The organism is Lipingzhangella rawalii (assembly GCF_031628175.1).
Classification (GTDB): Bacteria; Actinomycetota; Actinomycetes; order Streptosporangiales; family Streptosporangiaceae; genus Lipingzhangella_A; species Lipingzhangella_A rawalii.
The window spans coordinates 149,372-206,332 of the sequence record NZ_JAVLVT010000006.1 but is presented as its reverse complement, the minus strand read 5'-3'; the positions used below and the strand labels follow the sequence as shown (position 1 = coordinate 206,332).

The following is a 56,961-nucleotide window of genomic DNA, read 5'->3' as shown; positions in this document are numbered from 1 at the left end:
CCGGGCGGGTCACGTTCGTCCCCACGAGGCCACCGACCCCGAACGTGTGCGCAGACTCACCGAACACACCCGGCACACCGGCATGGAACAAACCCCGGTTCTCCTCGGCCATGCCCCCCGCCCCGCCCTCCGCGAGGTGCTGGCAGCGGCACGCTCGGCCACCCCGGTGGTGGATCTGGCCACCGAGACGGGAGAACACCACCGGGCCTGGTTCCTGGACGACCCGGAACTCTGTCGAACCGTGCACACCGAACTCGCCGGCCTCAGCACGCTCTACATCGCCGATGGGCATCATCGGCTGGCCGCAGCGGACCGGTTCGTGACCGGGCAACCGGAACTCACCGGCGACCACCCGGGCCTGTACCGGCTGGGAGCACTGTTCCCCCAGGACGAGATGCGCAGCTTCGCCTACCCCCGCAGCGTGCCCCAGTCCATGACTCCCGGCGGCGCGGGGCTCCTCGCGGCGCTACGGAACGCTCCCGGAACCGCGGACCTCACCGAGTGCGGTCCAGCGGAGGCCCCCACCCAGCCCGGTGTGGCCGGCGTGTTCGCGGAAGGCCGCTGGTATCGGCTGACACTGCGCCCTGTCACAGGCGGTGCCGCCCGCGGCACCCTGGACACGGTGCGGCTGGACGAACAGGTCATCCACCCGGCGCTGGGGCCGGGATCGGCCAGCCCCGTCTCCGGAGTGGTCGGGGCCGTTGCCCTCGGCGAATGGTGCACCCAGCACTCAGCGGTGGGATTCCTTCCCCATCCACCTTCCGTTTCCGAGGTCACGGCGGTGGCGGATGCAGGCGAGGTGCTCCCGGCCAAGTCCACATGGTTCGATCCGAAGGCCCCGCGCGGGGTGTTCCTCCGAGAGCTCGTCCAACCGGACCTCTACCCTGAGTGATATTACGCACACCCACCCAGGGAGGGGACACTCATGCGTGCCGTACAGTACGCGACGGTGGGGGAGCCGCCACGCGTGGTCGACGTGGCGACTCCCGAACCGGGACCCGGCCAACTGTTGGTACAGGTGACCGCCGCGGGCGTGTGTCACTCAGACCTGGAGGTGATGAGCTGGCCTTCGGACGCCTTTCCCTACCCGCTGCCCCTCACCCTGGGGCACGAGGGAGCCGGCACCGTGGCGGCCCTCGGGAGCGGCGTCGACCGGGTCAGTGCCGGCGAGTCGGTCCTGATCTACGGCCCCTGGGGATGCGGGGTCTGCCGGGCGTGCTCCCGCGGCGCCGAGAACTACTGTCCCCGGGCGGCGGAACTGGGCATCCGCCCGCCCGGCCTGGGCAACCCCGGCGCCCTGGCCGAGTTCGTACTGGTTGACTCCCAGCGACACGTGGTACCACTGGGCGACCTCGACCCGGTGGCAGCCGTGCCCCTGACCGATGCCGGCCTGACTCCCTATCACGCGATCAACCGGGCCCGTCCGAACCTGTTTCCCGGCAGTATCACTGTGGTGATCGGTGTGGGCGGGCTGGGACACGTGGCGGTCCAGCTGCTGCGCGCCATGTCGGCCACCACCGTCATCGCTCTCGACGTTCGGGAGCAGAGCCGGGAACTGGCCCTACGCAGCGGGGCACACCACGCCCTGCCCTCGGACGACAACGCCGTGTCCGCGATTCACGAGCTCACGGACGGAGCCGGCGCCAACGCCGTGTTCGACTTCGTCGGTGCCCAGGCCACGATGGACCTCGCCGCGCGGGTCGTGGGCATGGACGCCGCCATCACCCTGGTGGGAATCGGCGGTGGAGCATTGCCCGTGTCCTTCGCCTCACCCCCCTTCGGGGTACGCGTCGGCACCACCTACTGGGGCACCCGGTCCGAACTGGTCGAACTTGTGGAACTGGCTCGCCGGGGAGAGGTCGACGTGCAGGTGGAACGGTACGACCTCGACGAGGCCCCCAGCGTCTACGAACGCATGACATCCGGACAGATCCACGGTCGCGCGGTGATCGTGCCGTAGGCGGCGAGAAGCCCTGAACGTACACACAGGCACAGCTGCCGACGCCAACGCCCGCACTCCCAACGGTGACCGACCTCGCGCAGTTCGTCGATACTCGTTGCCGCGGCCCGGGTACTCGAGTGGCACACAGCGGGCACGCGGCCCCGTGAACACCCCACCCATGACGAAGGCCAGGCCCCGGGGGAACCCGGTGTGACCTGGCCTTCGTCTGCGTGGAGCGGATGACGGGAATCGAACCCGCGTTATCAGCTTGGGAGGGCGACCGGGCCGCACGGCGCTGATCTGGCGGTTCGCTGACCTGCGGTGGAGCGGGACTTCGGCCGGCGAGTTCCCGTGAGTCACCGTGAATCGCCGCCGCGACGGGCACACAGCAGAAACAGAAAAGGCCTGTTCAGATGCTCGGGGCGCTGGGGTGCGGTTGAACGTGGTTCTGGATGACCTCGCGGAGCTGACTTGTGCTCAGCCATGGTTTAGCGCGGTGGATCATACGGTGACAGTTGGCGCACAGGAGCACGAGATCGTGCAACCGGGTCTTGCTCTCTCCGATGTGGTGGAGGGGAACGATGTGGTGGACCTCGATGTAATCAGCTCCAAGCGGTCCGTAGGTCTGCCCGAAGTTGAAACCACAAGCCTCACAGGTAAGAGATCCTCCTTGTCTGCGGACCTGATCGATCTTGCGCTTGCGCAGCCTGGGACTTCGCTCCCGAGCGAAATACTTGCGCATCAGTAGGCGTCCTTCTGGGGCGCTGATGTCGTCTAGCTCGCCATCCTCGATGCTAGGAAGCCCGTCGAATCCCCCGGACAAGGCACCTTCACGGAGGCGGGCCGCGGCGGCGTGCATCCGTTGTGGAGCTTCCAGGAAGAAGCGCAGTACCTCGCGGTCCAGCCGACCACCGTTGGTCGGCTTGCCCTGATATTCCGGATGGACGGTGGCGATGTCGGTGGTCTTGCGCCCCACCCCGTTGGGATTGCGAAACGTGGGAGCGCGTTCCTCTGGCGGATGGATCGGCAGGCTCTGTAGCAGGTGCGAGAGATCGATGACCCGAGGGTCTTCGGCTCCCATCGCCTTCCAATTGTTCTGGGCGACCAGGGCACAAGCCAGCACCAGCTCGTCCCATACCCAGTCGGGGTTGCGCGAGGAGCGGACCACGAAGCCGAGGGCACGCAGACGCTTGCCCACAGTCTTGTCACCGCCGGAGAACTCGGAGGCTAGGAGCGGCTGCCCGTGGATGTGCTTGTGGGCGACTCCGGCGATTGCCTTGGAGTCGTATTCCCTGCCCTGGTGAATTAGCACATAAGAACACGCCGGCTTATAACCATAGCTCTCCAAGAACCTCTTCTGGCCAAGCTCGTCGCACTCAGCAATCGCCGTGAGGACGGCTGCTTCGGTGATGTCTGCCAACCCCATGTGGGGAGCATAGAGGGTAGGTGCGATGTCTACAGCTAGAGGCACCCCGCGGCAATAACGGATAAACGGCTGAACCCCGAACTCTCTGAAGAGCGCCGGCCAGGATCGCTTGTGGTCTGGTGTGGTTCAGCAATGGTTGTTACGCCTCTCCAATGGCCACCGGGCACGTATTCGGAATAAGACGTTAGCCCACAGCCCGAGCAGCGGAAGGTAAGCCGGGAGCAACGCCGCGGAGCGGGCATGCTACGGGGCCGTCGCTCCGTCCTCACGTGCCGGAGTGCAGGCTTACTACCGTCGGTCGTCACGGGCCTTGAGCCCTCCCCCTGTTCTTTTGTTCTGTCCTGTTGTCGCCGCAAGCTGGCCGGGAGCGGGGCGCGGGGTCAAGGATGGCCGGAGGCCATTGCAAAGCGGCGAGAAGCGTCTTTGCTGCCGTGGTCCACGTCGGCATCCTGCCAGATGCGACAAGGCAACCCGGTGACGCATGCTGCGGCCTGGTGGTAGCCAGGGTCCGTCCGGGAACCGGGCGGCATCCCACAGCCCCGGAGGGACAGCCGAGCCCCTACGGCGACGCGAGGCGCCGTCGCTTTGACGCCGCCCAACACCACCAAAACGCGGCAATGGGGGTGGCTGCCTGATGGTCTCGACGAACCCGCGTGGCACGGGTCGCCTGCTGACCGTGACTCAGGCGGCCGAACGGCTCAACACCAGTGAGCGCTACCCCCGGCGACTCATCGAAGAACGCCGTATCACCTTCGTACGCATAGGCCGACACGTACGCATCCCCGAATCAGCCATTGACGACTTCATCGCCTCCGGCCTCGTCGAGCCAATCCGGCTGCACGGGCGGAGGGCCGCGTAGTGGCGGGCAACAACAAGGGTTACCGGCGGCAGTTCGGGGCCGTTCGGCGAGTCTCCTCTGGCCGCTGGCAGGCGCGTTACCAAGGTCCGGACGGTAGCATCCGGAATGCTGATCGCACCTTTGACAACCGCAAGGACGCGGAACGGTGGCTGAGCCTCAAGGAATCCGAGATCGCTCGGCACGAGTGGGTGGACCCCGACGCGGGGGCCGTGCCGTTCGAGGACTACGCCGCGGAGGCGGGGGCCTCGCTCCGCGAGCTGATGAATCGGATGGGCCACTCCAGCACGCGGGCGGCGCTGGTCTACCTGCACGCGCGGGACGACCGGGCACGCGACATCGCTGACGCGTTGGGAGATCGGGCGGCCGACGAGCTGAAGCGCTCGAACGGTGTCACTGATGGTGACGACGACGAGGACAACGACCCACCCGCGGTGGGGGCTCCCGGCTGAGCATCTGGCAAGAATCTGGCACGCGGCCCTGTTCCTGCCCCATACACGACGAAGGCCAGATCCCCGGTTTTCCCGGTGTGACCTGGCCTTAGTCTGCGTGGAGCGGATGACGGGAATCGAACCCGCGTTATCAGCTTGGGAAGCTGAAGTTCTACCATTGAACTACATCCGCCTGCCGGCGCCGGTGAACCTTCCCGGCCCGCAGTCCTGTATGTTATCGGATCTGCCGGCGAAGGTGGTAATCGGTTCGGGCGGGATTGTCGTCGCTGGAACTGGCGGTAGGTTACGGGAGCGTGTTGCTCTCTGATCGTGATCTCAAGCGCGAGATCGAGGCGGACCGGGTCCGGATTGACCCGTTCGACCCGGACCTCGTCCAGCCATCCAGTATCGACGTTCGCCTGGACCGGTACTTCCGGGTGTTCGAGAACCACAAGTACGCCCACATCGACCCGGCGATCGAGCAACCGGAACTCACCCGGGTGGTGGAACCGGACGGGGACGAACCGTTCATCCTGCATCCCGGTGAGTTCGTTCTGGCGTCGACCTACGAGATCGTGACCCTGCCCCGGGACATCGCCAGCCGTCTCGAAGGCAAGAGCTCCCTGGGGCGTCTGGGGCTGCTCACCCACTCCACCGCGGGATTCATCGATCCCGGATTTTCCGGGCACGTCACGCTGGAGCTGTCCAATGTGGCGACCCTGCCGATGAAGCTGTGGCCGGGGATGCGGATCGGGCAGTTGTGCATGTTCCGGCTGGAGTCCGCCGCGGAGTACCCGTACGGCGCCACGAAGTACGGATCGCGGTACCAGAACCAGCGCGGCCCGACCCCGTCTCGTTCGCACCTCCGGTTCGGGCGCTCCTCGGTCTGAACCAATCCCCGCATCCTCCCCGGCGGACCCGGGCGGACGAACCGGCACCTGCCCAGCGCACCGGGGTGCCGCGTAGCTCGAGGGCCGCGGCTACGCGCCCGAGGCCCAGCCGGACTGGGGTCCGGCTCCGGTTGGGGTCGGCTCAGTACGGACGGGGGTAGGGGCTCTGGCGTATGGCGGTTCGTTCCCGACGCGGCAGGACGTACGCCGCGAGCAGCCCTCCCAGGAATCCGAAGAGGTGCCCCTGCCAGGAGATCGGTCCCTCCTGCGGCAGTACCCCAAAGATCAGGCCGCCGTAGAACAGCACGACACAGATCATGATCACGATGTCCATGACCTTGCGTTCGATGATGCCCCGCAGGACCAGATAGCCGAAGTAACCGAAGATCAGGCCACTGGCGCCCACAGTGGGCACCCCGGCGGGCGAGATCAGCCACACCCCCAGGCCACTGACCAGAACAATGATGATGGAGGCCGCAGCGAAGCGCCCCAGTCCGCTGAAGGCGACCAGCGCACCCAGCACGAGCAGTGGGACGGTGTTCGCCAGCAGGTGCGCCCAGTTCGCATGGATGAACGGGGACGTGAGGATCGTGGCGAAGGAGTCGGTCTCCCTGGGCCAGATCCCCAGGCTGGCGGCGTCCCACGGAACCAGCATCCTGCTGATCTGTAGCAGCCACATCACCGCGGTGAGCGCCACCACGACCAGAACCGCACGAATCCGAGACTGCGCCACGTATCCGACTCTACGTGACCCCCGCAAGAACGGTGTGGCACCCGCGCCGTCATTCCGGTTCCGGTCTCCACCAGGCACTCCTATTCCGCATCCGCGTATCCGGTAGAGGGTTGTTACCCCGACTCATGCGCACCGTGACACGCCACGCCTAGGCTCCCCCAGTGACAGGGATCACAACCGCGCGGAAGCACGTCGGCGAGTCCGGTGCACATTCGGGCTTCGGCACAGCCATACACGGGATGTGCGTTACGACGTCGTTATCACGGAACGGGTGTAGAACCCGACTGGTCGGTAATGTGGCTTACTGGTCATCGCCGCAGGTGACACACCTGAACCACAGGTGCACCGGCGGACCAGTCAGGGGCAGCCCCGTACGATCCGGGGCGGCACCGGGAACACTCGATGCCGCCTGACCAGCGGGCTCGGGTGGTGATGGCGGGAAGCAAACCTGTCCCTGCCGGCTACAGGAACGAAGAGGAGACCGTGCCAGCAGTACGTGTAACCGACCTCTACAAGGTGTTCGGCAGGAGGGAGAGCAAGGCTGTCGAGCTGCTCTCCGATGGCCGACACCGGGACGAGATCCAGGACCTGGGGGTCACTGCCGCCGTTATTGACGTCTCCTTCGACGTCAAGGCCGGAGAGATCTTCGTTGTGATGGGTCTGTCCGGATCCGGGAAATCCACACTGATCCGTATGCTGAACGGCCTGCTGGAGCCGAGCGCCGGCACGGTCGAAATCGACGGGACCAGCATCACCGATCTCGGGCATCGCGACCTGCGGGCCCTGCGCAGCAAGAAGATCAGCATGGTCTTCCAGCACTTCGCCCTGTTCCCGCACCGTTCGGTGTTGGAGAACGCTGCCTACGGGCTGGAGGTGCAGGGTATTCCGCGTCCCGAGCGCAGGGAACGCGCCAGCGAGGCCTTGGGGCTCGTCGGACTGGACGGCTGGGAGGACCACCTGCCCGAGCAGCTCTCCGGCGGCATGCGCCAGCGGGTGGGTCTCGCACGGGCACTCGCGGCCGACACCGACATCATCCTGATGGACGAGGCGTTCAGCGCGCTGGACCCTCTGATTCGCCGCGATATGCAGTCCCAGCTCCTCGAGCTCCAACACACCCTCGGCAAGACGATCGTCTTCATCACCCACGACCTGAACGAGGCCATGCGCCTCGGTGACCGGATCTGCGTCCTGCGGGACGGTCGGGTTGCCCAGATCGGTACCGCCGAGGAGATCCTCAACGATCCGGCCAACGACTACGTGGCCCAGTTCGTGGAAGACGTGGACCGCACCCGGGTTCTGACCGCGTCCTCGGTCATGGAACCACCGATCCCGGTGGTGGACCCGAGTAGCGGCCCCCGCACCGCCCTGCGCACCATGCGGGACAACCAGGTTGCCACGACCTTCGTCGTACGACGCGACCGGCGCCTGGTCGGCATCGTGCGGGAGGAAGCGATCGGCGAGGCCGTACGGACCGGTGTCACCAAGCTCGACAATCTGGTCAACGACGATGTGGAACAGGTCAGTCCCGAGACCCCGTTGGCTGAACTGTTCCACCAGGCAGCGGAGACACCCTACCCCTTGGCCGTGGTGGACGACGAGAAACGCCTGGTGGGCGTGATTCCCCGCGTCACGCTGCTGGCGGCGCTGGCCTCACAGAACGGCTCTGCCACCTCCGACGAGCAGACGGAACCGCCCGAGGAGGAACCGGGCGAAACCGGGGACGGCGCTACCGCGACCAGCGAGGAGGAACAGCAGTGAGTCCGCAGGCGGCAATCGAGCTGCCGCGTATCCCCGTCGGGACGGCGTTCGAAAACCTGATCAACTGGCTCCGGGACAATCTGGGGCCGCTGTTCGACGCCATCGGCCTGGTGATCGACACCATCGTCGGTGCTCTCGGCGACTTCCTCTACGAGCCCTCGGCCACCCAGCTCACCGTCCTCGCCAGTGCCGTCATCGCGCTTGGGCTGCTGCGCCAGCAGGTACGACTCCCGGTCCTGATCACCGTGGTTTCCTACATCGCCCTGCTGGTGGCCGAACTCGCCGGGGGCGTGGCCACAGCCGCCATCGTCCAACTGCCGGCGCCCCTGTTCCAATGGGCGATGGGCCTGTTCGACAGCGAATTCGTCTATCCGCCGCTGCTGGTCGCCCTGGCTCTGCTTCTGGCCGTGACGGCGCTGAGTTTCACCACGACCGCGGCCCGTTCCCAGTGGATCTTGGCGGGCGGCGCCGTGGTGGCTCTGCTGGTGATCCTGCTCGGTGAGCACACGTTCGGGGTGCCCTTCGACGTCTTCGGGGTACTCCTATTCGCCACTCTCGCCTTCGCGGTGGCGGGCTGGCGCCTGGCCGTGTTCGCCCTTCTCGGATTCATGCTCATCGTCAGTATGAACCGCTGGGAAGAAGCCATGAGCACCCTGGCCCTGGTGCTGGTTGCCACCGGAGCCGCCGTCACCATCGCCGTCCCCATCGGCATCATTGCGGCGTACAACAACCGGGTGAGCGCGCTGGTGAAGCCAGTGCTGGACTTCATGCAGACGATGCCCGCCTTCGTCTACCTGATTCCCGCCATCGCCTTCTTCGGTGTGGGACAGGTCCCGGGTGTTATCGCCACGATCGTGTTCGCGATGCCGCCCGGGGTGCGCCTCACGGAACTCGGGATCCGCCAGGTCGACAAGGAGCTGGTGGAGGCCGGTGAGGCCTTCGGGGCACCGAACACCCAGATTCTGCGGGGCATCCAGCTCCCACTCGCTCTGGCCACCATCATGGCCGGTGTCAACCAGGTGATCATGCTCAGCCTCTCCATGGTGGTGATCGCCGGAATGGTGGGTGCCGGGGGACTCGGAAGCACCGTGTACTCCGGCATCGCCCAGGCTGACAGCGCGCTCGGGTTTGAAGGGGGTATTGCCGTGGTCCTGTTGGCGATCTTCCTGGACCGGCTCACGAGCTCCGTGACCCGGTTCTCCCCCGCCGAACGGGCCCGACGGCGAGCCGCCGCTGCCTGACGGCGCCCGAGCACGCATAATCCGATAGGTGTGACGTCACGCCAGACCTCTCGGTCCAAACCGCACAGATATTCAGAGGTGATCAACGTGCGACTGACCAAACGCAACAGCCGACTGACCGCCCTCGGCGCCGCCGTGGCATCGGTGTCCCTCCTGGCCACCGCCTGCAACGGCGCAGACGAGGAGGTGGCGACCGGCCCGGAGGAGGATGTTGGTGAGGGTCAGGAGATCAGTATCGGGCTGATCCCCTGGGAAGAGGCGATCGCGGTCACGCACCTGTGGTCGGTCATTCTGGAAGAGAAGGGCTACGACGTCAGCATCGAAGAGCTGGACGTCGCCCCCACCTTCCAGGGCGTGGCCCAGGGCGACGTGGACCTGTTCCTGGACACCTGGCTGCCCGACACCCACGGCGAATACATGGACGAGTACGGCGAGGACATCGAAGAACTCGGCGCCTGGTACGACGACGCAACCCTGCACCTGACCGTGCCGGAATACGTCGACGAGGTGGACTCCATCGCCGACCTCGCCGACAACGCCGACCTATTCGACAACCAAATCGTCGGCATCGAATCCGGCTCCGGCCTCGCCCAGCTCACCAACGACGAAGTGATGCCCACCTACGGGCTGGACGACGACTTCACCCACGACGAATCCTCCACCGCCGGCATGCTCACCGAACTCGACTCGGCCATCGCCGCCGAAGAGCCCATCGTCGTGACCCTGTGGCGTCCCCACCCCGCCTACGCCGAGTACGACCTCAAGGACCTCGAGGACCCCGAAGGCACCCTCGGCGAAGGCGAAACCCTGGAGTCCATCGCCCGCGACGGCTTCAGCGACGACGCCCCCGAAGTCGCCGAATGGCTCGGCGACTTCAACCTGTCCCCAGACGAGATCGCCGAACTCACCAACCTCGTCGTCAACGAACACGAAGGCGACGAAGAAGAAGGCGCCCGCGTCTGGCTCCAAGACAACACCGACTTCCTCGACCGCACCCTCGGCGACCACGCCGACGACATCAACCTCAACTAAACACACGAGCATTCGACACGCATGTGGGCCGTCCCGGAACGGGACGGCCCACATGCGGCTGGCTGGCCGGAACCGGCCGCCCGCACGAATTCCCAGTTCAGGACATGACGGCCGTCGGGATATCCCTCCCGACGTGGCACACACCGCGCCCGCCAGCAACAATGGAAGTGTTCGGCAGAGGCCCCGCACCGGGAGGATCCCCCGTGACGTTCCCCCCACAGTCCCCCATGCACCAGCCGGAAGAGCCGGCTCTGCACCGGAAAGCACCCCAGGAACCCTGGCCTCCGCTGCAATCGCTCCTCCAGGGCGACCCTTCGACGATCGGCCCGTACGCGGTACAGGGCAGGCTCGGGGCCGGAACTCTGGGCGTGGTCTACGGTGCCACCGATGCCCTGGGGCGGTGGCTCGCCGTCAAACTCATCTCCACGGACCATCTTCCCGACGACGAAGCCGTGGACGCCTTCCTGACCGAGATCGCCCAGATGCAGCGGGTACGGGCACGGCACATCGCGCCCCTCCTGGACGGGGCCACGGAGGGAACCCACCCCTGGTATGCGACCGCCTACGTTCCCGGGTTGACCCTGGCCCGCTGGGTGGGCGGCCAGGGTGCCCTGTCCGCGGGGATGTCGCGGGCACTGGCCGCGGGGGTCGCCGAGGCCCTCACGGGAATCCACGCCACCGGCATCCTGCACCGTAACCTCACCCCAGCCAACGTGATCCTCGCGCCGGACGGCCCGACCGTGCTGGACTTCGGCATCACACAGGCTGTGGACGGGGACCCGATCTCCAACGTGGGCGCCCTCACCGGGTCTCCCGCCTGGCTCAGCCCGGAACGGATCAACGGCCAGGCCGGCCCCCGTTCCGACATCTTCACCTGGGGAGCACTCGTGGCCTACGCCGCGACCGGCCAGCACCCCTTCGGCACGGGAACTCCGGAGGACCTCATGCAGCGGGTCCTCACCGAGGAGCCCGAGCTGTCCGGCCTCCCCCCAGACCTGGCCCAACCGGTGGAACGAGCGCTGGCGAAGGATCCCACCGATCGTCCCAGTGCCGCCGAACTGGTGTACATGGTGGCCAAGGGCGGTGCCACGGCTGCCGCAGCCGCAGCTGCCGCGGAGGCCGACAGCACCAGCACCACCGACATCGCCGACGCGGTGATCCGATCCAACTGGAATCCCCCAATCACTCCGGGATCCGACGGGGCCGCCACGCCCCACATGTCGGCCTACCCCCCGACCCCGCCACCACCAGGGGACGCCGACACCGCACTCGATGACGAGGACAGCTCCGGGCCCGGCACGCGGATCGCAGTGCTCGCCACCGTCGCGGCGGCCGTGCTCGCCCTGGTCCTCGGGGTTGGCACCTGGCTCGTCCTCCCCGGGGCGGACGAGGAGGAACACGTCGACGACGACGTCATCCAGATCGCCCTGATTCCCTGGGACGAGGCCATCGCGGTGACGCACCTGTGGGCGACGATCCTGGACGGTGCCGGGCACGAGGTCGAAATCGTGGAACACGACGTGGAGCCCGCCTTCGAGGACGTGGCCTCCGGAAACGTCGACCTGTTCCTGGACGCCTGGTTCCCGGACACCCACGGCGCCTACGCCGACGAATACTCCGACCGGTGGGAGGATCTCGGGTCCTGGTACGACAATGCGGTCCTGACCCTCACCGTTCCGGACTATGTGGAGGAGGTGGACTCGATCGCCGACCTCCCGGGGAACGCTGAGCTGTTCGACAACCAGATCATCGGTATCGAACAGGACTCGGGACACATGTCCACCACCCGGGAACACGTCCTCCCCGACTACGGCCTGGACAGCATCGACCTCTTCGCGGGCTCCTCCGCAGCGATGACCGTGGAACTCGATTACGCAATCCGGGAAGAAGAACCCGTGGTCGTCACCCTGTGGCACCCGCACACCGCCTACGCGGAGCACGACCTCAAGGACCTGGCGGATCCGGAAGGATCCCTGGGAGACGGTGAACAGCTCCACGCCCTGGCACGGGACGGCTTCAGCGCGGATCACCCCCAGTTGCGGGAGTGGCTGGAGGAGTTCCACCTCGGCGAAGACGAACTCGTCACACTGTTCGAGGAAATCTTCTTCGAGGAGCACGAGGACGAGCGGGACGCGGTCCGCGCCTGGCTCGACGGGAATCCCCAGTTCCTGGAGCGCACCCTCGGAGACGACGCCTCCGAGGTGCACCTGAACTAGGTCCTGTTTCGTGAACCATGTCGGGCTCGCGTCTCCCAGGACGACGCTCGCTGCGCCGATGCGCGCACACAGCCAAACCAGGATGCCGTTCGCACATCGGCTTGCGGGGCCTCGCCCTGGAGAGCCGCTCCCTCATCCGAAAGCGTTCAAGAAACACTCCCTAGGTGTGGCTCTCCAGGCTCAGGCCCCCGACCGCAGTGAGCGTTCCCGCGGGGGAATCCCCGCCATCTCCATGAACTCGCCAACCGCACGGCGGGACACCGACCGGGTCAGGGGAAGATAGGGACGGCGGGCACGCCGCCCCTCGACCGAGGGGAAGACACGGGGCCGTCCAGCCGGGTCACACAGCCCCAGGGAGCGGGTCTGCCCATCAACCAGGAAGTAGGATCCCACTTCGGAGAACGGGATCCGCACGATGTAGCGCCCCCTGGTGTAGCGGAACTCGGCAGCATCCACCTCCAGCACGGGGGTGTGGTAGCGCATGCCCAGAACCAGCAGGACGATGCCGGCCGCGCCACAGAGCACGGCACCGATCTGGTTCGGCACCGAGGCGGGCGACAGGGCCAGCACAACCGCCCCCACCGCCAGCGCACCTCCGCCACTCCAGGTTGCGGCACGTTTGCGTCCCACAGGACAGACCAGCCGGACTTTGTCGGACACGAGGCGACGCCTCTCTCGTTCAACTACGGACAGCACCGGGGGATAGTGCATGCACCCTACCGGGTGCAGAGGGGTAGCGACGGGCGAAACTGTGAAGGCACGGGACCAGACGGTCACCACGATGCGAAACAGGGGTGCCACAGAGGATACCGGCTCCACCGCGGCGACGCCGCCCCGCACGCAGGCGGTGAACGACGACAGCGCGAACACACGGAGAACAACAGATACAGCAGCGGGAGTTCGCACCGCGGCCACAACGCGATCGGCCACTCACTCCGGCCTCGCGTCCGCGTGATCACCCCCGGGTTACCGGAACCGGCCACATGTTCCGGCCCACCGAACCGGCCAGCCACCAGTATCGTTGGGCTGCGTTCCCGCCGTCGTTCCGGAGTCCCGTGATGCCAGCCCAGCCGTTGCGCGCCCGCATGCGACCGTTGACCGTCGTCCCCCTGGCGCTCGCATCCGCGCTCGTCCTGCCCTCCTGCGGTATCGCCCAACAACTCGCCGGCCAGGAACCCGGAGGCGAGCCTCCAAGCACCACGTTCGAACCCACCAACCCACCGGAACAGACCGAGCCGACTCCGGAGGAGGATGTTGGTGAGGGTCAGGAGATCAGTATCGGGCTGATCCCCTGGGAAGAGGCGATCGCGGTCACGCACCTGTGGTCGGTCATTCTGGAAGAGAAGGGCTACGACGTCAGCATCGAAGAGCTGGACGTCGCCCCCACCTTCCAGGGCGTGGCCCAGGGCGACGTGGACCTGTTCCTGGACACCTGGCTGCCCGACACCCACGGCGAATACATGGACGAGTACGGCGAGGACATCGAAGAACTCGGCGCCTGGTACGACGACGCAACCCTGCACCTGACCGTGCCGGAATACGTCGACGAGGTGGACTCCATCGCCGACCTCGCCGACAACGCCGACCTATTCGACAACCAAATCGTCGGCATCGAATCCGGCTCCGGCCTCGCCCAGCTCACCAACGACGAAGTGATGCCCACCTACGGGCTGGACGACGACTTCACCCACGACGAATCCTCCACCGCCGGCATGCTCACCGAACTCGACTCGGCCATCGCCGCCGAAGAGCCCATCGTCGTGACCCTGTGGCGTCCCCACCCCGCCTACGCCGAGTACGACCTCAAGGACCTCGAGGACCCCGAAGGCACCCTCGGCGAAGGCGAAACCCTGGAGTCCATCGCCCGCGACGGCTTCAGCGACGACGCCCCCGAAGTCGCCGAATGGCTCGGCGACTTCAACCTGTCCCCAGACGAGATCGCCGAACTCACCAACCTCGTCGTCAACGAACACGAAGGCGACGAAGAAGAAGGCGCCCGCGTCTGGCTCCAAGACAACACCGACTTCCTCGACCGCACCCTCGGCGACCACGCCGACGACATCAACCTCAACTAAACACACGAGCCACCTGGGCGATTCGGCTCGGCGCGCTGGCCACACCCCCGATGACCGGGGCAGAATCGCTGGCGTTCCACGGGCGAGGAGGGCCCTCCTCGGTTCATCCGGAACCTCTGGGACACACGCACACGTCCAAGACCGTGCCGGAATACTCCGCGGTTCGGACACTGGTCCTGGCCGGCCTACTGCCGCTGCCGGCTGAAACGTGAGTATCGTCTGGTTCCGTTCGTCCCAACTCGTTGCCTAGGAGTCCGTGATGCCAGCCCAACCGTGGCGCACCCGCACGCGACCGTTGACCGTCGGCGCCGTGACACTCGCATCCGCGTTCGTCCTGTCCTCCTGCGGTATCGCCCAACAACTCGCGGGCCAGGAACCCGGAGGCGGAACCCCGGACCCCACGCCCGCCGATTCCCCAGATCGCACCGAGGAAACCCGGGACGATCCCGATCCGCAGGACGAGCCGGAGCCGGACGGTACCGACGAAGAGTTCGTCGACGTCATGGATATCGAGGAAGGGCAGTGCATCAACCACGAGAGCATGGCGGAGGGCGAAGTGTCCGTCATGCCGGTTGTGCCCTGTAGTGAACCCCACGACGGCGAGGTCTTCGCGATCGAAGAACTTGAGTCCGATCGTGACTACCCCGGGGAGGCGGACATCCAGCAGGAGGCCTCAGACCTGTGTACCGGGGACGCGTTCGAGGACTTCGTTGGCGTCCCCTGGGGCGCATCGATCTACTGGACAACGGAATGGTGGCCCACGGCTGAGGGCTGGGACATGGGCGATCACGAGGTCATCTGTGTCATCTACGACGACGACGGGCAGACGGTGGGATCACTCGAGGGAGTGGAAGAGTAGCTGCCCGCCGAGTAGCTACCCGCGCGGGGCGGTCAGCGCCGGAACCCACGGCACCGAGCGGAACCTGGCCGCCCCGATTCCTCCTCACAGGTACGGGCCCGAGGCCCCGCGCTGCTGGCCGTGCTGGCCGTCGCCACCGCCCTGCGACATGCCGGCGGGCAGGGCCTTACGCATATTCTCCAGCTGGCTGCGCGCGGCCATCTGCTGCGCGAACAGGGTGGTCTGGATGCCGTGGAACAGACCCTCCAGCCAGCCGACGAGCTGTGCCTGCGCGATCCGAAGCTCCGCGTCGCTGGGTCGCTCCTCCTCGGTGAACGGCAGGGACAACCGCTCCAGTTCCTGCACGAGCTCCGGGGCCAACCCATCCTCCAGTTCCGAGATGGAACTCCGGTGGATCTCCTTGAGCCGACTGCGGCTGGCCTCGTCCAGGGGCGCCGCGCGGACCTCCTCCAGCAGCTGCCGAATCATGCTCCCGATGCGCATGACCTTCGCCGGCTGCTCGACCATCTCGGCAACCGAGGTCTCGCCACCACCGGACTGCTCGTCGCCGTGCTCCGAAGAACCCGCGGCCGCACCTGTGCCACCCACGACGAGAACCGGCTGCTCCTGCTCATCCGAATGACTACTCATCATGCTCTCACCTCGCGGCTCACTGCACGGGACCACAGCCGTCGGGAGGGACCCGAGGCCCGGCCGTGCCTCACACCTGCAACAGAACCTTGCCTACATGTTCGCTGGACTCGACAACTCGGTGCGCGGAGGCTGCGTCCGCAAGCGGCATCCGGCGGTGCACGATCGGACGTACGTCTGCACTCTCCACAAGCGGCCACACGTGCGTCAGCACCTCGCTCACGATCTGGGCCTTCTCAGCGACCGGCCGGGACCGCAGCGTCGTTGCGTGGACGGAGAGGCGGCGCACCAACATGCGCCCCAGATCAGCCTCAGCGGTCCGCCCACCCATGAGACCGATGATGGCCAGTCGGCCTCCCACAGCCAGGGCGCGCAGGTTTGCGTCCAGGTAGGACCCGCCCATGATGTCCAGGATGACATCCACGCCGGCCCCGTCGGTTTCCTCCTTCACTCTGGCCGTGAAGTCTTCGTCCCGATAGTTGATGCCGACCGCCGCACCGAGTTCCCGGCACTGGTCGAGCTTCTCCGCACTGCCCGCCGTGGTGAACACGCGGGCTCCCCGCGCCGTGGCGAGTTGGATCGCGCAGGTGCCGATCCCGCTGCCTCCCCCGTGCACGAGGAGCGATTCACCCGCACGGAGGCCGCCAACCATGAACACGTTGGACCAGACGGTACACGCGACCTCCGGCAGGGCGGCGGCCTCCTGGAGGCCCACTCCCCGCGGGATCGGTAGGAGCTGGCCCACTGGCACCGTGACCCGTTCGGCGTATCCCCCGCCGCTGAGCAGTGCGCACACTTCGTCCCCAACGGCCCAGCCTCCCGTCGGCTGGGTCCCGTCCCCAGTGTCTGGACCGAAGCCGATAATGCGGCCGGAACACTCCAGCCCGAGGTATGGCGACGCTCCGGGAGGCGGTGGATACCGTCCCTCCCGCTGCACCATGTCGGCACGGTTCACCGCGGTCGCAGCGACCTCAACCAACGCCTCGCCCGGCCCCGGTTCGGGGTCGGCGACCTCGCGCCAGTCGAGCGCCTCCGGCCCGCCTGGCTCCTCCACCACAATCGCGCGCATGCGTTCCACGCTACCGGCAGTTCCGTGCATCACCGTGACATCGGTGCCCGCTGGGTGCATCTTGCCTCATGGCCCTAGGGTGGTTGGCAGCAAATGCGGGGATGCGGGGTGTAGCTCCAGGTTCGAGCCGATCTCCCTTCCGGCCCAGCCCGGAGCCGTTACCCCCACCCCGACCTGTCGCGGCGCTGAGGAGTAACTGCGGTGGCACACAACGAGCGTGGAGCTCGCGAGGACGCCCAGCCTTACCCCGAGGTGACGGGCCCGGACGAGAATCGACACCGAGATGGTGCACCCCCGGAGAATGCACCCGACGCCGTCTCCTCGCAGCCTCCGGAGAACGACCCGGCCGGGCAATGGTTCGGTCTGCCACAACAGCCACCGCCGCCTCCATACGCCCAGGCGCCGGGTCCGGCGCCTGTTCCGCCCGGTGAGCAGGGCCAGCCCGCCTGGGAGAACCAGCACCGGCCACCGACGCCGCCACCCGGTTCTCCCTCTGCTTTCGATCCCGCGGCAGCACCGCCGGTTGGCGACCCGCCGCATCCAGGCTCCGAGGTTCCCCCGGCACAACCCCTGCCGCCGGACGGCCCACCCCACGATGGGGGCGCGCCGCCCAGCCCCACCCCCGGATCTGGCCCGTCCCCGGGGACAGCCGTGCAGAACGGTGCGCACCGTCCCCGGGACGGGCGGGACACGGACGCCAGACACGTGGACCAAACGGCTACTCCGGTGAATCCACCTCCGGCCGCACCAGCACAGGGCCCGGGACACGGGCCGGCCTTCCCGGAACCGTCCACCGCATCGGGGGAGCGGGGCAGAACGTCGAGCCCCCCAGCCGGAAGCGGACCTGCGGCTGCGCCGGATACCGAACTGCCGGAGCCCGAACCACTTCCGCCGATGTCGTCGCCGCCTGCGGCACAATCGCCGACAGATGCGCCGCCCTCCTCGCAACCGCCGCCACCCACCGGTGCCCCGTTCGCGGTGGACCCACCCCCCGAGGCAGCGGCACCACCTCCACCACCATCGCCGTCCCCAACCGCGCCGCCGGCGCCACCCGGGTCTGGGGAACCGCGGCAGGCCGCTGCGGAAGCGACTCCCGGCATGCCCAGTGCGCACTACCCCAGCGCCGAGGAGATCGCACCTCCCCCCTCGGCGGAATCACTACGCACCGAAGACCTGGTTCCCCGACGCGGGACCAGCAGCGTCTCCGAGCACGGCTGGCGCCGAACCGTGTCCATGGCGACCCTGGGTCTGGTGCGTCCGGGGGAGTCGCGTAGTCAGCGCCGCTACCGGGAACTCGTGTCCAGGGTCAAGACTCCCGTCGCGGGCGGACACTACCGGCTGGCCGTGCTGAGCCTGAAGGGCGGTGTCGGCAAGACCACAACGACGGTTGCCCTGGGCTCGACGCTCGCAAGCCTGCGAGGTGACCGCATCCTGGCCGTGGACGCCAACCCGGACCGGGGCACTCTTTCGGACAAGGTCCAGCTGGAAACGGCGGCCACCATCCGGGACCTTCTCAATGAGCGGGAGCACATCCGGCGGTACCACGAGCTACGCGCCTTCACGTCGCAGGCGCCCAGTCGCCTGGAAATCCTGGCGTCCGATCGTGACCCCGCGGTCTCGGAGGCGTTCAGTGAGCACGACTACCGCAAGGTTGCGGCCCTGCTGGAGCACTACTACTCGGTGTGTATCACGGACTGTGGCACCGGCCTGCTCCACTCCGCCATGCAGGGAGTCCTGGGGATGGCGGACCAAATCGTCCTGATCAGCTCGCCGTCCGTGGACGGGGCCCGAAGCGCGAGCGCCACACTGGACTGGCTGGACGCACACCAGTACCGGCACCTCGTCCACGGAGCCGTGGTGGTGCTGTCGATGGTGCGTCCCAAGGGCAAGACCTCCGTTGACCTGGACCAGCTGGAGAACCATTTCCGGCAACGCTGCCGCGCGGTCGTGCGGGTCCCGTGGGATCCGCACCTGGAGGAGGGAGCCGAGGTGGATCTTCCCTCACTGCACTCGGCCACACGGGATGCCTACCTCCAGCTCGCGGCCAACGTTGGGGAAGCCTTCGCCTGGCCTCGATAGGCGAACGCGGCGCGGCACCCAGGAAGGTGGGGCACCGCGCCGCACACCGCCGCGCTGCCGTCAGCGCACGTGGACGGGACGGCTGGGTCCACTCTCGTGGTGCAGCCGGTCCAGGGCGGTGACGTAGTAGGTCTGGGAATGTGTTCCCTGCTCGTCTAGGAAGGTGGTTTCGGTGCCGTCGGCGCGTACGGTGCCCACCATGGTGCGTGGGTCCGCCAGGGCACAGACCTGTTCCGGCCGCTGCGGGGGCCCGTCGAAGCGATAGACCGCGTAGTAGGCCGTGGCGTCCCGGTCACGGGAGATGATGCGCAGCTCGGTTCCGGTCTCCTCGTCATGGGTGGCACCGCGGACCAGGGGATCGGGGGGAGCCTCTCCGCCCAGGCCGTCGTGGACGGGCACCAGGGCGGGGTGGGTGTAGTGCTCGTCGACGACGATTTCCATGGCCTCAGCCGCGTTCGTACGTAGTGAGGTCGCACTGAAGTACACGTCCCCGGCCACTTCCGGATAGTCCCGGTTGAAGGTGAGGTGCTGGCTGAGCTCCGTCGGGTCCTCCCAGCCGGCGCCACCGACCTTGTAGGCAGCCTGGCCGATGTAGAGCTGCACATTCGTGCCCGCGACAACGTCGGCCCACCACGGTACGAGCTCGGCGTAGTCAGCAACCTCCAAGCCGATCTCCCAGTAGACCTGCGGATTGATGTAGTCCACCCACTCCTCACGCACCCACGTGCGGGAGTCGGCATAGATCGCGTCGTAGGACTCCAGCCCGCTGGTGGCGGAACCATCCGGGTCACTGTCGGCGTTGCGCCAGATTCCGAACGGGCTCACCCCGAACTTGACGTGCGGCTTGGCAGCGGAGACCCGTTCACCGAACTCCTCGATCAGCCGGTTGACGTTGTCGCGCCGCCAGTCTCCAATGTTGTCGAACTCGCCGCCGTGTTCGGCAAAGGTCTCCGCGTCGGGAATCTCCTCGCCGTCCACAGGATAGGGGTAGAAGTAGTCGTCGAAGTGGGCGCCGTCCATGTCGTAGTTCTCGACCGCGTCCATCATCGCGTCCTGCACGAACTCCCGAGCTTCGGGGATACCGGGGTCGTAGTAGAGCTGGCCCCCGTAGGCGAAGACCCAGTCCGGGTTTTGCCGCGCCGGATGATCGTCGACAAGGCGCTCCGGATCGTCGTGCATGGCGACCCGGTAGGGGTTGAACCAGCCATGGAACTCGAGGTTGCGTTCGTGTGCCTCCTCGATCGCGAACTCAAGCGGATCATAGCCAGGGTCGGCGCCCTGCTCTCCGGTCAGCCACTCGGACCAGGGCTCGTACTCCGAGGGCCAGAACGTGTCAGCGGTCGGGCGAATCTGAACGAACACCGCGTTCAGCCCATTGTCAACCGCCTCGTCGTACAGCTCGCGTAGTTCTGCCTGCTGTTCCGCCACATCCAGGCCCGCGGCGCTAGGCCAGTCGATGTTGTAAACCCCGGCGATCCACTCGGCCCGCATCTGGTGCTTATCCGGAACCGAAGACTGCACCGAACACTCCTGACCGTTCTGGGATGCCGACCCAGCCGCCGTGGCCGGGAGCGGAACGAGGGTTACCGCGGCGATCGAGGCAGCCAGCGCGACGGACGTGCTCTTCCGCATCCAGGTGTGGGGTAACCGGTGGCGGCGGGATCGAATGTGGATCGGATCGGCGGCGGGAGGTTCATGGGGCATGGACTCCTCCGAGAATCGCGGAATCGGGCCCGGCACCCGAACGCTGTGTGAGCCACACCCTAGAAAAAAACCTTCGGAACCTGAAGGAACTTCGCAGGAGGTCTCCAAAAGTGTCTCCCCAACGGAAGCCCGGGCCACAGACGCTACAGTGCGAACCAGGGCATGGTAGGGCAGGTGTCCAGACCCCACTCCGTGCCCCACGTACAGACACGCGGCCGGAGGGAACTGACCGTGGGGGAGTCGAGCCAGGCCAATTCCGACCCGGACCCGACGCTGCCGTCGGGACCGGAAAGCACCCGGATTGATCGATGGCTGTGGGCGGTACGCCTGACCAAAACGCGAGCCGAGGCTGCCCAGGCCTGCCGCGGTGGACACGTACGGCTCAACGACCGCACCGCCAAACCTGCCGCCCCGGTCCGAGCCGGCGACACGATCCGTATCCGCCTACACGGCCGGGAGCACATCGTCGAGGTCACACACGTCCTCGAAAAACGGGTCGGTGCCCCGATCGCACGTCGCTGCTATGTGGACCACACACCCGCTCCCACAAGTCAGCCGGCAGCACCGCTCCCGAAACGGGAACGCGGCGCCGGCCGCCCCACCAAGCGGGAACGCCGTCAGATGGACCGGTTCCGCGGCAGCAGGCCGATCTAGGCATCCCAGCCGCAGCCTCACCACGCGGAAACTCGGCCGATGCCCGCTGCCCCCATCGACCTTTCTTGGCCCCCATGCGCTGGGGGTCACCCCCCAGACGCCAGAAGCGCCACAACCCCACCCCGACATGCCACCCCGACAGGCACGGCAGCCGGCCCCACCAACACACAACAACGCCCCGCGCCTGTCGTCGCAGGTCGCGGGGCGTTCATGCAGTCTGTTTCGCGTGGTCAGGGGCGGGGTCGAACCGCCGACCTTCCGCTTTTCAGGCGGACGCTCGTACCAACTGAGCTACCTGACCCCAGCACCACTCAGTGCCAGCGGTCCTGACGGGATTTGAACCCGCGTCCTCCACCTTGACAGGGTGGCGAGCACTCCAAGCTGCTCCACAGGACCTTGCCGTGTTCCGCGCTGTGGCGGTTCCTCCATTCTGCCAGACGCTGTGAGTGCTTCGTACACTCGGTCCGGCTCGTACCCCCAACGGGATTCGAACCCGCGTTACCGCCTTGAAAGGGCGGCGTCCTAGGCCGCTGGACGATGGGGGCCTCGACGACGAACGAGTCGCCATTTCCCGCTTCGCCTGCCGTCGGGGACGAGCTAAAGCATAGAGGAGAGCAGCCTCAATGCAAAATCGCGTCCGTCCCCGCACCCTCAAGACTACCCGCAGTCCCGCCTACTCCTCCTCGTCATCGCCGGGATTCCGGCCGTCCTCCATCGTGGGGCCGTCCGGACTCGGCCGCTGGGACGGGAGAGTGAGCTCCCGATCGGGCTCCTGGGCCACATGCCGTTCGATCTGGGCGGAAGTGAGACCAAGGCCACCCAGATCGACATCGTCGCGTGCCTGAAGCCGCCCCGTGTCAACGTCGAAGTACAGTACCGAGGCCTGCAAGGGTGTCGGCGACCCCGCACGGGGTTCCAGGCCACGCAGGCCGGCACCGCCGGTGGAACCCTGCACCAGGTACTGGGTCCCGGCCGGATCCAGATGGTCCGAACGCCGGTGTTCACTCCCAGCTAGGACCAGGGGAGTGAGTCCACTGAACGCCTCGGCCTGGATCTGGTCGTGGACGAGCACCACGTCGAGTCCCGTCCGATCCACCCCCTCCACCTCGGCGTCACCGTTCTCCTCCTGTGTGTCCTCCTGTTCGCCGTCGTTACCGTCGCCCTCGTCGGCAGCCACAGCGGCGTCGTGGACCTCCGCGGCATGCTCGGCACCGAGATCGCGGACGTCCTGCTCAGTTACCTGCTGTGTCTGGTCCGGGGCGAACCGGGGATCCCCCATCCCAAACACCCGCAGTCCCGCGACCTCCTCGGTGTCCCCGTCCAGCACAATCGCGTTCTCCTGGGCTTCGACAGCCCGTTGGGTACCCATCGAATCGTGGTTGCCCCGAACCCACACGTAGGGAACATCCAGGGTCGAGATCTCGTCGGCAAAAATGTCCTCGGCCGCACTGCCCCGTTCGGTCAGATCCCCGGAGTCCAACACCAGGTCCACGTTGAACTGGTTCGTCAGGGAACGGATCACGCTCCAGGCCGCCGGATTGAGATGCAGGTCGGAGACGTGTAGGGCACGGATGGTCTCCGACTCCCCCTCGTCCACATAGTCCGGGAGTGCCGAGGCCGCCTCGTACAGCTGGGAGACATTGACCACCAGCCCCGCCAACTGGCGCTGGTACTCCTCGATCCGGTCCACGACCTCGATCGTGTCGCCGAAGGCCTGGGGCGCCCCAACCAGGAGGCCGGTGTAACGGGGTTCGGACACCGAGGCCGGGTTGAAACTGACGGCAGCCCCGGCACTGACCACGACCACACACCCAGCGCCGCCAAGCGTGGACCATGCGGCACGACGCAGGTCCCGGAACACCAGTAGTGCGACGACCCCTCCGCCCAGCGCGGCCATGCCCAGTGCCCGGGCCAGTAGGGCTACGGCACCATCACGAACCTCTTCGACGACGCTGCCCGCGAGCCGATCCATGGCCGTGGGGTCCTCCAGGAAGTCCTCCGCCGCAGCCATGCGGATCTCCTCGATCGTGGCTTCGACCCGGAGCGGACTCGAGTGGGTGTCGAAACTGAGTTTGCCCAGGGGGGCAACGTTCAGCACCGTCTCTCCGGTGAGCGCGGGACGGGCCGAGAGTGTCACGTCGGCAGGGCCGACCGGGGTTTGCACCTGGGCGCCGAGGGCAAGCCCGAGAACAGCTCCGGCCACCGACGTTCCGGCGACCGCTGCGCACCGGGCGAGACGGCTGCGACGTGTCGCGGCAACCCACCGGCGCAGGGCTGGAACGGTCCGGCGTGCCGCGGTGCGGACCCGTGCCGACAGGCCACCGACCTCCATGCCCGGATCCCCCTCTCGTGGCCACCTCAGCGCTCATGTCGCAGAATACGAGGCGTGATTGAGATTTCCCGCACGCACTTCGAAGAGCTCGTCGCCGACGCGCTGGACAGCATTCCCGAGGAACTGGCCCAGTACATCGACAACGTGGTCATCCTCCTCGAGGATGAGCCCCCCGCACCGGGACTCCTCGGGCTCTACGAAGGCGTTCCCTTGACTGAACGCGGTGAGGGGTACGCGGGAGTACTTCCCGACCAGATTTCCATCTACTGGCTCCAGATCTGTGCCATCTGTACCACCGAGGACGAGGTTGTCGAAGAGGTGCTGGTCACGGTTGTCCACGAGATCGCACACCACTTCGGGATCGATGACGAGCGTCTTACCGAGCTCGGCTGGGGGTGACCACGGGCGAAGAACGTGAGTTTCGGAACTGGTTGCGCACCCCGAACCAGTTGGGGACAGTTGGTTAGTGTAATGCGACGCTGAGTGCTGTCCTCGGTGTCGGCGTGTCCGCCGGTAGGCACTACCGAGCTCCCCGATCCTCGCCTGCCACCCACGAAGGAGCCACCAGCATGGACGAGATCCCCTCAGGACGCCCCAACGAGTCACACAGCGAGAACGAGCAAGAACACAGCGATACGGACGGCGAGGCCGAATCGCCCCGCCAGCCGGTGGAAGAACCGGCCGAGGAGGGCAGCGCCGGGACGGCACCCCCCACCGACTGGCGCTCCGGTTATCGACTCGTGATGAGTGTGCGGGAGTTCCAGGCACTGTGGCTGAGCCACGTGTTGTCCATGACCGGAACCAGCCTGCTCAGTATCGCCGTCACCGTGCTGGTGTACCAGCAGACCAACTCCGCTGTGGCCTCAGGTATCACCCTGGCCATGACGTTCCTGCCGCAGGCAGTTGGAGGGGTGCTGCTCGCCGGCCTTGCCGATATCTTCCCTCGCCGCCAGATCATCATCGCCAGTGACCTGATCCGGGGAATACTCGTCCTCGCGATCGGCTGGCCCGGCCTGCCGGTGTGGGCGATCTGGACGCTGCTGTTCTTCGTCATCCTGCCGACGATGCCGTTCGCGGCGGCACGGGCCGCGCTCATGGCGGACATCGTCCAAGGCGAGCGCTACGTGGCTGGCTCGGCGATCATCAACCTGACGACGCAGGCCGGCCAAATCGGTGGTCTACTCCTGGGTGGAGCGGTGCTGACCCTGATCGGCCCCAACTCCACAATGCTGCTGAACGGTATTGCCTTCGCGCTCGCCGCCCTGATCGTCTGGGCCGGAGTTCGGTTCCGCCCCAGCACCCTGGCCGACAACGAGGACAACTCCCGATACTGGGGCATCACCCTCGAAGGCTTCCGCATGGTGGCCGTGGACTACCGGCTGCGCACCCTCACGCTGCTGGCGTGGCTCGCGGGTTGCTACGCAGTTCCACTCGCCCTGGCCAACCCTTTGGCCGACGAGCTGGGGGGCGATGCGGGAACCGTCAGTCTCATCATGGGGGCGGTTCCCGTGGGTGCCCTTGTGGGCGGCCTTGTTCTCACCCGGCTGGTCAACCCAGCACTACGTATGCGACTGCTGCTCCCACTGGCGGTCCTCACCTCCGCTCCCCTTCTCGGATTCGCGGCGGACCCCCCACTCTGGATCCTGCTCGGACTTCTGGCCGTGTCTGGAATGTGCGGCTCGTACCAGTTCGTGGCGAACGCGGCTTTCGTCCTGTGTACGCCGGAACAGAGTCGCGGCCGAGCCTTCGGCCTGGTGGCGTCCGGGCTCCAGGCCGTTCAGGGGCTCGGCATGCTCCTGGGAAGCCTGCTCCTCGCCGTGACAAGCACACAGCTGACCGTGGCGCTCGCGGGAGCGTGCGGAGTGGTCCTGGCACTCCTACTCACCCGGCCCTGGCACCGGGTCATGCCCGGTGTCCTGGAGCAGGTGCGCACCCCGTAGCACCGCGACCGGCAACCCGCCAGAACCGTAACGGTCGGACCACTACCGGTCGTTGCGGTTCTGTACGTTGTTCAGGATGTCCTGGACCAGCGCCGAGTCCGAGCCACGCTCAGGGATAATCAACCAGGCAATCACATACACGAGAACGCCGGTCAACGCGAACAGGGTGAACACCACGAAAGCCAGCCGCACGAGCGTGGCGTCGATTCTCGCGTACTCGGCAATACCACCGCACACACCGGCGAGCATCCGGTTGTCGGTACTGCGGGCAAGGCTGCGGTTCTCCATATCGTTGTTCATACCTCCACGGTGCCGCACAACACCAGACTTTCCCATCGGGAGAACCCCCGGGCTGTCCCCGATCTTCCCCTGAGACCGTCGGACCTTCGCGACCACCCGCCACCCCGCAGGAGAACCCCACAGCAGCGAGATGTCGAGACACGGTGCCCAGAATCCCACCGCACCCCGGGGCGTACCGGTAACCGGACGACCTGGCGCTCCCCGCCCCCGTCAACGACGGGTCCACGAGTACACCGAGACAAACGGGGCGGGCGGTACAGGCGGGACAACCAGATCAGACCCACGGCGACGGTTTGGATCGACGTCTGGGGCACGACAGCGCAGGCAGTGGGGAGCACATATCCGCGACGCATCCGCGACAGTGCCCATCCGGGTGGGCGTTTCCACAGGGAGGCGAACGAGCTGGCCACTGGTTGATCCCCTGGAACGTGCCCGGCTCGGTGTCCGACTGACGAGCGGCACCGTCCGCAGCTATCCTTTCTCGGATGGTGCACGCCCACGTCCACGAGCCCCGGGTTCCCCTCCGTACCGCCGAGGCACGACAGCTCCTCGCCGCGGCCATGGACCGCTGCAAGGTGTGCCGGTGGGCCGGGAACACCTCCGATGAGGCCATCGAGGACATGTACCTCCAGTGGGCGCGGCACCGTACCATCTCCGCCCTGGCCGACTGGCGGGTACTACGTGGCACCCTGCGGCTGGCCGACGTGACCAGCTGTAACGGCCACATGTATTGGCCCGAAACCGGTCCGGCCGTGGAGCGGGGCTGGGTGACGGTCACCGCGGGCACACGGGTGAGTGTCACCGCCGACGCCACCGAAGCCATGAGCTACATCGCCACGCTAGACCACGGCCAGCGCGCACGCCTCGTCGACGACCTTCTGGACGGGCTGGTCGGCGCCGAGTTCTTCCCCATCGAGAAGGCTGTCGAGGCGAACGTGGAACTCTGAGGGTCGTCTCGCAGGACCATCCGAGCCTCCGACCACCGTGCCCGCCCGGTGGAGCGCCACGGGCGCGCATCACACCCGCTCTGCCGACACCCGCACCACGTGATCCTCTGCTGTCTCCTGGTCTCGCACCTGGGGTAAAATCGCGGGAGCGGACAAACCCCCTGGCCAAAGGGGACGTTTCGCGGGCCCTTAGCTCAACTGGCAGAGCAGCGGACTTTTAATCCGCGGGTTCAGGGTTCGATCCCCTGGGGGCCCACCCAGCTTGACCAGGGCGATTGCTTCTTGTGACCGTGCACACGTCTTGATCGGTTGCAATTGAGGTTGCAATCGATGCTGCGCGTCAACCCCACAGAGCCTTGCTCATGCGCGAGGCAGCGTCGCGCGTCGTCTGCTGCGTTACATGCGTGTAGCGCTGTGTCTGCCCTACGCTCGAGTGCCCCAGGATCTGCTGAACGGTGCGGACATCCACACCTTGGGTCAATAGCAGGGTGGCGGCGGTGTGGCGTGCGTCGTGCACGCGGGCGCGACGCACGCCGGCCGTCCTAAGGATCGCGTTCCAGTCGTCGTAGTCGCACTTTGACGGAATTGGTCGGCCGTCCGGCCGCGCAAACACCAGGTCCCAGTCCTCCCATAGCTCACCCGCGCGCAACCGTTCGGCCGACTGAGCACGGTGATGCGCTCGCAGCTGCTCCGCCAGAGGGGGTGGGAGCGCCAGCGTGACGTGTGCGGTGCCTCGACCTGGTTGGGCCCCCTTGCGGCGCACGAACTCGTACTGTCCACCCACTCGCTGAGGGCATTCGCGGGCGTGTCCGTGGCAGTCGGTGGGGCAGGGCTGTTTCACCTCAGGGCACTGGTGGGATTTCTTCGTGCAGCCCGGCGTGCAGGTCTCCCGATGGTGCCCATTGCAGCTCTTCGGGCAGGGACGCCGGTGCCGGTAGCGAGTGCAATGTGGGATGTCGTTGCACCCGTGCCGGTAGCGCCCCTGCTGAATCTGCCATCCAACTTCGGCCTCGTGGTGCCATTCGCGTTTCCCGCACAGCTCGCAGGGTGATTCATCGTCAACGGTCATCATGGGTGCCGTGTAGCCGCAGTGGCCGCATACTGCTCGAATCCGGTTCCAGGTCAGTCCGAGGGCTTCGCCCTGGCGCACACCAAGCGAGAGTGCAACTGACCAACGCACCCCGTTCCGACGGTTCTCACACGACCGAAGAATGCGCTGCGCCTCCTGCTGGTTCAGCGGTTCGATGTCGATGATCTCACCCTTTGGAGGGTCAATCAGTTCGGCAGGTGACCGATGGATGAGTTGGCGCTGTTCGGCGACCTTGAGGGCGCGAGACAGGATCCGGTGCACCTGCAACACCGTGTTGGGTGCGAGTCCCTGGCGCGCCAGATTGGTGTAGAAGACGTCGAGATGTTCCGGTGCCAGGTCCCGCAGTCGGTGAGCACCAATTCCGTCCACCATTCGGCGAACCTTGGGTACGTAGGTCGTGTCCAGGGTGTGTTGGGTTACCCGTCGGGGTGCGATGTCGGTGAGCCATGTGTTCAGCCACGCGGCGACGGTCTGACCGCGGCGGTCCGGCTTGGACCGCTGCCCCGCGTCTCGCGCCTTTTCGAGCTCGCGAACCTTCGCGGTCACCTTGTCCTCATTGTCCGCTTTGCGATGACGTCGGTCCGGACGGCCGTCCGGACGAGTGCCCATGGTGACCCATCCGTGCCAGTAGCCGTCGCTTTCGCTGTAGTAGATACTGCTGCGGAGGTTCGGGGTGCGCTTGCTGCCCTTCCGGGGCATGTCTGCCTGCCTTTCTGTTCCTGGGGGACATTCGACAGGAGTTGGGGCGCTTCCGAGACTCCCCGGAAGCGCCCCAACCTAGAACGGTGGACTACGCGGCTGCCTCCGACTTGAGCAGCTCCACGTATTCTTCGATCGCTTCGGCGGGGATGCGGCGGGTCTTGCCGGAGCCAACAGCTCGAAGTCGGCCGTGGGCGATTTCCTTGAAGGTCTGGGTTCGCCCCAGGGAGAGGATCTGAGCGGCCTCGGTAACGCGGTAGAGCCGCTTGGGGAGAGTGGGATTGGGCATGGGTCCTCCGTTCTGGTTGGTGTCTCGGTGGTGTGCGTGGCGGCTATACACCGAGCATTCGATGGCTTGACCAGCAAAAATACGCCTGTGTTGATCTCACAGGCGCATGGATGCAATCACATCATTCAAAGGGAATCACTCGCGGAGACTCCCGTTTGCTCGCGTGTGTTGATTTCACGGGGCCAATATCGCTACGACGCGCTGTCGTGGATGTGTGGGTGGAGGCGATACGTCGGTGACGGTGGGCGTCCTCCTTTTGATCTATTGGGTGTGGGTTCGGGGTGGATCCACCCGAGGTCGGTGAGTAGCGCCAGAGGCGTGTCGACGTCGTTGGCTTTCGCGATTTCCTTGCTGCGGATCGCGCAGAACGCGTCACGTTTGGTGAACCGTTCCGGTTGGCGCTGGTGGAGCCAGTCGAGGATGCGGCGGGCTGTGGCGTGGACGGGGTCGGTGCCCATAGCTCCGAAGACGGCGAGTGCGTGTGTGGTGTAGTACTCGCCTATCTGGATGGCGCGTTCGAGGGTGTCGAGGGTTATGGGTTTTCCCCAGCCGGTGGTGAGGTTGTCGGCTAGGTGGAGCAGGGCTGCAATTCGCACGATTGCCCCGACGAGTTTTCCGCCCCAGTCGCGGATTTGCCCGAGTCGTTCCTCTGGGCGAAGTTGAGGTTCGATCTCTTCATAGAGGAGTGTGGCCAGCCGTTCTTGTGCGTCCTGGGTGAAGGTCAGCGTGGTGGGCTGTTCGAGCTGCCACAGGGAGTGGAGCAGGGTTTGCAGATGGTGAGCGTAATCCTGCTTGACGTCGGGCGGGATGGGTGCAGCCCTGGCGGTGCGCCAGCCGACCGTGTCGGCGGGCATGGCGTAGAGGATCCGAGCAAGGAGGCCGCGTCCGCGTCCTCCGGGGGTGGCGAAGACCTCGCGCAGGACCTCCGGCTGGAGGGCGATTCCGATGGTGAGTGCGGACTGGGGCACGAAGTCAGGCTCGCGTCCCTGGCGGTCAACGCGGATGGGTTCCCCGGCATGGGACTTCAGGAACGTGTCGAGATTGGGGATGCCTCCGTACCTGCCGGCTAGGGTGCCAAAGAAGCCGCCTTCGGGTGCCAAGAGAGCAAGTCGTCCCTGCTGGTCGGCAAGTTGGCGTGCCAGGGTTTCTGGTGTGATGTCGTCGGCCACCAGTTTGGGCAGGTTCGGCACGGTCATGGCGGCCGCAGTCTCCGCCGCTTCTGCGGCGAGTGCTATGGACTGCGGGTCACGCTCCTTCTCAGCGGCGGACGCCTGCTCTTCGGCCTCAGCCTCTGCGACACGTTTGGCTACGCGTGCTTCCGAGATGCGGGGTTTCATCTGCTCCACCAGGTGCTTCTCCGCGGCGAAGATTGGCTCGTTCATCGCGGCGAACACCGCGCTCTTGCGACTCGCGGGGGGCATGGCCACGACGGTGTAGAGACATACCGGTTCGGCCCAGGTGCCGGTGTCGGCCCAGATCCGGCCCGATGCTGCGGTGGACAGTGCCGCGAGTGCGAGGCAGCCCGCCAGGTCGGGCGGGGTCTGGGTCTGGTCGGCCACGGCCGCGGCGAACTGGCCCACCCAGGTCGGCAGCGTTTCCAGCGGGAATTCGGGTAGTGGTCCCGGTAGCGCGTCCAGGGATACCGGCTCGGGCCATCCATGTCCGGTGCCCGCCGTGGTGGTGTCCAGCTCGACTCTGGCTGTCTGGAGTGCCTCGGTGACATCGCCGCCGGTGTGGCCGAGTTTGGCGATGCGGGTGCCGGTCGTGATGAGGGCACGCCGGCGGGCGGTTTCGCCCACCTGTTTGGCGTAGTAGCCCGCACTGGCCGGGGACGGAACGGTCTCGGTGAGCGTGTGCAGGTAGGGTGCCCCGCCGGTCCAGGTGCTCTGGCCGGTGTTGGCGAGTTCGCTGTTCACCGCGACGGGGTCGGTGGGTTTGCCGTCTCGGTGGAGCCGGAGCACCAGGCTGTAGATGGCCTCGTGCTGGGGCCAGTAGAAGTCACTGGGCTGTAGGATCTCGGCGGCCACGCTGATGGCGGTAGCGCTGAGCAGCATGGCGCCAAGCACGGCTTGTTCTGCTTGGAGGTCGTGCGGCGGCACCGCACCGGGTTCCTCGGGCGGGTCGGGCACAGCCGCGAGCGACATGTGCAGTCCTTTCTGGTTGGTGGGTGCGCGGCCCCGGTGGTGTGCGTGGCGGCTATGCACCGGGGCCGGCGGGGGTGGGTACTAGTGGGTGGTGTCCGGGGTCGTGTCATCGGTGATGTGCAGCCCCGGCGGCGTTGCACCCGGGGGCCGCATCTGCTGGTTGAGCAAGTGCAGGTCCGCGAGGGCCTCATCGCGCTTGCGGACGAAGCGCACGTCAGGGTCATCGGCGACCAGTCGTTGGTAGTCCGCCCAGCGGCGACACACGCGCCGTCGAGCTTGGCGCACCTCGGTGACGTGTTCCCGGGTGAGGGGTTCATCAGGGAGTCCCCCACCGCCGAACTGGGTAGAGCCGTAACTGGTGCGCAGCGTCCACATCCATAGACCCTCGTCTGTCTCGTATGCGGTGAGCAGCACGCCGGTGGTCACCGGCCCATCACCAGGCACGAGGCGAACCCACCGCCCGATCAGTTCATGCATCAGGAGCCGTCCTTCCTAGTTGGCGGGAGAGCGGCCCCGGTGGTGTGCGTGGCGGCTATGCACCGGGGCCGTGTGGTGGGCTCAGGGGGCGAACGGTGTCCAGCTGGGTCTGAACACTGGCGTGCTGGTCGATGGTGAGATGCCAGAGGCGTTGGCGTCCGCGGGCCGGGATGGGTGTGGGTAGGGCGCGTGGGGCGTTCAGGGTCCAGTGGTAGCCGCTGCTCGCTGCCCAGGGTGAGCAGTAGCCGTGCGGGCGGCAGTCGCTGGCGTGATGGATCTCGGTGATGTCGACCAGCGCCAGCAGTCCGGTGGTGAACGCGCTGCGTGGGAGCGGACCTCCGACGATGTCCTCCAGGACAGGCACGGCCTCGGTGTCCTGGCGGGCCCCGGCGTGTAACACGACGGTGCCCGGGGGACGCGCCGGTGCCCACGGCCGGTTCTCGACGTCTTTGCCGTGGAGGATCGCCCAGACCCAGGGCTGCCACACGGTCAGGGCCGGATAGGTGCGCACGCGGTCCTGGCTGCGGGGTTGACTGCGAACGGCGGAGATCACGTCCTGCCAGGCGGCGGTGACGGTGTCGTTTCCTGCTGGGGGAACGTCGTGCATGCGATCCATGGGGTTCCTTCCTGGGTTGATGGGGGTGGGCCGGCTGGCCCCCACCACTCCCGAGGGGTGGATTCTCGGGAGTGGTGGGCACGATCCGGTGTCACGGAGTGTGTTGGCGGTGTGGGGGTGGGACACCTCTTATTCCAGCCCGGAACACCGGGGGGTGTGCCGGGCTGTGTGGGGGTGTTGGCTGGTGGCTGTCCCAGGCTGGGATGTGCAGGTCAGGGCCTGGGACAGGCCTGGGACAGGGCTGGGACAGCCCTCTGGGACGCGCGGGTGTGTCCCAGGGCTGTCCCAGGGTGGGACAGCGGGTGCTGGGACAGCCCGTGTGGCTACAGTGCGTCACGCACTTCGGGTGGGACTTGGGTGTCCCCGAGGTGGATCTCGGCGGCCACGCGGTCGAGGGCGGACCGGAGGTAGCCGCGGTTCTTGGCTGCGTCTGCTCCGGGGTGCATCCGGAACGGATCAGCCGGGGTGAGGCCGATCTGTTCCAGCAGGTCCCGGATTTGGGTGGCGGGAAGCCCGGTGGCGTTCTCCAGGACCTTGGTGTGCACACCCCGGTCGGTGGCCTGTTCCAGGGCGATTTCGAGGATGCGGGGCACGGTGCCGCTGCCGTGTGCGGGTTCGAGGTCGGCGGTGAGTTCGTCGAAGGCGACGTCGATTTCGCACCGGTCGATTCCGGTCTCGCGGTTCTTCTCCTCCAGTTCTTGGCGGCGCTGGCGTGCCTTCTGCGCTGCTCCCTTCAGGTCGATCTCGTCAAGGCGCAGGCTCAATGGACGCTCCGCGGTCTCCTCGACCGGTGGCGGCTGCGGGGGTCGCGGTTCGTTTCGGGGGGCTGCGGGTGGTTTGGTGCCCAGCCAGCCGGCTTCGTGGGCGCGTTGCCAGCGTTTGGTGTAGTCGTCGCGGCCGGCGTTGATGGTGGCCTCGTCCAGCACCGGGCGGCGTTCGTCGGTGGCGACCGCCACGTCGTCGCTGTCGGAGGGCTTGACTAGGAAGCCGCGAAAGATCCGCGGCGGGGTGCTGGGGTGGGGTTGGATGAGTCCGTAGCCAGGTTCGGGCATCTCGTCTGCCTTGGGCAGGCCCCGGACGTAGCCGAAGAGCCGGCGTAGTTCGTCGTCTTCGTTGACGCGCATCGCGGTGCGCACCGACGCTTGAGCAAGCAGCGGCTTGGGGACCTGCTGACCGCCTTCGCTGACGGCCCGCAGTGCGCAGGTCAGCGGCCGAATGGAGGCGCCCCGCGACCTGTTGGACAGTTCCACGAGCTTGTTCTTGACACTCATGGGCAGGTCGGCGGTCTCGTCGGTGATCACGGTGACGTGCGGAATCGCGGGCGTGGAGGGCACTTTGTCGTCGTTGACCTGTGCCATGAGGTCGGAGTACCGGTGGGACCGCACCTCGTTCGCACGGAGCAGGAAGTCCAGCATCTTCTTGGCTTCCTTCTCGGTGGTGGCGACCCAGTCGATGGCGGGTTTGCTGGTGCGTCCGTCCAGCCAGGGCTGCAGGAACGGCTTGAATGCCTTGCCGCCGTTGAAGTCGATGCCCATCACGATCGTGTCGGTGCAGCGCAGTAGCTGGCGCATCACCAGGGACAGGTGCGCGGACTTGCCGGAGCCGGTGGCTCCGATCAGGGCGGCGGCTGACCATTTGAGGTTGATGTGGGCGTAGTCGCCGGTGCGGTACATCCCCACGGGCATGTCGTCGTAGATGCTCAGTGGGGAGTAGTCGTCCCCGGCGGGGATGTCCTCCGCGAGCGCGTCCACCTGGGACACGAACAGCACGACACGGCGGCGGCTGCCGTGGGAGGCAACCTCGATGCCGCACCCATCAGGCAGGTCCGCGTCCGAGGCCAGTTCCTCGGACTTCGCGGCGAGCGTCTTCCAGGAACCCCCACCGGCGGGTAGCTCGACCACGATAGACATGCCGGTCTGGCGAGTCGCGTCCGGCTCGGTGCTGTGGGGGTCGGGCATGTTCCACTCGGCGATATCGGTGACCCGCACCCCAGGTTTGGCGAACTTGCAGATCCGGTTGATGCGGGCCTCCCACGCACCCGCCAATCCCCGGCGCGTACGGATCCGGTCTTCGGCCTGCTGGCGGTCTTGGGCGGCGATTTCGTAGGAGCGAAACACGGGCTGGAGGACCGCGGCGGCGGTGGTGCCGCCGGCCAGGATCCCCAACGTGGTGAGGTCCCAGGGTCCGCCGGTGGCCAGGGTGGCGGCGGTCCAGCCGGTGTAGCCCACCCAGCGGGCTCCGCGGAAGATCCGGGCGCCCCAGGGCTGCCCGGAGGTGGCGGAGCGGGTCACCGAGGCGGTGGCGCCGACCGCGCCGGCGGCTGCGGGCCACCACCAGTCGAGCCCGACTTCGGGCAGCGTGCCCACGCTGGCGACTGCCAGCGCTGCGCTGGCGGCGTTGACCGCCCCGAGGGCGGGACCCTGCTGGTGACTCCAGCGCTGCCGGCGTTTCTTGTCTTTCGTGGTCTTGGTGGATTGTGGGCGTCCTGGGGCCGCGGTCGTGGTGCTCATCGCATGTCTCCTTGCCAACGACATGACGTGGCCCCGAGACGAACTGCCTCGGGGCCACGTCGGGCTCTCAGTCTTGGGCACTGACGTCCCATTTCGCCTCAGCGACGCGTGGGTTCTCCAGGCGGGCGAGTTCGGTCTCGTGCGCGGCCCGGAATAGTCCGGGCAGTTCGTCGGCCACCTCCGCTGAGGCGTGTACGGCCTGCGAGATGGTGTGGAAAAACTCGGTTACTTCGGGGGCGAGGGGTTGTTCGTCCTCGGCGGTGGTGCCCATCTCCGAAAACCCTTCCGCTAGGGTCTTCAGTACCGGGGCCAGTTGCCGTAGCCCCATTTCGTAGGTGAGCATCCCGACCTGGCTCCCGCCGAGAGACGCCAACGCGTTCCTCAGCTCGTCGGTGGCGTCGGTCACCCGCTGTACTTCAGTGGCCATAGCAGCCTCCTCTACTGGTGATGTCACTGCCGGAAGTTCGAATGGGCGGCGGGTAGGACCGGTAATTGTTCCGGGAACAGGAGCGGCGGTGCCGATGACCCGTCCCACCAGCACCCGGGGCTGGGACCGCTGGGGTGCGGCGCCCAGGGCGCCGACCGCAGCGGCCGCAATCCCTAGTTGGACACCAGACAGCCGGCCGTAGCGGGGATCGGTGGACACGCGGCCGCGCAGACGGTCCCACCAATGCGTGGCCATACCGCGGGCCCGGGCCCACCAGCTGCGCACGCGCAGTGCCCACCGCCGGTTCGCCAGGTAGCGCCGCATCCGCACAGCCCGAGGGCGGATCCGATCCCAGCCCGAGCGCATCCCTAGGCCTTTGGCGACGTAGGGGGCCGGATCCACGATCTTCGTCGTCGACCCCCGCCCTCGGCCCGCAGAGCGGTGCGCGCCGCGTGAGCGGCCGAACAGGCCACCACTCGATCTCCCACCTGAGGGGCCGGCCCGTCCCCCGCCGGTGGCCCCGAACAGGCCACCGCCGCTGCTGCGGGTACCCGGCGAACCGCCGAACAGGCCGCCTGAGCGGCCCCGGCCGGCAGCGTCGGCCCCGCCACCGCGGGAACCAGACCCGCCAGACCGGCCGGCACTACGTCCAGCACGAGCTCCTCCCGCGCTGCCGAACAGGCCACCACCACCGCTGCTGCGGCCTGTGCCGGTGCCGCCGGAGCGGCTCGCAGTCCCACGACGGGTGCTGCTGCGGCCCCCACCCGTGCGGGTTCCGCACGCCCCACGGGAACCGCCGGACAGGCCCAACATGCGGCCAAGCCGACCCATGCGGCTGGTGGTGCGGCTGCCGGCACCACCCGCTGTTCCGGCCCGGCCCGCACCCGAGCGGGCCCGGGTGCGGCGGCGTGTCAGCCCGTAGGCCACGGCTCCGGCCGCGGTCACGCCCGCGGCGGTGACCAGCCCGGCCACGCCCGTGGCCGCATACAGACCGGACGTGGCCGTGGCCACCGTGGAGACCCCGGTCTCCACGAGTGGAGGCAAAGGCGGTGGATCACCAGTCTCGGCCGGCTGAGACGTTCCGAGGGCCGGCCCGCCGTCGCTGCTGGGGGGATCAGGACGGCTCGGAGCCGGCGACTCCGTCCCCGGCTCCTCGACTGGCGACGACGGCTCCTCCTCCGTGGTTGGTGTGGTCATGTCGCCTCCCGCCGTTTCGAGGGGGCCAGCATCATCCGTGTGACACGGCGCTGCCAGCGCCGCACCGCGGAGTGCAGCCGCAGCAGGGCGAACGCAAACAGCACCCCCAGGGCGAAGAACACGGACTCCATCAGCCACCCCCCGAGTCGTCTGTGAGGTAGCGCTTCACTGTGCGGCGGCTGATGCCGAACGCGCGTGCGATCTCGCTGATGGTTTGGGTGGGGTGGGTGTCTCGGTAGGCGCGCACAGCGGCCGGTGTTGGAGCCTCAGGCCCTGCCGGCGCAGAGTCGTGCGCGGGGTGGGCACCCTCGTGGGATTCCTCGGTGGGGGTGGGCACCTGCTGGGCATCCGGGTGGGCACCCTGCCCACCCGGGGATGGCTCGGGGGCATCGTGCTCCGGGATGGGATCGGGGGTGTGGTCCCGCAGCCACTCACTCGCTGCCTCCGACACCGACCGGTCGGAACCCTGCTTCCCGGTGTCCTCCGGCGGTCCCGGCCACTCCATGTCCAGCCGGCTCACCGTGTCCGGCACCCGGGTGCCCTCGGTGATCAGATCGATCGCGAAATCCCGGCCCTCATCGGTGTCCAGCGCCTCGCGCAGCAGGTGCGGCAGGTTCATTAGCCGCTCACCCTCGGACTGCACCACGCCCGAGCCAGCCGCCGGCGGGTCCTCTGACGCAGGCTGGGTGGTGGGGGCGGGCTCGGTGTTGTGCAGCAGCGCGTCGCGCTGACTGCGCAGCTGCGCGGGCGCATCCGGGGCCAGTTCCTTAGCTTTCACGCGGATCTCGGCTGAGGAGGCTTGGGCCACCAGGTAGGCCAGCGCGGACGCGCTCAACGCCCCGACCGCGCAGACCACGTTGAGGAAACTCACCGGGGCGCCCACCGCGATTCCCGCGATGTTGGCGCCCGCGCTCATCGTGGTGGGCACGAACGCCATCACCCACAACAGTCTGCGCACCGTCGGAGCCGGGGCGCCCGTGCCCCACCGGTGCAGATGCGCCAGATAGACCAGCGCCACCGTCGAAATGGTGGTACCGGCCATCTCCGCGATGACACCATCCACGGCCCGATCGGTGAGGTAGCCCGACACGGCCGCCAACCCGATGGCGGATCCGACCGACAGGGCCACCGACACCGCCAGCAGCGTGACCAAGGCGTAGGACCGCACCGCCGACAGTGCGAGGACAGCCCGCTGTGGGCTCGACTCGTCCGCCGCGGCCTCCAGCGTGGCCGCCCGCCGGTCCAGCCGGGCCGCCTGCCGCTCATCCGCGACGGCCCGCTGGTGATCCCGTCGTTGGGCCCGCAGCTGCTGTTCGGTGGCGTAGGTGATCGCATCCCGCGCGGTCCGCCGGGTGGTGCGCTGCCAATGCCGCACCACCGCCGGATCCGTGCTCAGGGCCGGGTCCGACACATCCGGGCCGCTGCGGCGAATCGCGTCCAGCTCGGCAGCGGCATCCGCACGGTCCTGGGCCTGCGCCACAACGTCGTCGGGACTCATCCGTCGCCACATCACACGATCACCTCCACACCCAGGCCCGTCGCTACAACGGCCCCGCCGGCCACCAACAGATCCACTGCGGCCCGGAGCAGACGGAACTTCCTGCGGGCCACCCGGGCCAGTGCGTCCCGTCGGCCCAGGTGAGTCTCCGGCCACCAGCCCGGCGTGCCTGCCAACATCGGACCGCCAATGCGCGGGCGCACCGCGATCAGCAGCAGCACCGCACTCACACCCATCAGCACCATCCCGACAACGACGGCCCACTGTCCGGGACCCGACGGCTGCGCGGCGGCCAGAACCGCGAGCAGGGCCCCCTCACCCGCAAGCAGCAGGCTTGCCTTGGCGTCGCTCCGGGCCAAGTCCTCGCGCAGCTCACGCGACTGCTCATCCAGAGAAATCTCGTCACCTGATACCGTGGACATAGCTACTCCTTCCTGGTTGGTGGGAGTGAGGCCCCGGTGGTGTGTGCTTGGCGGCTATGCACCGGGGCCATTTCTGTGTCAGACGGACCTGCGGGCGGAAACGGGCCGTGGTTCGGCATCACGCCACCTCCAACTCGTTTGCCGTGGGCAGCTGGTAGGCGGGCACGCCGCCCCACACGCCGTAGCGCTCGCCGTTGCGCACCGCGTACTCCAGGCACGCCTGACGCACCGGGCAGTCCGCACACAAGGCCACTGCGGCGCGTTCCCGCAGCTGGCGGGCCGCGGCCCGCTCCGTGTCCGGCGCGAAGAACAGCTCGGGTTCCTCAGAGCAGGCCCGCGGGGCAGCCTGCAAGACCTGGCGCAGCTCACGCGTGCTCGACATTGCAGCTCCTTCCTGGTTGGTGGACGGGGACCATGTAGCCCCGGCGCCACCCCGAACCCGCGGGGTGGCGCCGGCATCACACGGACACACAGCGGCCCCACCGGGTTGCCTTGCGGCCGGTGGGGCCGTCATTCGTGGTGGGCGGGCACGGGTCAGACGTGCGGTGTGCGGTCAGGGGAGGCCGTGGAGGTCGAGCGCCGCGAGGGCCTTGGCCTGCGTGGCGAGTTCCACGGCCTCGGGGTGGCCGGTGGCGATGGCGTCGATGACGTCCTGGTAGATCGCCATGACCTCCTCGCGGGCGTCGACCTGGTCGATGTACTCGTCCTCGTTGGCGATGGAGTCCCGAAGGTCGTCCACTCGGGTGTAGATACTGCGAACGGTCACCTGCATGAGCGTTCCTCTCTGGAGATGGGGTGTGGCGAGTGCAGCGGACGTCGTCGCGTCTGCTGCGGTGATGTGGACCGGTCGGTTCCCCCACCTCCCCGGCCTGTGGGGCTGAGGCAGCAGAGGCACCGACGTCGTTACGTAGCCATCTGGGCGAGGTTTCTGATGGCGGAGTGGAAGCGGGGAGCGAGGGTCACAATGCGCAGCTCGCACCCCAGCAGGCACCACACCGGCTCCAGGCCGGGATGCTGCTCCCACTCGCGAACGGAGAGCCGTCCGATCGCGAAGGCGGCCGTGCGGGCTGCCAGCCGCTGCATCTCAGCCTTCGTGTACCACCCGGCACCCTGGGTTTCCCGCGGATCGGGCCTCAGCGAACCAGTCGCCGTGGCGGTGTAGACGGTCCAGAAGTGTCCCGACTCGGTTACCCCGGCGGGCCGTGTGCGCCGACACCAGGTGGGGATCCACCGTTCGGTGACGCTCGTGGCGCTGAGTGTTGTGACGTCCAGCCCGACCTCTTCGGACACCTCAGCCGTGGCGACATCAGCGAGCGTTGCCAGCGCGCTGTGGTCCCCTGCTGTGTCGAGGTCGGCATGGCCTGCGACCGGCGCGAACCCTGATGGGGCCGTACCGCGGCGAATGAGCAGGGTCTGGCCGCGCTCGTTGGTCACCAGCACCCCGACCGTGCGCTGATCACACATCTTCGGCATACGCGTGTGTGTCCTTCCTGGTTGGTGGGAGTCCGGTCTCGGCTGTGTGTGCGTGGCGGCTGACAGCCGGGACCGTCTGAGTGGAACGTGCGGGCCGTGTAGCCCCGACACCACCCCGAAGTGGGGTGGCACCGGCGTCACACGGACATATGAAGCGGTCCCTGCCGGCAGCTATTGGGCAGGGACCGCGTGGTCACCGTTGTCTCGTCAGTGCTGAATCACGTCGAGATACACCCGAACCTGATCCCGGGCACCGCCGCGATTCGGATACGGCTGTGAGCGCTGCTGGACCTCCAGGTCGTGATCGGCCTCCAGCAGGTCAGCCAGCCACGCGACGTTTTCGCGGTGCCCGCACAGCCGGACGCTCACCGGCTGGTCACGAAGATGCGCCATCGTCCGTCCTTCCTGGTTGGTGGGGGACCGAGCTACAGCTCGTTGGGCGCCAAGGTGAACGACGTCACGCTGAACGCCGTTCGGTCGCCAGCGAAGTGGAGGTCAGCCGCGGCACCGATCACCTCCGAGAACACCTGCTGACGCGTCATTCCCGGCGCCACCTCGGACGTGCCATCCACATACCCGGTCTGGAAGCCCGACGCTGGTCCCGCCGCGATGTAGCTCAGGACCCAGTGGTACGTCGTGGTCTCTGTCGTGGTGCCTGCCGTCTCGTAGAGTCCAGCCGGGCTGTTGGGAACGGAAGAGTGCATGAAGACCTCCTGGTTGGTGGGGGTGGGCCGTGTAGCCCCGACACCACCCCCGAAGTGGGGTGGCACCGGCGTCACACGGACGCATATGGCGCAGCCCATACCTGTGTGGACCACGGCTTCCTCGACGTCGTCCCTTGTCAGCTCGGGATAGAGGTCGAGGCGAACCACTGTCTAGTTGTCAAACCACCAGCGCCCGGCGCTTCCACACCCACCGAAGCGGGGAGTCCGCCTTCCGAGCTTCACTTGCCTATCTCGGCTATGCATCTAGCTTGGCTAGCCAAGCTAGATGAGTCAATAGGGTCTAGGAAGTTTTTTCTAGGTTGGCTAGGCAGGCTGGCGTACCCTAGGGTCATGAGCCTTGACCCGGAAGATCCACGACCCCCGTTTCAGCAGGTCGCAGGCGCTCTACGCGCCGCGATCCTCACCCGCAAATTCGAGCCCGGCGAGAAGCTCCCCTCCGGAGCTGAGTTGGCCAAGACGTACGGGGTAGCCCGTATGACCGTGCAACAGGCCCTTCGTCTGCTACGCGAGGAAGGGCTGATCCTGACCCAGCAGGGCCGCGGGGTCTTCGTTCGGGAGCGGACCGAACGCCCGGCCGGACTCCGCCCGCACATTGAGCGGGCGTTCAACAGCGACAAGGTGACGATCGACTTCGCGGGGTTCAGCGGCGAGACTCTGTACGGGGCGCTCCACGAGCCGATCGACAAGGTCCGGCACGGTCGTCTCACCCCACGCAGCATTGGGATTCGCCTTCTGGTGCCCAATACACGCCTGCCTATGGGACTCCCGACTCGCCGAGACACGAACGGGGATGACCCGCAATTGCGCGAGCGCATGCACGAGATCATGCTGCGGGCCACCCAGGGCATCGACAACTCAGTGCGGGAGCTGGAGGCACTGGGGCTGGTCGAGACGGCCAATGTCGAGACACGCGTCTTCCCGGTCACTCCCACGTTCAAGCTGTACGTCATCAACGGAGTGGAGACCTTCTTCGGGTACTACCCGGTCCAGGAAAACACCGTGGCCGTTGGGAGCGAATCGACCGAGATCTATGACCTACTCGGGCGTGACGCGATCCTGTTCCACCACGAAGTCGATGACGACAGCGAGTCAACCGGATCACAGCACGTGGCAGAAGCACAACGATGGTTCGACAGCATCTGGACCACCGTGGCGACGGAGCGTGCCGAGTGACTATCGACCTGGGCGAGATCATGCGGCCTGCTCGATGGATCCTGCTGGACTTTGATGGTCCGGTCTGCAGTGCGTTTGCGGGATATCCCGCCCCCGAGGTGGCCGGCACGCTCCGCGAGCAGGCGCACGCCACGGGCGTTGTGGTCCCCGATGCCGTGATGCGCGAGAACGACCCGATGCGGGTACTGAGCGGCCTATACCAGGTGGCTCCGCAGTGGCACGCTGACTTCGAAGCCGCTCTGACCCAAGCCGAGATTGCCTCGGTAGCGGCGGCCTCACCCACCCCGGGGGTAACCCCCATGCTGGGGGTGTGCCGGGAACGCGGGCTGCCGGTCGCCATCGTCAGCAACAATTCGCCAGAGGCGATCCGAGCGTTCGTGGCGGCACACCACCTGGATGTTCTGGTGGACGCGGTCATCGGTCGGGACAAGGTGAGTCCCGAGCTGATGAAGCCAAACCCATACCTGCTCCGGCAGGCACTCGCGGAGCTTGGCGGCACGCCGGATGAGTCGGTGATGGTTGGCGACTCCACGACCGACATCGAAGCCGCACGAGCGGCCGGGACTATGGCCGTGGGCTACGCCAACCGACCGGGCAAAGCCGAGCGCTGGCGCGAGCTGAAGCCCGACGCGATCATCGGTCATATGGGTGAGCTCGCGGCTGCCCTACGTGCCTGAGAGTCGACGGTCCACCCCTCACGCAGAACTCGCAGAACTCGCAGAACTTCGTTTATGCAGTTCATGGGGCTGCGTGCGTCTGCGCAGAATTCGCACAGAACTCCAGCCGATCACACAGAACCTCGCAGCCGCCCGTCAGTGTCCCCTCGACATAACGCCGGGATCATCCGACGCGGTGGGTTGTGTGTGGATTCGCTGGAGTTCTGTGCGAATTCTGCGCAGACAGAATCAATCCGATGACCTGCACAAACAAGGTTCTGCGAGTTCTGTGAGTTCTGCGTACTGCCCCAGCACGCCACCGGGAGCGACAGAGGTTGATCGAACGATACAGGTGTCGGTTCGGGTTGCAGTTTGGGTCGCAGTTCGCACGCGTTCAACGCAGTTCGCATTGGTTCGTTTGCACTGGTCACATGACGTTCTCGCCGAAGCCAAATGGTCCTTCGCAGGACTTTTAATCCGCGGGTTCAGGGTTCGATCCCCTGGGGGCCCACTACGACACTCTGGTCTACGCCCTCGGCAGCGCCGCCGACACCGGCGCGGTGTCGGGCGCCGCCGAGCACGCGTGGACCGTCGCCGGCGACGAGGGACCACCGCGCTCGCCAAGCACCTCGCCACTGGGGACCCCGCGACCGTGGCCGTGGTCGGCAGCGGGATGGCCGGGATCGAGACGGCCGCCGAACTCGCCGAGAGCTACCTGGCGCACCGGATACTGCTGCTGGACGCTGACACGGTCGGCGACTGGTTGGCACCACGTGCCCAACGTCATCTGAGGCGCGTCTTACACCGGCTCGGGGTGGAGGTCCACGACGGGGTTCGCGTCGCCGAGGTGTGTTCCGGCGCGCTGATCACCGCGGAGGGGACCGAGCATCCGGTGGACGCCACCGTGTGGGCCGCTGGGTTCCGTACGCCGAACATTGCGCGCAGCGCAGGGCTGGAGGTCACCGACCAAGGGCGGATTCGGGTGGACGGGACGCTGCGTTCGGTCTCCGACCCGGAGGTGTACGCGGTGGGTGACGCGGCCTTGGCGACGCCGCCGGGCGTGGGTGAGCTGCGGATGTCCTGCGCGGCTGGGATCCCGATGGATTGTGCACCCAACCTGACGGCCACCGTACGGCAGACCCTCCAGACCCCGGTAACGGAGCCGATGGCGGCGCATGCACCGGAACGGAAAAACACCCCTTTCGGGGACTTTGTTCGTCTGTCCCGGTGCCCGAGAGGTGCGTGTATTTCGCTGCGGGCAACGGTATGGCCGGCCACGGAGGTGGAATTTTTCCGTTTCCCTTATCTTCAGTGTTCGTATAGCGAGCCATGGTCAAAGGAGCTCTGACTGGTAGCAGACATGGCCGACGGCAAAGGGGAATCCCCGGTGTCGGGTAGCACAACTAGCCCTTCCTGATGATCTTTCGGTCTGGTAGCGTACGGTAGCGTTGGTAGCCCATCAGGGGCGATGACTATCGGCACCTACTAACGAGTCTCTAGATCGCTGAGAGAGTGCGACGCGGAGGGCCGAACGTTGGGCACCGCCTACATCAGCGAAGTGGATTACCTCGAGCGGGGTATCCGCTGCCCGTACCCGTAGCTGCCTACCAGTGCTGCTGCGGCTCCCTGTTCGTATGGTCTCCGCGCAGTGAGTTCAGCTCCTGATTCGCAACGAGGACACCGTCCGCCTGCTCCGAGTAGCATCCTTGAACCTGTTACGGCGATGGTTGTTCCTTTTCTAAGCGGTATTTATGCCGCCTGGCCCATGTGAACCGATTTTCGCACGTCATTCACAACGCAGCCGCCGACGCATGCCTTGACGTGCGCACCAGCTAGTGCGCACGCGTTTCGAGGAACGGAATCCCTGTTCATCGTGACATGCGTCTGGACGGTTCGTGTCGGGCCCAGCTGCGGAGTCCGCTGCATATCTCAGTGGTTGCGACATGACACATTAATAGAGAAAAGGACAAACGGCGGGTAGCAAGTTTACGCAGCCGTATCGGCGATGGAGGTTACTCAATGCTGGATTACGTTTCTGAGTGGCAGGACGTTCGTTCCTCCTCGGGCGGCGCACCGCTGCCGTGGGGGTACCGTTATCTCCTCTGCCCGCCGCGCTTCTTCGATGTGTGGTACTCCATCAACCCGTGGATGGATCCCGACGTCAAGGTGGACCACGAGCTGGCCCACGACCAATGGCACCAGCTGGGTGTCGCCCTGCGCGAGGCGGGCGCGAAGCTCGAGGAGCTGGAGCCCCTTCCGGAACATCCGGACGCGGTCTTCACTGCGAACCACGGAGTGGTGGACGGCTCCACGTTCTGGCCGGCGCCGATGCGGTTCCCGGAGCGGACCGCGGAGGTCGACCACACCGCGGAGTGGTTCCGGCAGCACAACTGGTCCGTGGCGGATCCTGGATTGGACTCCTCTCAGGAAGGGACCGGCGACGCCTTGTCGTTCGCGGACACGCTGGTGACCGGATTCGGTAGGCGATCAGACCGGCGCGCCTATGACACGTTGTCCCGACGTGCCGGATGGCGGGTGCTTCCGGTTGAGCTCACAGATCCGGCTTTCTACCACATCGACATCGCATTCTGCCCGCTGAACGACCGCACTGCCTTGATCGTCGCGGACGCGTTCACCGAGGAGGGCCTGCGGTGCCTGAGGCGCCTAGTTCCCGACCCGGTGCTGTGCACCAGGGACGAGGGGCTAGCGTTCGCCGCCAACTCGGTGGTCGTCGGGCGGAGGATCGTCATGCCCAGCTGCTCTGCCCGGCTTGGGCGGCTGTTGGAAAACCGGGGCTTCGAGATCGCGGTCAGTGACGTGAGTGAGTTCCGCAAGGCAGGCGGCGGATGCCGCTGCCTCACTCTGCCCCTCGACACCGTGCTTCCCGCACACGACAGCGTCGCCGCGAGGCCGGACGCGCGCATGGACGGGGGTGCGGACAGATGACCGACGCGAGCATCCAGCACATCCTCGACTACCTGGACAGCAAACGCCCCGACACGCCCTGCCTGGTTGTCGACCTCGGTCTGGTGGAACGGCGGTTCCGCGAGTTCACCGCAACCTTCCCCGACACAGATGTCTACTACGCGGTGAAGGCGAACCCGCATCTAGAGGTCATCCGCACCCTCGTGGACCTGGGCGCCTCGTTCGATGTCGCAAGTCCAGGTGAAATCGACCTGTGCCTGGAAGCCGGAGCGTCTCCCGAACGTCTGTCCTACGGCAACACGATCAAGAAACGGCGGGACATCGCGTACGCCTACTCATGTGGGGTGCGTACGTTCGTGTTCGACTCTGCACAGGAGCTGGAGAAGATCGCGGCTGCCGCGCCCGGGAGTCAGGTCCTGTGCCGGATCCGCGTGAGCAGCGAAGGCGCGCGATGGAGCCTGAGCGAGAAGTTCGGGTGCGGCCGCGCTCTGGCGTGCGAGCTGTTGCGCACCGCGCGCTCCCGGGAGCTGGTGCCCTACGGGGTGGCCTTCCACATCGGTTCGCAGCAGCAGAAGCCGGAACGCTGGAACGACGGAATCGCCGAGGCGGCCCGTGTCTTCCACGAACTGGCCTGCGAGGGAATCGCACTTGAGGTGCTGAACCTGGGCGGCGGATTCGCGGCACAGTACCGGGACTCGATCCCGAACCTGGAGAGCTACCGGGAGTCGATCGAGACGGCGGTCAGCCTTAATTTCCCGGACACGCCGCGGCCGCAGCTCGCTGCCGAGCCGGGCCGACACCTGGTCGCCGATGCCGGGGTGCTGCGCAGTGAGATCGTCCTGGTAGCCGACGGTGGGGAACGTGACGGGCGGCGCTGGGTCTACCTCGACATCGGGCGGTTCGGCGGACTGGCCGAGACCGACGGTGAGGCGATCCAGTACCGGTTGAGCACCAGTCGCGGTGAGCGACCCGAGGAAGCCGCGAACATCGCCGGGCCGACCTGCGACAGCGCGGATGTGCTCTACCGCGACGCTCACTACTTGCTGCCGACCGGGCTCGCCGCTGGTGACCATATCGACATCCACAGTGCCGGCGCCTACACCACCAGCTACGCGTCCGTGGGATTCAACGGGATGCCCCCGCCCGATGTCCACTGCATCGGTGCGACCCAGCAGGCGCCGCGCCACACGGACAGCGCAGGAACAGAGAGCCAGTGATCTTATGGGAACACCAGGGGATACACCGATACAGGGTGCCGACGAATCAGTGCGCAGCATCGTCCGGGCAGAGGTCAAGGAGCTGATCGCGAGCGTCGACGAGTACGACGATGTCGAGGTGATCAAACTCAACGGTGATTTCTGGATTCTCCTGAAGGGAGTTTACGACCCCAAGGAGGACCCGGGGGTCGGCCTCTACCCGGGTTGGGTCCCCTTTCCTGCGGGAGGGGATTTCCTGGAGATGGGGTGTGGAACAGGAATCGTGAGTGTCGCCGCCGCGCGCGCTGGATGTCGACGTGTCACCGCGTTAGACCTCGGCCCCGAAGCCGTTCGTAACGCGCGTCTGAACGCCCACCTCCACGGATTCCTGGATGTAGTGCACGCACGGGAGAGCGACCTGTTTTCGGCGGTCGACGATGATGAGTACTTCGATGTGATCTTCTGGAATCCACCGTACCTGAACCCCTCGGACGATCTCGCCACCGACAACATCCACACCGCATTCTACGATCCGGGTTACCTGATACTGAGTCGCTTCCTGGATTCGGCCTGGGGACATCTTCGACCCGGTGGGCGCCTACTTCTGGGATTCGGTAGCGACGGTGATGTGGAACTACTTCGGAGCGTCACCAAACGAGCCGGGATCCATATATCTACTCTGGCCGAGTCGACCCGCGAGTACGAGACGATCCAAGGACAGGTCTCGATCGACTACTGGCTGCTGGAACTCACACTGCCGCGCGCGGGCAACCTCCCGCCGCACGGTATATGACCTGGTCGTAGACCCCGAAACGGCACCCCCCATCTCCAGTGGGCGACAGTGAAAGGGATCAACTTGACTCACACACGCAACATCTCGTTCGGCGGCTCCGTACTGCTTCTTGGATGCGGATCGGTTTCGCAGTGCCTGCAACCCCTACTTCTCCGGCACCTGACCATGGATTTCCAAAAGCTGACCATCCTCGACATGGTCGACCGGCGAGACACGATTCCCGACACCCTTTCCGCAGGCGCGAGCTACGTGCGCCACACACTCACCCAGGACAATCTGGAGTCCACGCTCGAACAGTACGTCGGCGCTGGCGACCTGGTAATCAACCTGACCTGGAACATCGATGGTGCGCAGATCGTCGAGTGGTGCCACGACAACGGGGTGCTGTACGTGGACACTGCGCTGGAGGCCTGGGAGTCCGCCGCGGACCTGCTTGAGCTGCGCCCAACGGAACGGACGCTCTACGCAGCACATATGGAGATACGGGAGCTCCGCGACTCGTGGGACGAGCCCGGTCCCACGGCCGTGGTCGAACACGGGGCCAATCCGGGCCTGGTGAGTCACTGGACCAAGGTGGCACTCGAGGACATCACGAACGAGATCCTCAAGACTGGCGGGGCAGCAGAGCAGCCGACGGTGTCGGTCGAACGACGGGAGCGACTCGAGAGTGCGCTCGCCGCGCCGGACTACGCGCGCCTGGCGATGGAAACCGGGGTCAAGGTGATCCACATATCCGAGCGCGACACCCAGATCAGCAAGCAACCCAAGGAGGTCGGCGAGTTCGTCAACACCTGGTCGGTCAAGGGACTGTTCGAGGAGGGCATCGGGCCGGCCGAACTCGGCTGGGGCACGCACGAGCTGAACCTACCGGACCTCGCCTACGTCCATGAAAGTGGGCCACGGAACCAGATCTGCCTCGCCCGGCCGGGAAGCAGCACCTGGGTCAAGTCGTGGGTTCCCCTGGGCGGGCCGATCACCGGCATGATGATCCAGCACGGCGAGGCGTTCACGATCAGCGACCACCTGACGGTGTGGGACGAGGGAGTACCCGTCTACCGGCCCACCGTGCACTATGCCTACCTGCCCACCGATGCCGCGATCGCGTCCCTGCACGAGTACCAGATGCAGGGTTTCCAACTCCAGACGCGACACCGAATCATGAACGACGACATCCTGAGCGGACGCGACGAGTTGGGCGTCCTCCTGCTCGGGCACGACCTCAACGGATGGTGGACCGGCTCCCAGTTGAGCATCGAGGAGACGCGGCAGTTGGTTCCCCACCAGAACGCGACCACACTTCAGGTCGCGGCCTCGTTGCTGGGGGCGATCTCATGGATCGTGCGTCACCCGGACCGCGGCCTGTGCGTGCCCGACGACATCGACCACCACGAGGTGTTGTCCGTGGCGGACCCGTACCTCGGTGAACGCGTATCGGTGCCGACGAACTGGCGGCCCACCGCCATGACCAACCCCTTCGCCGGCTTCGACGGCGCGAGGTCCGGCGACGACCCGTGGCAGCTGCGGAACTTCCTGGTCAGATAGGCGATCCCGCGTGCACACTCGTCCACCACCGCAACCGAGCAACAGAATCTGTGATGAGAAATGACAGTGCAGTCGCCGGACACCTCGCGACGCGCGTTGTGGAGCTGGATCTCGTCCTACAAATGGACGTTCTCCGGAGTACTGCTGCTCGGCCTCGGTGCGCAGACGGCTGGCCTGGCCCAGCCGCTTGCGACCAAGGCCATCTTCGACAGTCTGGCCACGGATGCCAGTCTGTTCCTGCCGATCGCCATTCTGCTCGCTCTCGCGGTGTTCGGCCTCACCTTCAACTACTTCGGTGAGTACGCCAGTGGGCGGCTCAGCGAGCGCGCCTCGCGCGACCTTCGAAGCGCCGTGTTGCGGAGGATCCTGGCCTCGCGGGTGGGACAGATCGAAGGATTCCCCAGCGGGGACCTGCTGTCGCGAACCAGCTCCGACATGCGGCTGGTCCAACAGACCGCCATCCCCGCCCTGGTCGACATACTGGTGGTGCCGCTGACGGTCCTCGCCGGCGTGACGTTCATGTTGATCATCGACCCGGTGCTGGCACTCGTCGTCATCGTGGTTCTCGGCGTCGCGACCGTGGCGCAGTACCTCCTGTTCCAGCAGATCGCGACCTACACCGAGGTGGCCCAGGACCATCTGGGCCGCGCGACCGGGGTGGTGAACCGGGTCCTGCTCGCGCTTCGCACGGTGAAGTCGGCACGCACCGAGGGCCGGGAGGCGGCAGAGTTCGACCGCCACGCGGGCGCCGCGTTCCGTGCCGGCGTCCGGGTGGCACGGCGCCAGGCCCTGACCGACACCACCACCTACGCCGCCGTGGACCTCACGTTCCTCATCGTGCTCGCGGTGGGCGCGCTCCGGCTCAGCACCGGCGCCATCGGCATCGGTGACCTGGTCGCGATCCTGCTGTACGTCATCATCATCCAGGAACCGCTGGAGTCACTGGTCGGATCGATCACCGAACTCGCCACCGGGCTCGCCGCGCTGCGACGGGTAATGGTGCTCCTCCGGCTCCCGTCGGAGGAACACCCTCCTGCGGTGGTGGAGCATTCCCGCACGGCCAACGGGCTGCCACCGGCCGCCGCCGACGGCCGCGCTCCTCCGTCCGCTGCCGTCTCCCTGCGACGCGAGATCGAGTTCTCCGGGGTGTGGCTGGCCCATGACGAGCGTCCGGTGCTGCGCGGGCTCACGATGCGCGCCCGACCCGGGCTCACCGCTGTCGTCGGCCCGTCCGGAGCCGGCAAAACCAGCACGCTGAGCCTGATCCAACGATTCGTCGACCCGGACCGGGGAGCAATCCGGCTCAACGGGACGGACATCCACCAGATGCGCCTGTCCGAATTACGAAAACACATCAGCTACGTCCAGCAGGAGGCCCCACTGCTGGGCGAAACGATCCGGGAGGCAGTGTGCTACTCGGCCACCGACCTGGACGAGCGGCGGATGTGGCAGGTCCTGGAATGGGTCGGACTCGTGGAGTGGGTGGCCGACCAACCGGCCGGACTGGACACACCCGTCGGCGAGGGTGGAGTGCGGGTCTCCGGGGGGCAGCGGCAGCGCCTGGCCGTGGCCCGCGCCCTGCTGCAGGACGGTGCGGCCATCCTGCTGGACGAGGCCACCTCACAGCTCGATCCGCCCAACGAGCAGCGGCTCGTGGACTCGCTGGTCCGGCACAACCGGGACCGGATCATCATCGCGGTGACCCATCGGCCCTCGCTGGCCGTACAGGCCGACCAAGTGATCATGCTTATGGACGGCGTGGTGTGCGCGTCCGGCACCCATGCGGAGATGCTCACCAATCCCGCGTACCGCAAGCTCATCAGCAACTGGAACCCGCAGCTCGACGTGTCCTGACGTCGCCACTGAATATTTCACTGGAGAGTGATTACGTTGTCGGAGAAGTACAAGCAGGTGATCCTGAACGAGGTGGGCGAGTTCATTGACGATCTCTACTCCGACGAACGGCCGAGCGAGTTCAAGCTATTGGGTCTGCGCTGGACCCTGCTTAAGGGGGTCTACGACCCGAGCACAGACCCCGCGGCGTGGTTGGATGTCAAGAAGTTGCCGTACCCCGCGGGTGGACGGTTTCTTGAGATGGGATGCGGCGCCGGAATGGCTTCGGTCTATGGCGCACTGCGCGGGTGCACTGAGGTCGTTGCGGTCGACATGGTTCCGGAGGCCCTGGAAAACACGCGCGTGAACGCGGAACGCCACGGTGTCGCCGACCGTGTCCGCACCGTACAAAGCGATTTGTTCACCGGGATCGACTCGGCCGAGCGGTTCGATCTCATCTATTGGGGATCGCCATTCATCGAGCCTCCGGAAGGCTATACGAGCGACGACGCGCATCCCGCCTACTTCGACATGGGATACGTGAGTCACCGTCGTTTCCTGAGAGAGGCGCGCGACTATCTTTCCCCTGGCGGGCGACTTTTTCTCGGATTCGGCTCCGAGGGGAACTGGGAGTTGTTGAACCAGATCGCCACGGAGATCGGCCTGCGAACCTCGGTGGTCGCCGCGACTTCCTACATCGAGGAGGACGAGGACAACGAGGCGGACGAGGCCGGCGTGCTCGAGTTCGGCGCGTGGCTGGTGGAGTTCCTGCCCGCCGGACACGAGTAGCCCGCCGGAGAGCCCGCCCGGTCTGTTGGACTGTGTACGAGGAGGTGCACGTCGCTTCGCTTGCAAACGTGCGTGACCGCATGAGTGTGACCCCGTGGACGCCCCGAGGGGGGCTGGGCCCGCGGCTCGCGGAACTGTCGCTGGTCGGCGAGGACCATGACTTCGGCGACGACATCAACCGAGCGCATCGCGTGCTGTTGGATCCGCGTGCCGCCGAACCTGAACAACGGTCGGTGTTCCGCGACTGGCTACGGCGGAGCCAACCCTGCCTGTTCGGCCGGCTCGCCGCGCGGCAGGACCGGGGCGGCGATGTTGGCCGCGAGCGAGGCGAGGCTGCCGATGATCAGCAGGCTCCCCGGCAGCACCCCGCCGCGCCGGCCCTGGCGGGCGTCGGACAGCAGCGTCATCGACGCCGCCACGATCATCCCGTCCACAGACAGGGGAAACAACGCCGCACGCCACTCCGGTTCCCCGTGGCGCAGCGCCAACTCGTACATATGCGAGTAGGAGACAACCGCGGCGATCAACGCCAACAGCATCACTGCGGCGATGGTGATCCAGCGGCTCCAGCGGGAGGTGACCATCACCGATCACGCCCATCGACGGACTCCTCAGCGCCGGACTTGGCCTCTCCCGCGCGTTTTCCCTGCACAGGCCCGTAGGGAAGACCGATGATCGGGCCTTCGACGACCGGGATGGGGTTCGTATTCAGGGAAGCTGGGCCCACCCAGCTTGACCAGGGCGTTCGCCCGTTGCGGGGGACGCCCTTGGTGGTTTGACGGCTGCGGTTGACGGCAGCCGCCCGCTATTCCGACCCGCCGACCGGGCCGGGCGATGCGTCGCCATCCTCGTCGCTTCCGGTTTCGTCGAGCGCGTCACCGAGCGACACCCGGAGATCCGGGATCTCGTCCTCACCGTAGCCCTCGTCCTGGTGGATCGCGTTGGTGACCAGTTCACTGACCACCAGCTGGGCATCAACGCGGGTCTCGCCGTCGGTGATGCGAGTGCTCAGGACGATCGCGCTCCCGGGTGCTCGCTCCGGGCCAGTGCGAACACGGCCGCGCGCCTCCAAGGAGCCGCGCCACTAGTACGGCCGCACCCGGGCCGGCCCCGCCGCCAGTGCCTCCTCCGTGGCAGCGCCCCGGCGAACACCGGCGAACAGTGCACCAGGTGCTGGCCACCCCTGGTTGGGGGCGCCCGGCGGTCCAGACACACCTGACTCGATGCGGCCTGGACCGGGCTCCGCTACTCCTCGTGTCCCGCCAGGTAGCGCTGCGGCAGGTCCACCAACATCGTGGTGATCTGCTCCTCGGTGACCCCGCGTTCCCGCACGTAGGGCAGGACGTCGTCGGCGAGGTGTCCGTAGTGCCAGTCGGGAACGAAGGCACGCACGTTGGGGTCCAGCCAGTCGATGTAGCAGGAGGCGTCCTGCGACAGCACCATCCGTTCCGCGAAGCCGCGGCGGCACATCTCCACCAGGGTGTCCGCACGCGCTTCGAAGGTTGTTTCCACATTCACCCCGAAGCGGTCCATTCCCAGGATGAATCCGGCTTCGGCCAGCTCCGAGAGGTGGTCGACGTCCGTTGTGTCGCCACTGTGCCCGAGGACAATCCGGTCCGGCGGCACGCCCTCCTCGTCGCACAGGACACGTTTCACCTGCCAGCCGGTGTGGCTTCCCGGGTGGGTGTGGACCGTGACCGGTGCCCCGGTTCGGTGGTGCGCCACGGCCACCGCCCGCAGGATGCGCTCTACCCCCTCGGTAAGTCCGGGCTTGTCGATGGCGCATTTGAGAACCGCCGCGCGCACTCCGGTGTCGGCGATGCCTTCGGTAAGATCTCGCACGAACATGTCCACCATCGGATCCGGAACGTCGGCGCCAACCAAAGGCGTCAGGGCGGGCCCGCGGTAGTGGAAGTACAGCGGCACATCGGTGTAGGTGTAGCACCCCGTGGCCACGAGAATGTTTAGTTCCGGGACCTGCTCGGCGACCCGTTGGATCCGTGGAATGTAGCGCCCCAGTCCGGGAACCGTAAGGTCCACCAGGGTGTGCACTCCCTGTGCGGCGAGGGCGCGCAACCTGTACACGGCATCTGCGACGCGTTCCTCCTCGTCACCCCACTCCTCGGGGAAGTTCTGCTGGATGTCCGGGGTCAGGACGAAAATGTGCTCGTGCATGTAGGTGCGGCCCAGGTTGTCGGGGGAAATCGGGCCACGCACGCTGGGAATCATGGTCGTCGTGCTCCTCTACCGTGCCGCAGGGATTGGGGGGCGGGGGACACTGGCAGCCACGGCACCGGCCCTGCATCACGGATCTCGGGCCGACCGCTCGGTATGCTGGCGTCATGGTATCCACACACCGCGCCCCAGCCACAGCAAGCGCGGATGACCCCACGCCGACAACCCGCAGTCGGGATGTCCGTAGCCGTCTGGTGGACGTGGCGGCCGAATTGTTCGCCCGCCACGGATTCGAGGGCACATCGGTGCAGACGGTGGTCGAGGCCGCCGGAGTCACCAAGGGTGCGATGTACCACCACTTCACGTCCAAGGACGACCTGCTGTACGAGATCTACGCCCGGGTGCTGCGCACCCAGATCAACCAGCTACTGCGGATCGCCGAGCTGGATCTTCCCGTGGACCAGCGGGTACATGCCGCTGCCGTGGACGTGGTCGAGAGCACCATCGCCAGCCTCGACGACTCGATCATCTTCTTCCGGTCGATGCACCAGCTGGGGCCGGATAAGCAGATGCAGGTCCGAGCCGAACGTCGCCGCTATCACGAACGGTTCCGCGACATGATCGAGGAGGGCCAGCGCACCGGCGTCTTCTCCTCCGCAGTACCCGCCGATCTGGTGGTTGACTACCACTTCGGGGCCGTGCATCACCTGTCCACCTGGTACCGCGAGGGTGGCCCCTGGCGCGCCACCGACGTCGGCAACTACTTCGCCGACATGCTTCTGTCCGCGCTGCGTCCCTGACGGTGCGGCCCCGTGGCCATCGGGATGCGGGAACGTCGACTGCGTGGCAACCGCATCACGAGGAGCCTCGACAAGGATCCGGTCCTGTCGCCGGGTCTACCAACGGCGACGCGCGAGCGGTATACCGCTCGCGCGTGCCATGAAGGGGCAGGTATGCCCCGGTTCGTGTCGTGCCCTACTGGGCCCAGCGCTTGATCTCCTTGCGGGCCAGCGACGCCTTGTGCACCTCGTCGGGGCCGTCTGCGAACCGCAGTGTGCGCACCTGCGCCGCCCACTGTGCCAGGGGGATGTCCTGGCTGAGCCCGGCCGCGCCGTGCACCTGGATGGCCTTGTCCAGGATCCATTCCACCGTGGTGGGGGTGGCGATCTTAATCGCCTGAATCTCGGTGTGCGCCCCTTTGGCGCCCTCCGGGCTGGTGTCCATGAGCCAGGCGGCCTTGAGCACCAGCAGCCGCAGCTGCTCCAGACGGACCCGAGCCTCGGCGATCCAGTCCCGCACCACACCCTGCCCCGCGAGGGGCTTGCCGAAGGCCACCCGGTCGGCGGCTCGGCGACACATGAGCTCGATGGCACGCTCGGCAATGCCGATCGTGCGCATGCAGTGGTGGATCCGGCCCGGACCCAGCCGAGCCTGGGCGATCGCGAACCCGTCGCCTTCGCCCCCGATGAGATTATGTGCCGGAACCCGCACATCGGTCAGCGTGAGTTCCGCATGCCCGCCGTGGTCGGAATCGTCGTACCCGTACACGGTCATGCCCCGTCGGATCTCCAAGCCGGGCGTGTCCCGGGGCACCAGGATCATGCTCTGTTGGCGATGGCGCTCCGCGTCCGGATCGGTCTTGCCCATCACGATGAAGATACGTGCGTTGGGGTTGAGGGCTCCGGTGATCCACCACTTGTGGCCGTTGATCACGTAGTCGGAGCCATCCCGTTCGATCCGGGTGGCAATGTTGGTGGCGTCCGAAGAGGCCACGTCCGGCTCGGTCATCGCGAACGCGGACCGGATCCGCCCCGCCAACAGGGGCTCCAGCCAATCCTTGCGTTGCTGCTCGGTGGCGAACATGGACAGTACCTCCATGTTGCCGGTGTCCGGTGCGGAGCAGTTGAGCGCCTCGGGAGCGATGCGCGGGCTGCGCCCAGTGATCTCAGCGAGCGGTGCGTATTGGAGGTTGGTCAGCCCGGCGCCGTCCGCCCCCGGGAGAAACAGGTTCCACAGGCCCTGGCTGCGGGCCTTGTCCTTCAACTCCTCCATGACCGGCGGAGTGGTCCATGGCTCCCCCGCACGGGACTGCTGCGCGAATACCGACTCGGCCGGGTACACGTGCTCGTCCATGAAGGTCAGCAGCCGCTGTCGCAGCTCCTCGGTGTGGGCGTCGTGTGTGAAGTCCATAGGTGCTCAGTGCTCCTCGAATGCCCGCAGCCCGGCGGCAACCACCGGCTCCACGAGAGCACCGATGCTCTCGAATCCGCCGCCGACGGTGTCTCCTTGGGTGAAGCGATAGTGGATCCCCTCGAGGATCACTGCGATCTTGAAATGGGCCAGTGCCACGTAGAAACCCAGCTCACTGATGTCGGTGCCTGAGGCGCTGGCGTACCGGTCGATCATCTCCGCGGTGGAGAGGAATCCGGGTGCACGCATCGCATCCGACACGGCCTCGCCACCGGTGAGATCACTCATGCCCTCGTAGGAGACCAGCATTCCGAGGTCGGTGAGGGGATCCCCCAGGGTGGCCATTTCCCAGTCGAGTACGGCGGTGATCTGGTCACGGTCGTCGACGAGGAGGTTGTCCAACCGATAGTCCCCGTGCACGACGGCCGTGGGCGCCTGGGGCGGGATTCGCTGCTCCAGGCGGGAGTGCAGCTCGTCGATTCCCGCCACGTCCCGGCTTCGTGAAGCGTCCAGCTGCTTCTTCCAGCGCCGCACCTGACGTTCCAGGAACCCTTCCGGGCGTCCGAAGTCGGCGAGTCCCACCTGGGCAGGGTCGACGGTGTGCAGGGCGGCCAGGCAGTCCACCATTCCCTGGCAGATCGCCCGGGTCCGCTGCGGGCCGAGCGGTTCCAGCTGACTGGCCTTCCGGTACGGCGTCCCCGGAACTTTGGCCATGACGTAGAACGGGGCACCCACAACGTCGGGGTCCTCGCACAGCACCACCGTCTCGGGTACCGGAACCGGCGCCTCGGCCAGGGCCGAGATCACCCGGTACTCCCGGCTCATGTCGTGCGCGGTGGCCAGGACGTGCCCGAGCGGTGGCCGGCGCACCACCCATTGCGAGATGCCGTCGGTGACGTCGTAGGTGAGGTTGGAGCGGCCGCCGGGAATCACCTCGGCCGACAGAGGGCCGCGGAGCAGCCCGGGCCGCTGCTCGTCCAGGTAGGAAGCGAGGCGTTGCAGGTCGAT

General features: G+C 66.8%; 53 protein-coding genes, 5 tRNA genes and 1 pseudogene (2 of these 59 only partly in view). 27 read left to right on the top strand and 32 right to left on the bottom strand.

Annotated elements, in window-relative coordinates; all coding sequences use genetic code 11:
- On the top strand, positions 1-892 hold the 3' portion of the coding sequence (locus RIF23_RS14890; protein ID WP_310913131.1) for a DUF1015 family protein. The gene continues 233 nt to the left of window position 1, outside the view; 892 of the gene's 1,125 nt are visible here — the last part of the coding sequence; its start codon lies beyond the left edge, outside the window; it ends in the stop codon at positions 890-892.
- Between the two features lie 33 nt (positions 893-925).
- Positions 926-1,960, top strand: coding sequence for an NAD(P)-dependent alcohol dehydrogenase (locus RIF23_RS14885; protein WP_310913130.1), 1,035 nt, complete (start codon positions 926-928; stop codon positions 1,958-1,960).
- 391 nt (positions 1,961-2,351) lie between these two features.
- Here RIF23_RS14885 and RIF23_RS14880 read toward each other — a convergent pair whose 3' ends face one another.
- The gene (locus RIF23_RS14880; protein WP_310913129.1) at positions 2,352-3,368 is read right to left on the bottom strand and encodes an HNH endonuclease; all 1,017 of its coding nucleotides are present in this window, start codon (positions 3,366-3,368) and stop codon (positions 2,352-2,354) included.
- 634 nt (positions 3,369-4,002) lie between these two features.
- Between RIF23_RS14880 and RIF23_RS14875 the strand changes: the two genes are divergently transcribed.
- Together RIF23_RS14875 and RIF23_RS20915 are read left to right on the top strand one after the other, a co-directional pair.
- Positions 4,003-4,227, top strand: a complete 225-nt coding sequence (locus RIF23_RS14875) for a helix-turn-helix domain-containing protein (protein WP_310913128.1) — start codon at positions 4,003-4,005, stop codon at positions 4,225-4,227.
- Positions 4,228-4,451: 224 nt separating this feature from the next.
- Positions 4,452-4,676, top strand: a pseudogene (locus tag RIF23_RS20915) (site-specific integrase); the annotation flags it as partial.
- Positions 4,677-4,774: 98 nt separating this feature from the next.
- Here the strand turns inward: RIF23_RS20915 and RIF23_RS14865 are convergent.
- Positions 4,775-4,848: transfer RNA gene (locus RIF23_RS14865), tRNA-Gly, on the bottom strand.
- A 121-nt stretch (positions 4,849-4,969) separates the two neighbouring features.
- On the opposite strand from RIF23_RS14865, the gene dcd reads away from it, so the two are divergent.
- On the top strand, positions 4,970-5,545 hold the full coding sequence (gene dcd / locus RIF23_RS14860; protein ID WP_310913126.1) for a dCTP deaminase: 576 nt from the start codon (positions 4,970-4,972) through the stop codon (positions 5,543-5,545).
- A 142-nt stretch (positions 5,546-5,687) separates the two neighbouring features.
- On the opposite strand, the gene RIF23_RS14855 is transcribed toward dcd, so the two are convergent.
- A complete protein-coding gene (locus RIF23_RS14855) occupies positions 5,688-6,278 on the bottom strand; it encodes a rhomboid family intramembrane serine protease (RefSeq protein ID WP_310913125.1) in 591 nt (196 codons plus the stop codon).
- 483 nt (positions 6,279-6,761) lie between these two features.
- On the opposite strand from RIF23_RS14855, the gene RIF23_RS14850 reads away from it, so the two are divergent.
- From RIF23_RS14850 to RIF23_RS14835, 4 genes are all read left to right on the top strand, one after another.
- On the top strand, positions 6,762-8,036 hold the full coding sequence (locus RIF23_RS14850; RefSeq protein WP_456085741.1) for a quaternary amine ABC transporter ATP-binding protein: 1,275 nt from the start codon (positions 6,762-6,764) through the stop codon (positions 8,034-8,036).
- Entirely contained in the window at positions 8,033-9,277 is a 1,245-nt protein-coding gene (locus RIF23_RS14845; RefSeq protein ID WP_310913124.1) for an ABC transporter permease, read from the top strand. The genes RIF23_RS14850 and RIF23_RS14845 overlap by 4 nt, the downstream gene beginning before the upstream one ends.
- A gap of 87 nt (positions 9,278-9,364) precedes the next feature.
- On the top strand, positions 9,365-10,309 hold the full coding sequence (locus RIF23_RS14840) for a glycine betaine ABC transporter substrate-binding protein (RefSeq protein WP_310913123.1): 945 nt from the start codon (positions 9,365-9,367) through the stop codon (positions 10,307-10,309).
- A 203-nt stretch (positions 10,310-10,512) separates the two neighbouring features.
- Positions 10,513-12,525, top strand: a complete 2,013-nt coding sequence (locus RIF23_RS14835) for a glycine betaine ABC transporter substrate-binding protein (protein ID WP_310913122.1) — start codon at positions 10,513-10,515, stop codon at positions 12,523-12,525.
- Between the two features lie 180 nt (positions 12,526-12,705).
- On the opposite strand, the gene RIF23_RS14830 is transcribed toward RIF23_RS14835, so the two are convergent.
- Positions 12,706-13,185 carry a hypothetical protein gene (locus tag RIF23_RS14830; protein WP_310913121.1) on the bottom strand — a complete coding sequence of 160 codons (480 nt, stop codon included), beginning with the start codon at positions 13,183-13,185 and terminating at the stop codon, positions 12,706-12,708.
- Positions 13,186-13,583: 398 nt separating this feature from the next.
- On the opposite strand from RIF23_RS14830, the gene RIF23_RS14825 reads away from it, so the two are divergent.
- Both RIF23_RS14825 and RIF23_RS14820 read left to right on the top strand, forming a co-directional pair.
- On the top strand, positions 13,584-14,600 hold the full coding sequence (locus tag RIF23_RS14825; RefSeq protein WP_310913120.1) for a glycine betaine ABC transporter substrate-binding protein: 1,017 nt from the start codon (positions 13,584-13,586) through the stop codon (positions 14,598-14,600).
- 259 nt (positions 14,601-14,859) lie between these two features.
- Positions 14,860-15,459 carry a septum formation family protein gene (locus tag RIF23_RS14820; RefSeq protein ID WP_310913119.1) on the top strand — a complete coding sequence of 200 codons (600 nt, stop codon included), beginning with the start codon at positions 14,860-14,862 and terminating at the stop codon, positions 15,457-15,459.
- An 84-nt stretch (positions 15,460-15,543) separates the two neighbouring features.
- Here RIF23_RS14820 and RIF23_RS14815 read toward each other — a convergent pair whose 3' ends face one another.
- Positions 15,544-16,089, bottom strand: coding sequence for a bacterial proteasome activator family protein (locus RIF23_RS14815; RefSeq protein ID WP_310913226.1), 546 nt, complete (start codon positions 16,087-16,089; stop codon positions 15,544-15,546).
- 70 nt (positions 16,090-16,159) lie between these two features.
- Positions 16,160-17,158, bottom strand: a complete 999-nt coding sequence (locus tag RIF23_RS14810) for an NAD(P)H-quinone oxidoreductase (RefSeq protein WP_310913225.1) — start codon at positions 17,156-17,158, stop codon at positions 16,160-16,162.
- Positions 17,159-17,359: 201 nt separating this feature from the next.
- Between RIF23_RS14810 and RIF23_RS20840 the strand changes: the two genes are divergently transcribed.
- Positions 17,360-19,237, top strand: a complete 1,878-nt coding sequence (locus RIF23_RS20840) for a nucleotide-binding protein (protein WP_407659474.1) — start codon at positions 17,360-17,362, stop codon at positions 19,235-19,237.
- 60 nt (positions 19,238-19,297) lie between these two features.
- Here the strand turns inward: RIF23_RS20840 and RIF23_RS14800 are convergent, their stop codons facing one another.
- Positions 19,298-20,869 carry a glycoside hydrolase family 10 protein gene (locus tag RIF23_RS14800; protein ID WP_310913224.1) on the bottom strand — a complete coding sequence of 524 codons (1,572 nt, stop codon included), beginning with the start codon at positions 20,867-20,869 and terminating at the stop codon, positions 19,298-19,300.
- 303 nt (positions 20,870-21,172) lie between these two features.
- Here RIF23_RS14800 and RIF23_RS14795 point away from each other — a divergent pair, with 303 nt between their 5' ends.
- Positions 21,173-21,595: an RNA-binding S4 domain-containing protein gene (locus RIF23_RS14795; RefSeq protein WP_310913117.1), complete on the top strand. Its 423-nt coding sequence runs from the start codon at positions 21,173-21,175 to the stop codon at positions 21,593-21,595.
- 227 nt (positions 21,596-21,822) lie between these two features.
- Here the strand turns inward: RIF23_RS14795 and RIF23_RS14790 are convergent.
- The 4 genes from RIF23_RS14790 to RIF23_RS14775 all read right to left on the bottom strand — a co-directional run bounded on the left by RIF23_RS14790 (position 21,823) and on the right by RIF23_RS14775 (position 23,927).
- Positions 21,823-21,896, bottom strand: a tRNA-Phe gene (locus RIF23_RS14790).
- A 20-nt stretch (positions 21,897-21,916) separates the two neighbouring features.
- A tRNA-Asp gene (locus RIF23_RS14785) sits at positions 21,917-21,991 on the bottom strand.
- Between the two features lie 76 nt (positions 21,992-22,067).
- A tRNA-Glu gene (locus tag RIF23_RS14780) sits at positions 22,068-22,140 on the bottom strand.
- Between the two features lie 128 nt (positions 22,141-22,268).
- Complete coding sequence (locus tag RIF23_RS14775) at positions 22,269-23,927, bottom strand: metallophosphoesterase (protein ID WP_310913116.1); 1,659 nt, start codon at positions 23,925-23,927, stop codon at positions 22,269-22,271.
- A 45-nt stretch (positions 23,928-23,972) separates the two neighbouring features.
- Between RIF23_RS14775 and RIF23_RS14770 the strand changes: the two genes are divergently transcribed.
- Both RIF23_RS14770 and RIF23_RS14765 read left to right on the top strand, forming a co-directional pair.
- On the top strand, positions 23,973-24,326 hold the full coding sequence (locus RIF23_RS14770) for a metallopeptidase family protein (protein ID WP_310913223.1): 354 nt from the start codon (positions 23,973-23,975) through the stop codon (positions 24,324-24,326).
- A gap of 170 nt (positions 24,327-24,496) precedes the next feature.
- On the top strand, positions 24,497-25,867 hold the full coding sequence (locus RIF23_RS14765) for an MFS transporter (RefSeq protein WP_310913115.1): 1,371 nt from the start codon (positions 24,497-24,499) through the stop codon (positions 25,865-25,867).
- A 42-nt stretch (positions 25,868-25,909) separates the two neighbouring features.
- On the opposite strand, the gene RIF23_RS14760 is transcribed toward RIF23_RS14765, so the two are convergent.
- Positions 25,910-26,167: a PspC domain-containing protein gene (locus tag RIF23_RS14760; RefSeq protein WP_310913114.1), complete on the bottom strand. Its 258-nt coding sequence runs from the start codon at positions 26,165-26,167 to the stop codon at positions 25,910-25,912.
- Between the two features lie 485 nt (positions 26,168-26,652).
- Here RIF23_RS14760 and RIF23_RS14755 point away from each other — a divergent pair, with 485 nt between their 5' ends.
- On the top strand, positions 26,653-27,114 hold the full coding sequence (locus RIF23_RS14755; protein ID WP_310913113.1) for a hypothetical protein: 462 nt from the start codon (positions 26,653-26,655) through the stop codon (positions 27,112-27,114).
- A 183-nt stretch (positions 27,115-27,297) separates the two neighbouring features.
- Positions 27,298-27,370, top strand: a tRNA-Lys gene (locus RIF23_RS14750).
- A gap of 84 nt (positions 27,371-27,454) precedes the next feature.
- On the opposite strand, the gene RIF23_RS14745 is transcribed toward RIF23_RS14750, so the two are convergent.
- The 15 genes from RIF23_RS14745 to RIF23_RS14675 all read right to left on the bottom strand — a co-directional run bounded on the left by RIF23_RS14745 (position 27,455) and on the right by RIF23_RS14675 (position 40,660).
- The gene (locus tag RIF23_RS14745) at positions 27,455-28,903 is read right to left on the bottom strand and encodes a tyrosine-type recombinase/integrase (protein WP_310913112.1); all 1,449 of its coding nucleotides are present in this window, start codon (positions 28,901-28,903) and stop codon (positions 27,455-27,457) included.
- Between the two features lie 91 nt (positions 28,904-28,994).
- On the bottom strand, positions 28,995-29,192 hold the full coding sequence (locus RIF23_RS14740) for a helix-turn-helix domain-containing protein (protein ID WP_310913111.1): 198 nt from the start codon (positions 29,190-29,192) through the stop codon (positions 28,995-28,997).
- A 191-nt stretch (positions 29,193-29,383) separates the two neighbouring features.
- Positions 29,384-31,336, bottom strand: a complete 1,953-nt coding sequence (locus RIF23_RS14735) for a YfjI family protein (protein ID WP_310913110.1) — start codon at positions 31,334-31,336, stop codon at positions 29,384-29,386.
- 81 nt (positions 31,337-31,417) lie between these two features.
- Positions 31,418-31,813: a hypothetical protein gene (locus tag RIF23_RS14730; RefSeq protein ID WP_310913109.1), complete on the bottom strand. Its 396-nt coding sequence runs from the start codon at positions 31,811-31,813 to the stop codon at positions 31,418-31,420.
- A gap of 55 nt (positions 31,814-31,868) precedes the next feature.
- The gene (locus RIF23_RS14725; protein WP_310913108.1) at positions 31,869-32,429 is read right to left on the bottom strand and encodes an ASCH domain-containing protein; all 561 of its coding nucleotides are present in this window, start codon (positions 32,427-32,429) and stop codon (positions 31,869-31,871) included.
- A gap of 323 nt (positions 32,430-32,752) precedes the next feature.
- A complete protein-coding gene (locus RIF23_RS14720) occupies positions 32,753-34,939 on the bottom strand; it encodes a hypothetical protein (RefSeq protein WP_310913107.1) in 2,187 nt (728 codons plus the stop codon).
- Positions 34,940-35,006: 67 nt separating this feature from the next.
- Positions 35,007-36,563: a hypothetical protein gene (locus tag RIF23_RS14715; protein WP_310913106.1), complete on the bottom strand. Its 1,557-nt coding sequence runs from the start codon at positions 36,561-36,563 to the stop codon at positions 35,007-35,009.
- Positions 36,560-36,694, bottom strand: a complete 135-nt coding sequence (locus RIF23_RS14710) for a hypothetical protein (protein WP_310913105.1) — start codon at positions 36,692-36,694, stop codon at positions 36,560-36,562. Before RIF23_RS14710 ends, RIF23_RS14715 begins: the two co-directional genes overlap by 4 nt.
- The gene (locus RIF23_RS14705; protein WP_310913104.1) at positions 36,694-38,061 is read right to left on the bottom strand and encodes a helix-turn-helix domain-containing protein; all 1,368 of its coding nucleotides are present in this window, start codon (positions 38,059-38,061) and stop codon (positions 36,694-36,696) included. The genes RIF23_RS14710 and RIF23_RS14705 overlap by 1 nt, the downstream gene beginning before the upstream one ends.
- An 11-nt stretch (positions 38,062-38,072) precedes the next feature.
- Positions 38,073-38,483 carry a hypothetical protein gene (locus RIF23_RS14700; protein ID WP_310913103.1) on the bottom strand — a complete coding sequence of 137 codons (411 nt, stop codon included), beginning with the start codon at positions 38,481-38,483 and terminating at the stop codon, positions 38,073-38,075.
- A 118-nt stretch (positions 38,484-38,601) separates the two neighbouring features.
- Positions 38,602-38,865: a WhiB family transcriptional regulator gene (locus RIF23_RS14695; protein ID WP_310913102.1), complete on the bottom strand. Its 264-nt coding sequence runs from the start codon at positions 38,863-38,865 to the stop codon at positions 38,602-38,604.
- A gap of 171 nt (positions 38,866-39,036) precedes the next feature.
- Positions 39,037-39,255, bottom strand: coding sequence for a hypothetical protein (locus RIF23_RS14690; RefSeq protein WP_310913101.1), 219 nt, complete (start codon positions 39,253-39,255; stop codon positions 39,037-39,039).
- Positions 39,256-39,386: 131 nt separating this feature from the next.
- Positions 39,387-39,956, bottom strand: coding sequence for an NUDIX hydrolase (locus RIF23_RS14685; protein WP_310913100.1), 570 nt, complete (start codon positions 39,954-39,956; stop codon positions 39,387-39,389).
- A gap of 207 nt (positions 39,957-40,163) precedes the next feature.
- Complete coding sequence (locus RIF23_RS14680) at positions 40,164-40,349, bottom strand: hypothetical protein (protein WP_310913099.1); 186 nt, start codon at positions 40,347-40,349, stop codon at positions 40,164-40,166.
- A gap of 32 nt (positions 40,350-40,381) precedes the next feature.
- Complete coding sequence (locus tag RIF23_RS14675) at positions 40,382-40,660, bottom strand: hypothetical protein (protein WP_310913098.1); 279 nt, start codon at positions 40,658-40,660, stop codon at positions 40,382-40,384.
- Positions 40,661-41,011: 351 nt separating this feature from the next.
- Between RIF23_RS14675 and RIF23_RS14670 the strand changes: the two genes are divergently transcribed.
- From RIF23_RS14670 to RIF23_RS14630, 9 genes are all read left to right on the top strand, one after another.
- On the top strand, positions 41,012-41,854 hold the full coding sequence (locus RIF23_RS14670) for a GntR family transcriptional regulator (protein WP_310913097.1): 843 nt from the start codon (positions 41,012-41,014) through the stop codon (positions 41,852-41,854).
- Complete coding sequence (locus tag RIF23_RS14665; protein ID WP_310913096.1) at positions 41,851-42,531, top strand: HAD family hydrolase; 681 nt, start codon at positions 41,851-41,853, stop codon at positions 42,529-42,531. Before RIF23_RS14670 ends, RIF23_RS14665 begins: the two co-directional genes overlap by 4 nt.
- 562 nt (positions 42,532-43,093) lie before the next feature.
- The gene (locus tag RIF23_RS14660) at positions 43,094-43,858 is read left to right on the top strand and encodes an FAD-dependent oxidoreductase (protein WP_310913095.1); all 765 of its coding nucleotides are present in this window, start codon (positions 43,094-43,096) and stop codon (positions 43,856-43,858) included.
- A gap of 671 nt (positions 43,859-44,529) precedes the next feature.
- The gene (locus RIF23_RS14655) at positions 44,530-45,456 is read left to right on the top strand and encodes a dimethylarginine dimethylaminohydrolase family protein (protein ID WP_310913094.1); all 927 of its coding nucleotides are present in this window, start codon (positions 44,530-44,532) and stop codon (positions 45,454-45,456) included.
- Positions 45,453-46,652, top strand: a complete 1,200-nt coding sequence (locus RIF23_RS14650) for a type III PLP-dependent enzyme (protein ID WP_310913093.1) — start codon at positions 45,453-45,455, stop codon at positions 46,650-46,652. The genes RIF23_RS14655 and RIF23_RS14650 overlap by 4 nt, the downstream gene beginning before the upstream one ends.
- Positions 46,653-46,701: 49 nt before the next feature.
- Positions 46,702-47,424, top strand: a complete 723-nt coding sequence (locus RIF23_RS14645; protein WP_310913092.1) for a methyltransferase — start codon at positions 46,702-46,704, stop codon at positions 47,422-47,424.
- Between the two features lie 63 nt (positions 47,425-47,487).
- Positions 47,488-48,966, top strand: coding sequence for a saccharopine dehydrogenase NADP-binding domain-containing protein (locus tag RIF23_RS14640; RefSeq protein WP_310913091.1), 1,479 nt, complete (start codon positions 47,488-47,490; stop codon positions 48,964-48,966).
- A gap of 60 nt (positions 48,967-49,026) precedes the next feature.
- Complete coding sequence (locus tag RIF23_RS14635) at positions 49,027-50,820, top strand: ABC transporter ATP-binding protein (RefSeq protein WP_310913090.1); 1,794 nt, start codon at positions 49,027-49,029, stop codon at positions 50,818-50,820.
- 36 nt (positions 50,821-50,856) lie between these two features.
- Positions 50,857-51,588 (top strand): methyltransferase, encoded by a 732-nt coding sequence (locus tag RIF23_RS14630; protein ID WP_310913089.1) that lies wholly within the window; start codon positions 50,857-50,859, stop codon positions 51,586-51,588.
- A gap of 248 nt (positions 51,589-51,836) precedes the next feature.
- Here RIF23_RS14630 and RIF23_RS14625 read toward each other — a convergent pair whose 3' ends face one another.
- From RIF23_RS14625 to RIF23_RS14615, 3 genes are all read right to left on the bottom strand, one after another.
- Entirely contained in the window at positions 51,837-52,172 is a 336-nt protein-coding gene (locus tag RIF23_RS14625; protein ID WP_310913222.1) for a DUF2637 domain-containing protein, read from the bottom strand.
- Between the two features lie 221 nt (positions 52,173-52,393).
- Positions 52,394-52,660, bottom strand: a complete 267-nt coding sequence (locus tag RIF23_RS14620) for a hypothetical protein (RefSeq protein WP_310913087.1) — start codon at positions 52,658-52,660, stop codon at positions 52,394-52,396.
- A gap of 173 nt (positions 52,661-52,833) precedes the next feature.
- Entirely contained in the window at positions 52,834-53,817 is a 984-nt protein-coding gene (locus RIF23_RS14615; RefSeq protein ID WP_310913086.1) for a phosphotriesterase family protein, read from the bottom strand.
- A gap of 113 nt (positions 53,818-53,930) precedes the next feature.
- Here RIF23_RS14615 and RIF23_RS14610 point away from each other — a divergent pair, with 113 nt between their 5' ends.
- Positions 53,931-54,563 carry a TetR/AcrR family transcriptional regulator gene (locus RIF23_RS14610; RefSeq protein WP_310913085.1) on the top strand — a complete coding sequence of 211 codons (633 nt, stop codon included), beginning with the start codon at positions 53,931-53,933 and terminating at the stop codon, positions 54,561-54,563.
- A 175-nt stretch (positions 54,564-54,738) separates the two neighbouring features.
- On the opposite strand, the gene RIF23_RS14605 is transcribed toward RIF23_RS14610, so the two are convergent.
- Both RIF23_RS14605 and RIF23_RS14600 read right to left on the bottom strand, forming a co-directional pair.
- Complete coding sequence (locus RIF23_RS14605; RefSeq protein ID WP_310913084.1) at positions 54,739-55,953, bottom strand: acyl-CoA dehydrogenase family protein; 1,215 nt, start codon at positions 55,951-55,953, stop codon at positions 54,739-54,741.
- Positions 55,954-55,959: 6 nt separating this feature from the next.
- Positions 55,960-56,961, bottom strand: the 3' portion of a protein-coding gene (locus RIF23_RS14600; RefSeq protein WP_310913083.1) for a phosphotransferase family protein. 48 nt of this gene lie beyond the right edge of the window; only the last 1,002 of its 1,050 coding nucleotides appear in the window; the start codon falls outside the window, past its right edge; it ends in the stop codon at positions 55,960-55,962.

Bases quoted from the DNA above. Each gene is read 5' to 3' on its own strand.
- RIF23_RS14740 (WP_310913111.1), bottom strand. From the start codon at position 29,192: ATGCCCAATCCCACTCTCCCCAAGCGGCTCTACCGCGTTACCGAGGCC.
- RIF23_RS14885 (WP_310913130.1), top strand. From the start codon at position 926: ATGCGTGCCGTACAGTACGCGACGGTGGGGGAGCCGCCACGCGTGGTC.
- RIF23_RS14875 (WP_310913128.1), top strand. From the start codon at position 4,003: ATGGTCTCGACGAACCCGCGTGGCACGGGTCGCCTGCTGACCGTGACT.
- RIF23_RS14715 (WP_310913106.1), bottom strand. From the start codon at position 36,563: ATGACCACACCAACCACGGAGGAGGAGCCGTCGTCGCCAGTCGAGGAG.
- RIF23_RS14700 (WP_310913103.1), bottom strand. From the start codon at position 38,483: ATGTCCACGGTATCAGGTGACGAGATTTCTCTGGATGAGCAGTCGCGT.
- RIF23_RS14730 (WP_310913109.1), bottom strand. From the start codon at position 31,813: ATGCATGAACTGATCGGGCGGTGGGTTCGCCTCGTGCCTGGTGATGGG.
- RIF23_RS14650 (WP_310913093.1), top strand. From the start codon at position 45,453: ATGACCGACGCGAGCATCCAGCACATCCTCGACTACCTGGACAGCAAA.
- RIF23_RS14695 (WP_310913102.1), bottom strand. From the start codon at position 38,865: ATGTCGAGCACGCGTGAGCTGCGCCAGGTCTTGCAGGCTGCCCCGCGG.
- RIF23_RS14880 (WP_310913129.1), bottom strand. From the start codon at position 3,368: ATGGGGTTGGCAGACATCACCGAAGCAGCCGTCCTCACGGCGATTGCT.
- RIF23_RS14670 (WP_310913097.1), top strand. From the start codon at position 41,012: ATGAGCCTTGACCCGGAAGATCCACGACCCCCGTTTCAGCAGGTCGCA.
- RIF23_RS14615 (WP_310913086.1), bottom strand. From the start codon at position 53,817: ATGATTCCCAGCGTGCGTGGCCCGATTTCCCCCGACAACCTGGGCCGC.
- RIF23_RS14635 (WP_310913090.1), top strand. From the start codon at position 49,027: ATGACAGTGCAGTCGCCGGACACCTCGCGACGCGCGTTGTGGAGCTGG.
- RIF23_RS14680 (WP_310913099.1), bottom strand. From the start codon at position 40,349: ATGGCGCATCTTCGTGACCAGCCGGTGAGCGTCCGGCTGTGCGGGCAC.
- RIF23_RS14725 (WP_310913108.1), bottom strand. From the start codon at position 32,429: ATGGATCGCATGCACGACGTTCCCCCAGCAGGAAACGACACCGTCACC.
- RIF23_RS14820 (WP_310913119.1), top strand. From the start codon at position 14,860: ATGCCAGCCCAACCGTGGCGCACCCGCACGCGACCGTTGACCGTCGGC.
- RIF23_RS14735 (WP_310913110.1), bottom strand. From the start codon at position 31,336: ATGTCGCTCGCGGCTGTGCCCGACCCGCCCGAGGAACCCGGTGCGGTG.
- RIF23_RS14815 (WP_310913226.1), bottom strand. From the start codon at position 16,089: ATGAGTAGTCATTCGGATGAGCAGGAGCAGCCGGTTCTCGTCGTGGGT.
- RIF23_RS14655 (WP_310913094.1), top strand. From the start codon at position 44,530: ATGCTGGATTACGTTTCTGAGTGGCAGGACGTTCGTTCCTCCTCGGGC.
- RIF23_RS14755 (WP_310913113.1), top strand. From the start codon at position 26,653: ATGGTGCACGCCCACGTCCACGAGCCCCGGGTTCCCCTCCGTACCGCC.
- RIF23_RS14775 (WP_310913116.1), bottom strand. From the start codon at position 23,927: ATGGAGGTCGGTGGCCTGTCGGCACGGGTCCGCACCGCGGCACGCCGG.
- RIF23_RS14810 (WP_310913225.1), bottom strand. From the start codon at position 17,158: ATGCGCGCGATTGTGGTGGAGGAGCCAGGCGGGCCGGAGGCGCTCGAC.
- RIF23_RS14705 (WP_310913104.1), bottom strand. From the start codon at position 38,061: ATGAGTCCCGACGACGTTGTGGCGCAGGCCCAGGACCGTGCGGATGCC.
- RIF23_RS14605 (WP_310913084.1), bottom strand. From the start codon at position 55,953: ATGGACTTCACACACGACGCCCACACCGAGGAGCTGCGACAGCGGCTG.
- RIF23_RS14745 (WP_310913112.1), bottom strand. From the start codon at position 28,903: ATGCCCCGGAAGGGCAGCAAGCGCACCCCGAACCTCCGCAGCAGTATC.
- RIF23_RS14610 (WP_310913085.1), top strand. From the start codon at position 53,931: ATGGTATCCACACACCGCGCCCCAGCCACAGCAAGCGCGGATGACCCC.
- RIF23_RS14760 (WP_310913114.1), bottom strand. From the start codon at position 26,167: ATGAACAACGATATGGAGAACCGCAGCCTTGCCCGCAGTACCGACAAC.
- RIF23_RS14765 (WP_310913115.1), top strand. From the start codon at position 24,497: ATGGACGAGATCCCCTCAGGACGCCCCAACGAGTCACACAGCGAGAAC.
- RIF23_RS14825 (WP_310913120.1), top strand. From the start codon at position 13,584: ATGCCAGCCCAGCCGTTGCGCGCCCGCATGCGACCGTTGACCGTCGTC.
- RIF23_RS14675 (WP_310913098.1), bottom strand. From the start codon at position 40,660: ATGCACTCTTCCGTTCCCAACAGCCCGGCTGGACTCTACGAGACGGCA.
- RIF23_RS14710 (WP_310913105.1), bottom strand. From the start codon at position 36,694: ATGGAGTCCGTGTTCTTCGCCCTGGGGGTGCTGTTTGCGTTCGCCCTG.
- RIF23_RS14720 (WP_310913107.1), bottom strand. From the start codon at position 34,939: ATGAGCACCACGACCGCGGCCCCAGGACGCCCACAATCCACCAAGACC.
- RIF23_RS14690 (WP_310913101.1), bottom strand. From the start codon at position 39,255: ATGCAGGTGACCGTTCGCAGTATCTACACCCGAGTGGACGACCTTCGG.
- RIF23_RS14685 (WP_310913100.1), bottom strand. From the start codon at position 39,956: ATGCCGAAGATGTGTGATCAGCGCACGGTCGGGGTGCTGGTGACCAAC.
- RIF23_RS14800 (WP_310913224.1), bottom strand. From the start codon at position 20,869: ATGCGGAAGAGCACGTCCGTCGCGCTGGCTGCCTCGATCGCCGCGGTA.
- RIF23_RS14625 (WP_310913222.1), bottom strand. From the start codon at position 52,172: ATGGTCACCTCCCGCTGGAGCCGCTGGATCACCATCGCCGCAGTGATG.